This window comes from Xanthomonas sp. NCPPB 3569 (genome assembly GCF_041475645.2).
Lineage (GTDB): Bacteria > Pseudomonadota > Gammaproteobacteria > Xanthomonadales > Xanthomonadaceae > Xanthomonas > Xanthomonas phaseoli.
Map to the genome: position 1 here is coordinate 5,043,888 of NZ_CM192969.1, position 50,494 is coordinate 5,094,381.

Sequence of the window (50,494 nt, forward strand, 5' to 3'; positions counted from 1 at the left end):
CGACGTGCTGCCGTGGTTACGCGCAACTTTCCAATGCCCGATGCAGCCAGTGGCGCCGTACCCAAGCGTCAGCGCAACCACGCCAGCAACACGCCGACATCACAAACGCGATGGGCCGGGGTGTTCGCCCGGCCCATCGCATTGCATGACTGCACGGCGTGCAACCCGATCAGTATTTCTGTTCCAGATTGATCATCCAGGTCTGGTCGTTGTTGCTGTCGCCGTCGGTGATGCCGCGGTATTCCAGCCGCGTCGACAGGCCTTGTTCGGTCAGCAGCGCCGCACCGATGCCCACCATCAACCGGTTGCGGTCGAACGCGCTCTGCGCCGTGCGATAGAACGGACCACCGGTGAGGTCGGCATAGCTCAGGATCGCATCGCCACGGCCCTGGAAGTCGCGCTGATATTCCACGCGCAACTGCGGGCTCAGCCGTCCCCAGGCAACCTCGCGGCGCCATTCCAGACGCAGGCCGAGATTTCCGGTGGTGGTGGCCACGTCCATGTCGGCATAGCGCAGTGCGAACGGGGCCACGCCTTGTTCCGCATAACCGTCCAAGGTGGCGCGCGCCACATCCAACCGTGCGTACGGGGTGATCTGCAGCGTGCCGCGTTGCAGATCGGCACCGGTGGACAGCGAGGCGATCCACTGCTTGCCGTCGCGGTTGCCCTCGGCCAGCGAGCTGTCATCGGTGACGAAGCGGCGCAGGTCGTACGACAGCATCTGGTAGCCGACCAAGGTGTCGAAGAAGAACGCCTTGCCCGGATGGAAGCTGGCGTACAACGCCATCGTGTAGGCGGTGGCCTTGCTATGGCTGCCGTTGTTGCCCACATCGCTGTCGTCGCGGCCCCAACCCAGGCCCGCACGGATCGCCAGCGACGAGGCAACACGGTAGTCGGCACCCACGCTCAACCCATCGGTCTGGAAATCCACCCCGTTGCTGTTGGTCTGCCGGTTCAGGCTGCCCGAGCGGATCGCGCCGCCCACCCACAGACCCAGGTCGCCCTGCGTCTGCGCGCTGCTGCCGGTGCTGCTGGCAACTGCGGGCGCGTCGCGGAAGTCGTTGTCGGCGTCCTGCGTGTCCGGGCTGCACGGCTGCGCACTGATGCCGCGCTCGGCCTGGCGGCAGTGCGAGGTCGGCTGGAAGCTCACTGCGTTGGTGAAGCTGCCACCGCCGCGATGCGTGGCCTCCAGACGGCGCTGGAAGTTGTCGATCTGCGCCCGCGCAAAACGCCGCGTGGACTCGGACTGCGCATCGATCAGGCCACGCACTTCCGCATCCACGCTCGGGTCGCGCCGTGGTGCGATGTTGAACACCACACTGGCCGGGGCCGAGGTGGCGAATGCGTTGGACAAGGTGAACTGCACCGTGGCCTGGCCGACGAAGGCCGGGTTGGGCGTAAAGGTCAGGGTAAAGCTCGGCGCTTCGGCCATTGCAGTGGCTGCCGGCGACAGGCCGGAGGTACGCGCCGCCGCCGCAGTGGCAGTGCCGCCCACGCGGGTGATGGTGGCGGTACCGGCCGAGGCCGGCAGGACCGCAACCACCGCAGCGGCCACGAACGGCCCGCCGGTGGCGTTACGGGTGATATCCACCTGTTGCGCTTCGCCCGGCACTGCCGCTGCAGTCACCGACACCGCCACCGGCCGCACGTTGACCGTGATGGTCAACGTCACCGCAGCCGAGGTGCCGCCTGCGCCTGTGGCGGTGTAGCTCAGCACGTCGGTGCCGGTAAAGCCGGCATTCGGCGTATAGACCACTTCCAACCCGCTGACCACGGCCGTGCCGTTGGTGGGTGCGCTGGCAATGGCGATCGCGGTGATGCTGCCGGTGTCGTTGGCGGTGACCGCTGCGGTCACGGCGGTGTCGGTCATGGTGGCGGCAACATCGGCCACCGCCACCGGCGCCGCATCGTTCACCGTGAAGGTGTAGGCCTGCGTGGCGGTGGCATTGCCCGCATCGGCCACCGCAATGGTGAACGACGAGGTGCCCTGTACCGTTGGCGTGCCCGACAACGTGCCGTCGCTGGCCAGCGTCAATCCGGCCGGCAACGTGCCGCTGGCGATGCTGTAGCGGTACGGCGCAATGCCGCCGCTGGCGGTGAGCACCTGGCTGTAGGCGCTGCCACGCACGGCCGCCGGCAAGGTGGGCTGCCTCAGCACCAGCGTTGCGGCGTTGACGGTCAGCGCGTAGCTCCGGCTGGCCTGCGCGGCGGGGCTGGGCGTGCTGTCGCTGACCGTCAGGGTGAAGGTGAAGGTCCCCGATACGGTCGGCGTCCCGCTGAGGCCGCCGGTTGCAGCGTCCAGTACCACGCCACCCGGCAGCGCGCCGGCAGTGACTGCATAACTGTACGGCGCCGTGCCGCCGGTGGCCGGGGCGATCGCAGCCGCATAGGCCTGCCCGGCGGTCCCTGCCGGCAAGGTCGACGCCGGCAACACCAGGTTCGGGCCAGCCACGGTCAGGCTGTATGCCTGCGTGCCGGTGAAGCTGTTGGCGTCGGTGGCCTGCACGGTGAAGTTGAACGTGCCCTCCAGCGTGGCCGTGCCCGACAAGGTGCCGTTGCTGGCCAAGGTGATGCCGGCCGGCAATGCACCGCTGGTGATCGCATAGGTGTAGGCCGCGGTGCCGCCGCTGGCGGTCAGCGTCTGGCTGTAGGCGGTGCCACGTGTTGCGGTGGGGACCGTGGCCGGCGCCAGCGCAATCGTCGGCGCGGCGATGTTCAACGTGTAGCCGCGCGTGCCTTGGGAGGGCGTGCCGCTGGTACTGTCGGTCGCAGTGACGCTGAAGTTGAAGCTGCCCACGCTGGTGGTGGTGCCGGTCAACGTCCCGCTGCTGCTGTTGAGCGTGATACCGGCGGGCAACGCGCCGGCGGTGAGCGCGTAGCTGTAGGGCGCAATGCCGCCGGTGGCCGGAGTGATCGCACTCGAATAGGCCTGGCCCGCGGTGCCGGCCGGCAAGGTGGTGGCCGGCAAGGTCACGTTGGCGCCGGCCACGGTCAGGGTGTAGGCGCGGCTGCCGCTGGTCGGCACCCCGCTGTCGGTCGCGGTGACGGTGAAGTTGAAGCTGCCGCTGGCGGTCGGCGTACCGGACAGCACCCCGGCGGCATTCAATGTCATTCCGGCCGGCAACGTCCCGGCACTGATCACGAAGCTGTAGCCCGGGGTGCCACCGCTGGCGGTCAGCGTCTGGCTGTACGCAGTGCCTGCGGTTGCTGCGGGCAGCGACGTGGGCGAGATCGTCACCACCGCATCGTCGTTGAGGATGGTGCCGGTGCCGGTGGCGCGGGCGATGGTCGCATTGCTGGCCCCGGACAGGCCGACACTGAAGGTCTCGTTGGGCTCGACCGCGGTGTCGCCATTGACCGTAACGGCCACGCCTTGCGCGGTCACGCCCGGCGCAAAGCTCAGCGTGCCGGAGCGCGCGACATAGTCGCTGCCGGCGGTGGCGGTCCCGTCGGCGGTGGCGTAGTTGACCGTAACCGTCTGGCCGCTGGCCGCGCTCAGGCTCACCGTGAAGGTGGCCGTGGTGGTGCCGCTGTTGCCTTCGTTGACGCTCACATCGTCGATCGACAGGGCCGGCTGCGCATCGTCGTTGACGATCGTGCCCAGGCCCTGCCCGTCGCTCACGGTGGCACCGGTGACGTTGCTGACGTTGACGAAAAACGTTTCGTCCGGCTCGGCCAGCGTGTCGCCGTTGACCAGCACGGTGAAGGTGGCGCTGCTGCTGCCGGCGGGGATGGTCCTGGTCAGACTGGAGGCGGCGTAATCCACGCCCGCCGTGGCGGTGCCATCGGCCGTGGCGAGATCGAAGCTGACGCCGCCGGCGCCGGCCGGCGCGCTCAGCGACACGGTGAAGGTGGCATTGGTGGTGCCGGCATTGCCTTCGTTCACCGAGACATCGTTGATCGACAGCCCCGGCAGGTCGTCGTTGAGAATGGTGCCGGTGGCGCTGTTCGGCGAACCAACCGTGTAACCGCTGCCGGCATTGAGGCTGATCACCACTGTCTCATCGGGTTCGACCGTGGTGTCGGGCGTTGGGTTGACGGTGATGGTGCCGCTGGTCTGGCCGGCCGCGATCACCAAGGGCGAATTGATCGTGGCGTAGTCGGTGCCGTTGGTGGCGGTCCCGCCGACGTTGAAGCCGATCGACAGCGCCGACGGCGATGGCTGGCTCAGCGCGACGGTGTAGACCAGGTTGGGTGCACCGTCTTCGTACACGCTGGCCGGCGAGACGGTGATGGTGGCGACCGGGAAGTCGTCGTTGACGATGGTGGCGGTGGCGCTGGACGGATTGCCGACCGAATAGTCGGTGCCGCTGGCGACGCTGAAGATCGCCGTCTCATCGGGTTCCACCGTCGTGTCGGCGACCGGGGTGATGCTGAAACTGACGGAGGTGGCGTTGGCCGGCACCACCACGCTGCTGACCGCGCCGGTGTAGTCGGTGCCGCTGGTGGCGGTACCGCTGCGGGTCAGGTTCACCGTGGTCGGCGAACTGTTGGTCTGGCTCAGCGTCACCGTGTAGACCAAGGAGGTACCGCTGTCCTCGTTGGCGGCGGACGGGCTGACCGCGATGCTGGCGGTGCGCGAGGGGTTGATGGTGATGTTGAAGACGACCTGGTTATTGTCCTCGTCCAGCAGATAGAACGAGTCCGAGGTCGCGCCATCCCCGTTGTTGGTGTAGGTCACCCGCTCGGTTCCGGCGCTGTCGAGTTGGCCGGTGAGGGAGTAGCTGCCATGCGATGGTTGCGCACCGTCGGCCATGCCGGCATTGAACGGGCCATCGCAGTCGCTGACGTCGAACGTCACCGAACCGCCGGAGCTGACGGTGGCACTCTTGGGGGCCGGGCAATAGGCTGCCAAGGCGGTATGAGAGCTCGCTAATAGCAGCAGTGCCATCAGCCAACGCAGGGCCAAGTGCACGCCACCGACGGCATGGCAATTCGTAGACATCGCTAATCCCCTAGAAACACGCCGTCCCACGGCGCCGGCAGCAGTCCTGGTGCCTCAGATCAGCGCGCTGCTCATGCCTGTCGGCACATATCCGCGCTGCGGCGCCATTGAAGCAGGAACTGACTGCCAGTTAAAGAACAAAAAATTAATACTTCATCCCACTTTTGGTGCGTGGCGGCTTGCTGCGCGCAGGCGCGACAGGTATGTGTAGACCACTTTCCGACATGCAGTCGGGCGGTCACCTACTCAGGGAGGGCTTGGATGAGCGAGTTTTTCGTTGGTCAGATCATGCTGACCGGTTTCGCGTTCGCGCCAAAGTTTTTTGCGCAGTGCAACGGGCAGTTGTTGCCGATCAATCAGAACCAGGCCCTGTTCAGCCTGCTTAACACGCGCTATGGCGGCGATGGCAGGACGACGTTCGGCCTTCCCGACCTGCGCGGCCGCACGCCCATCGGCTACAGCCCCTCTGTCGATCCAGCCTGGCAACCGCCTGCGGTGCCGATGGGGCAGGCCGCCGGTGCGGAGACGGTGACGCTGGTCGGCGACAACCTGCCGGCACATCTGCACCTCATGGATTGCAGCAGCGCCAATGGCGACAACCGCGTGCCGACCGGGCGCCTGTTTGCCAACAATGTCGTCAGTCCAGGTCCGGGCACGCCGCACCCACTGTATGCCGCGCCCGGCACGATGGTGCCGCTGGCCCAGTCCACGATCGCCAACAGCGGCGGCGGCCAGGCGCACCCGAACCTGCAGCCGTACACCACGCTGAATTTCTGCATCGCGCTGTCCGGCATTTTCCCCTCGCGCAACTAGCCGTTTCCGCACTCGCGCGCGGCGCGTCATCGACCAGGAAGGACCACATGGGCACTCCATTCATCGGCGAAATCCGCATGTTCGGCTTCGGCCGCACCCCCCAGGGCTGGCAGGCATGCGACGGCACGCTGCTGCAGATCTCCGAATACGAGCCGTTGTACCTACTGCTCGGCACCACCTACGGCGGCAATGGCGCCAGCACCTTCGGCGTGCCGGACCTGCGCGGGCGTCTGCCGATCCACCAGGGCCAGGGGCCTGGATTGAACAACTACGTCCTGGGCCAGCGCGCCGGCACCGAGACGGTGACCCTGGTCGACCTGCAGATGCCGGCGCACACGCACACCGCACAGGCCACCACCGCGGCGGCCACGTCGGCGGCGCCCGCCGGGCTAGTGCCGGGCGCCGTCAACGGCGGTCTGTTCTACGCCAGCGATGTGACCGGTGCCAGCCAGGTCGCGATGTCCGGGCAGAGCACCTCGTACGCCGGCGGCAGCCAGCCGCACGACAACCTGATGCCGACGCTGACGGTGCAGTACTGCATCGCCACCACCGGCATCTTTCCGCAGCAGGCCTGATCCATGCGCCGCGCCGATCCGGCTGCGGCACGCATCCGTTCCATCCGAGGAATCCGCGCATGACCGAACCCTACATCGGCGAAATCCAGCTGTTCGGCTTCGACTACAACCCCTATGGCTGGGCCCTGTGCAACGGCGCCGTACTGCCCATCGCGCAGAACACCACGCTGTATTCGCTCCTGGGCGTGGTCTATGGCGGCAACGGCAGCAGCACGTTCCAGTTGCCGAACTTCTGCGCGCGCGCCGGTTGCCAGCAGGGCCAGGGCCCGGGCCTGTCTCCGCATACGCTGGGCAGCAGCGTCGGCTCCGCCTCGGTGAGCCTGCAGAGTTCGCAGATCCCGCTGCACCAGCACGGCGTCACTGCATACTCGCAATCGGACCCTACCAAACGGACCGGCACACCCGCCAGCGGCGTGACCCTGTCGTCGCTGAGCATCAACAGCGAGCGGCCGTTCCTGACGGTCGCGCCGGACAAGCAGTTCTCCCCGACCATGTTGATGCCAACCGGTATCGGCCAGGCGCACGAGAACCGGCAGCCGTATCTGGCGGTGAACTTCTGCATCGCGCTGCAGGGCGACTACCCTGTGTTCGATTAGGCGATGCCAATGCCCGAACGCGTGACGCAGGCCGGAGCACACGCGCGCCTCTGCGCTGACGCGCCGGCCGCAGCGGATCTTGCGCTGCGGCCGGAGCAACCCGACGATCTGGCCTGGTTGCAGGAGCTCTATGCCAGCACGCGCAGCGACGAGCTCGCACCGGTACCGTGGCCAGAGGCTGCCAAGCGCGCCTTCCTGCTGCAGCAGTTCGCATTGCAGCGCACGCATTACCGGCAGCAGTTTGCCGACGCGGACTTTCTGATCGTGCAGGCCAACGGTCTATCGATCGGCCGGCTCTATCTGCACCGCGCCACCGCGCACCACACGCTGGTCGATATCAGCCTGCTGCCGGACTGGCGTGGCAAAGGCATCGGCTCGCAACTGATCGCGCATGCGCAGGCATGCGCGCGCGATGCCGGATGCGCCTTGTCATTACATGTGCTGCACGCCAACCCCGCTGCGCGACGCTTGTATGCCCGCCACGGATTCGTTGCAGGCGACAGCACCCAGACCCATCTGCAGATGCGCTGGCATCCGCGCGATCACCTGCTCAGTTGAACGCGCAGCTGGCCGTGTTCAATTGAAGACGGCCTGATACAGGAACCCGTCGCGCTCGCGCGCCACCGGCACCAGGAAGATACCGATCTCGCCGAGCCGCGCATGCCGCATCTGATAGGTCTGCTGGGGAAACAGAAAGGCCGAGCCGTTACGAAACAGCAGGGAGAACGGCGCACGTTGCGAAGGGCGCGCGTGCTGCAAGGGCCGCGCTTCCACCAGCACGAACGGCACCTCGCCCTCATTCAATGCGGCAGCAAAGGTCTCGTTGACGCTACCGGCGAAGTGTTCAAGCGTCAGCAACTCCATGGAAGATTCCTGCAGCGACGAAGTAGCGTGGATCGTCACGTTTTGTGGCCGGTTCGACAAGCTGCCGCTGCCGACAACGCGACGTGCTCGGCAGATCGTGGCGCGACAGCGACAGGCAAGACAGCACAACACACGTGCCAAGCTGCAGGGAGACACGGCGCGCTGGGGAAACTGTCGCCGACGTCCCTACTGCAGCGTACGTTTCTCGATTCCGCTCGCATGCGTGTGGGCTGGTTACGCTGCAGGACACGCTGTTACGCAGACAGCGACACGCAACCCGCACATCGCCACTGGGTGAATGCGACAATACTGCACGCGCCAGTCTGGTTATGTTCAGCGCTGTGCGGGCTACTCTATCGCGTTGTAATTTTGTTAAAGGCACCGATGACGGCTTCCGCTTCCCCTGTCGTGCAGTTGTCCGGTGTCCGCATCGACCGCGGCGGGCGCACGATCCTGCGCGATGTGTCGCTGCAGGTGCCACGCGGCAGCATCACGGCCGTGCTCGGTCCGTCCGGTAGCGGCAAGTCCACCATGCTGGCGGCGCTGACTGGCGAGCTGCGCCCGGTTGCCGGCACGGTCACGTTGTTCGGCAATGCGATTCCCACCGGCAGCCGCGCGCTGCTGGAGATGCGGCGCAACGTCGGTGTGCTGCTGCAGGGCAATGGCCTGCTCACCGACCTCAGCGTGGCCGAGAACGTCGCGCTGCCACTGCGCACCCACACGCGCTTGCCGGCAGCGGTGCTGCAGCGCCTGGTCCAGATGAAGCTGCATGCAGTCGGCCTGCTGGCCGCCGCCGATGCCTGGCCGCGCGAGTTATCCGGCGGCATGGCGCGGCGCGTGGCGCTGGCGCGCGCGCTGGCACTGGACCCACCGCTGATGATCTACGACGAGCCGCTGACCGGGCTGGACCCGATCGCCTCGGGCGTGATCATGAGCCTGATCCAGCGCCTCAACGACAGCCTGGGCCTGACCAGCATCATCGTCAGCCACCATGTGCACGAGACGCTGCCGATCTGCGACCAGGCGGTGGTGATCGCCAATGGCGGCATCGTGTTCGCCGGCACCCCTACGCAGTTGCAGGACAGCACCGACCGGCTGGTGCAGCAGTTCCTGCATGGCCAGCCGGATGGTCCGATCGCCTTCGATGCCGCCCCGCGCCGCGACCGGAGTGCTGCCTGATGGCCTTCGCCGATTCCATTCGCGCCTTCGGCCGCGCCGGCCTGTTTTCGCTGACGGTGCTGCGCGGCTCGTTGCCCACGCGCGATTTCATTGCCGAACTGGTGCGCGAGATCTACAAGGTCGGCGCGCGCTCGCTGCCGATCATTGCGGTGGGCGGCGCCTTCGTCGGCCTGGTGCTGACCTTGCAGGGCTATCGCACGCTCACCACCTACGGTGCATCGGATGCGTTGTCCACGCTGTTGGGCCTGTCGCTGTATCGCGAACTGGCGCCGGTGCTGACCGCGCTGTTGTTCATCGGCCGCGCCGGCAGTTCGATCGCCGCCGAGCTCGGTTTGATGCGCGCCACCGACCAGATCAAGGCGCTGGAGCTGATGGCCATCGACCCGGTGGCCAAGGCGGTGGCGCCGCGCTTCTGGGCGGCGGTGCTGACGGTGCCGCTGTTGACGGGCGTGTTCTGCTCGCTGGCCATTACCGGTGGCTATTTCGAAGCGGTGCATGTGCTGGGGATCGACAACGGCACCTTCTGGTCCGGGCTGAGCAATAGCGTGGACGTCTGGGACGACTTCGGCGTGGCGATGCTCAAGTCGGCGATTTTCGGCGGCACCGCCGCACTGGTTGCCGCCTACGTGGGCTTCCATGCCGAACCGACCATCGAAGGCACCTCGGTCGCCACCACCCGCGCGGTGGTGAATGCCTCGTTGCTGGTGCTGATGTTCAACTTCGTCCTTTCTGCAATGTTGTTTAGGTGAGTGGAATAACTATGGCCATGCGTGGACCACGACTCGAATTCGCCGTCGGCGCCTTTTTGCTGCTGACCCTGGCCTCGCTGCTGGTGCTGGCGGTGGCCTCGACCAACCAGCGCTGGGGTTTTGGCTCCAGCCAGTACACGCTGACCGCCCGCTTCAGCCAGATCGGCCAGCTGCGCGCGCAGGCGCCGGTAAAGATCGGCGGCGTGACCATCGGCAAGGTGGCCGACATCAGCCTGGACCCGACCAAGTTCGATTCGATCGTGACCTTGTCGCTGGATACCAAATACAAGGACCTGCCCGCCGACACCTCGGCTGGCATCTTCACCAGCGGCTTGCTCGGTGAGAGTTATATCGGGCTGCAGCCGGGCGGCGACCCGGACACCCTCAAGCCGGGCGACGAAATCGGCTTCACCCAGCCGGCGGTGGATCTGCTGCAGCTGGTCGGCAAATACATGTTCAGTGGTGGCGGTGGCGGCAGCAATGCCCCGGCCGCCGCCAACGGCCAGGCGCCTGCGCCTGCGCAAACCGCTCCTCCCTCTACGGAACCACATCAATGAAGACCACTGTGCTTTCTGCCGTCCTGGCCTCGACCCTGCTGGTGTGCGCACCGGCAACCGTGCTGGCGCAGCCGGCCGCTGCCAGCGCGCCTGCGCAGGGCGCGGCGACCAAGACCGTCATCGACAGCAGCACTCGCATCCTGAGCACGCTGGACCAGCGCCGCGCCGAGTTCCGCAGCAATCCGGCGGCGCTGCATCAGTTCATCAACGGCGAATTGAACAAGGCCTTCGACCGCGATTACTCGGCCCGCCTGGTGCTGGGCGTGCATGGTCGCGGCGCCTCCGATGCCGACGTCAAGCTGTTTGCCGATGCGCTGGCCGACAACCTGATGCAGCGTTATGGCACCGCGCTGCTGAATTTCGAAGGCAAGCCGACCTTCCGCGCCAAGTCCGAAAGCGCGCTGCCGGGCAACCGTGGCGTCAAGGTGTCCACCGACCTGCTGCGTGCCGGCAACGACCCGACCCCAGTCGATTACCTGATGCGCAATACCGGCGGCCAGTGGAAGATCTTCGACGTGATGATCGAAGGCATTTCCTACGTGCAGACCTTCAAGACCCAGTTCGACGGCCCGCTGCGCGAGAAGGGCATTGCCAAGGTGGCCGCCGAGCTGCGTAGCGGCAACCTGCAGGTCGGTACGGCACCGGCCAATGGCAACTAATACCGTGCAACGCACGGGCGAGGCGCTGGTCATCGCCGGCGTGCTCGACCGTGCGGCAGTCACCGCGGCCTGGCCGCAGGCGATCGCACAGCTGGATGGCGCGCGCACGCTGGACCTGTCGGGTGTACAACGCCTGGACAGCGCCGGCGTGGCAATGCTGGCCGAACTGGCTGCCCGGTTGCGCCAAGCCGGCAGCGGCGCGGTGGTGGGCGAGGCGTCCGGTCTGGACGAATTGCGCGCTGCCTACCGGTTGTCTCCCACTCTCGATTTTCAGGCCTGAGCGCCAGCCCATGACCCAGTTCCGTTCTCTTCCGTTGTTGGCCAGCCTGCTGCTGGGTGCCTGCGCCAGCCAGGCGCCCAAGTCCGCGCCGCCGTCGGGCGGTACCGCAACCGCCATCACGCCTGCAGCCGATGCGCCGGTCCGCGACGATGCCGCAGTGACCGCGCAGCCGGCCGCCGCCGGCATGGCCGCCCCGGACGCGCTGCCGGCCAGCGCTGCTGCTCCTGCCGATCCGCAGGCCGCGGCGGGCACCGGCACCACCGCTGCAGGCGCGCCCACCGATGCCGAAAGCGACTTCGACGCGCTGTACGGCACGACCACCCCGCAGGGTGCCAACGGCGCGCCGGCACAACCGGGCGCGGCGCCGGCATACGACCCGTGGGAGCGCTACAACCGCGGCATGCACCGCTTCAACATGGCGGTGGACCGCGGCGTGGCGCGTCCGTTGGCGACGGCCTACACCAAGGTGGTGCCGAGTCCGGCGCGCCTGGGCGTGACCAACTTCTTCGACAACCTGGGCACGCCGCTGACCATGGTCAACCAGCTGCTGCAAGGCCACCCGGTCCATGCAATGCAGTCGCTGGGGCGCTTTGTGATGAACAGCACGCTGGGTGTGGCCGGCTTGTTCGACCCCGCTTCGGCGGCCGGCATCCCGCGGCGCAGCGAAGACTTCGGCCAGACGCTGGGCGCGTGGGGCTGGCGCAACTCGCGCTACTTCGAACTGCCGTTGTTCGGGCCGCGCACCGTGCGCGACACCTTCGGGCTGGCGGGCGATATTCCGCTGTCGTGGATTCGCCAGGTGGACGACGGCGGTACGCGCTTCGCCCTGCAGGGCTTGCAGCTGGTGGATACGCGCGCGCAGCTGATGTCGCTGGATTCGCTGCGCGACCAGGCGCCGGACGAATACGCGCTGACCCGCGATGCATGGATGCAGCGCCGCAATTACCAGATCACCCGCGATCTGCGCAGCCATCGCGAGAAGAACAACGAGCTGCCGGACTACCTGCGCGACGACAAGGACAATACCGTGCCGGGTAACGCCATGCCGATCCCGAACTGGGTGCGTTGAGCGGTTGGATGTTTGGTGAGTGATGAACGAAAAAGCCCGGGAGCGATCCCGGGCTTTTTTGTGTGTTGGCCACCAGGCAGACCCGTTGCGACGCAACTGCGTACCCCGCATTGCCAAGCGCCTCGGTGTGACGGCGCTGCTAGATGCCGTCGTTGCGAGCCGGTGTCGGTACCGGTACCGACGCCGCCGCATCTTGCGCCGCGATGATTTGCCACCGACCGCTCCGCTTGATCCAGATATCGGTCCAGACATACCGGCCCGTAGACCCGTCTTTACGGGTCCATGTTTCACTCCCATGCGCGATCGCGGTATCTCCGAAGAACCTGACGTTTATCTCGTCCAGTGTGTTGGACATGATCTGCTTGGCCGGACCGGTCTCGCGGGTGACCTGGAATTTATCGTATCTGCGGCCCTTGGTATCGGTACCGATGAAGTCGTCGGCAAAGTAAATCCTGCGCTTTGACCGATTTCCTGTAACGACAGACTCTGCCCAGTCGCGAGAACAGTCGACGATGTACCGCTCCGCCTGCGCGTCGGGGGCGGACGCCGTGCCGGGCATGTGCGAGCAGCCAGCCACCATCGACAACGCGAGCATTGAAGCGCTGAAGACGTGATTGAAGGTCATTGCCTGTTCCCTTGCTGCCGACAGGGACATGACGCGTTAGCGCAATGCCGACAGCGCACTATGCGTGGGTGGCCAGCGCCGCATCCACTGCGTCGCGCAGGCGCGCATCGTCGGCGGGGATGTCCGGAGCGAAGCGGTCGATGATCGTGCCGTCGCGGCCGATCAGGAATTTTTCGAAGTTCCACAGCACACCGGGTGCGGGATTGGGGGCGATGCCGTAGCCGGCCAGTTTTTCGCGCATCGGGCCGTCGCCGGTGGTGTGCGGGTGCGTGCTGGTCAGCGCCCGATACAGCGGATGCGCCTGGTCGCCGGTGACGGCGATCTTGGCAAACATCGGGAAGGTGACGTCGTAGGTGAGCTGGCAGAACTGCGCGATCTCCGCTTCGCTGCCCGGCTCCTGGCCGTTGAAGTCGTTGGCCGGAAATGCCAGCACTTCCAGACCTTGCGTGCGCTTGTCGCGATACAGCGCTTCCAGTCCTTCGTACTGCGGGGTCAGGCCGCACTTGGAGGCGACGTTGACCACCAGCAGCACCTTGCCGCGATAGTCCGCCAACGTGGCGAGCTGGCCGTCGATGCGGGTCACGGGGATGTCGTAAAGCGTCTGGCTCATCGATGCGTCCTGGGCAGGGAGAGCCCAGAGCATAAACGGCCAACGTGGCGCGAGCGATGCCACCGGCTCACGCTGCCGGCCGTTGTCTGCGGCCAGGCCATCAATCGATGCACAACGCCGCCTGGCCCTTGCCGCCGACCACCTCCTGGCGGCAACCGAAACGATCGCTGTCGCGCTGACAGGTCCCGGTGGCCGCCGCGCCGGTCGGCACGATGCTGGTGGCCAGGCAGTCGCCGCTGCAATCGCTGTTGTCGGTGCAGGTCTTGCCGGCATCGGCATACGGCACGATGCAGCGCGGAATCTGCATGCGGCCGACCGGGCGCAGTTGGCCACCCTTTGCGGTGCAGGCAGCGGCGTCGGCGCTCGTTTGTGCAGCAGGGGCCTGCGCGGCTGGCGAGGCAGGAGAGGCGGTTGGCGCATTGCTGCAGGCAGTCAGCAGCAGCGCGCAGAGCCCTGCGTGGATCCATCGGGTCGCCATATTGAAACTCTCGTCTTGAATCGTGTGGGTGCAAGCATCGCGGTGGCGATGTCTGCGCGATGTGCTGGCTATCGGCACAAGCACATGCCGCAAACCTGCATGCGTAGGAGCGCACCCGGGCGCGACCAGCTCTACCGATAACGCTTCATCGCGCCCGGGTGCGCTTTTACGTGTGCTGTCGCCTGCGGACGCCGTGCTTCGCCATCTGCAGCCGGATCACGCCTGCTCGTCGTTGCTGTCGTCTTCGCTGCTGGTTCCGGTGTCGTCGCTGCCATCGTCCAGCAAGGCCTGCGACTGCTCGCCGGCCAGGGTTTCCACCCCGCGCAGGCGGCGTTCGATGGTGCGGGTCTTGCGGCTGGCTTCGCCCAGGCTCTTGCCGACGGTGCTGATCTGCCGCTCGGCCTTTTCGAGAATGCCGGCGAACTTGCCGAACTCGCTCTTCACCGCGCCCAGCACCTGCCAGACCTCGCTGGAGCGCTTTTCGATGGCCAAGGTGCGAAAGCCCATCTGCAGGCTGTTGAGCAAGGCGGTGAACGTGGTGGGGCCGGCCAGCACCACGCGATGCTCGCGCTGCAGCAGATCGACCAGGCCGGCGCGGCGGATCACTTCGGCATACAGCCCTTCGGTGGGCAGAAACATCACCGCGAAGTCGGTGGTGTGCGGCGGGCAGACGTACTTGTCGCTGATCGATTTGGCCTGGATGCGGATGGCGCGTTCCAGTTGTGCGGTCGACTGCTTGATCGCGTCGAGATCGCCCTTTTCCTGCGCGTCGATCAGGCGTTCGTAATCTTCGCGCGGGAACTTGGCATCGACCGGCAGCCACACCACCTGCGCGTCGCCGCGTCCGGGCAGGCGGATGGCGAAATCCACCGCTTCGGCACTGTCGGGCTTGACCCGCACGCCGCGCGCGTATTGCTCCATCGTCAGCGTTTGCTCGAGGATGTTGTCCAGCTGCACTTCGCCCCAGCCGCCGCGGTCCTTGACGTTGCTGAGCACGCGCTTGAGGTCGCCCACGCCGGTGGCCAGCTGCTGCATTTCGCCCAGACCGCGCTGCACCTGTTCCAGCCGTTCGGAGACCAGCTTGAAGGAGGCATCCAGACGCGTGTTGAGCGTGGTCTGCAGTTTTTCGTCGACGGTGGCGCGCATCAATTCGAGCTTGCTGGCGTTGTCGTGTTGCAGGCTGGCCAGCTGCTGCTCGAGCGTGGCGCGCATCTCGCCCAGGCGCAATTCGTTGCGCTGGGTGAGTTCGTTCAAGCGCTGGCCCAGCGCTTCGGTGAAGCGTTGTTGCGATTGGCCGGCTTCGGCGCGGCCCTTGCGTGCGTCTTCGGCCAACGCTTCGCGCAGCGCGGCCATGTGGGTGTCGGTGCGCGCGATCAGTTCGGTCAGTTGCTGGCCGAACACGTGGATGCGGGTTTCTTGTTGCTGGCCGAAGCCTTCGAGCTGGGTGCGCAATTCGGTGAGCCGCAGGGTCAGCAGCTCGCCGGTGCGTTGTTGTGCAAGGCCGCTTTCTTCGCGCGCCTTGCGGGCATCTTCGCCGAGCGCGTCGCGCAGCAGGTCCAGGCGTTGGTCGGTGCGCGTGGACAGCTCGGTGAGGTTGCGCGCAAAGGTTTCCAGGCGGGCGTCCTGCTGCCGCGCCAGGCCTTCGAGTTGCTCGCGCAATTCGCCACGGCCGTCGCGTTGCTCGGCGCGCAGTGCATGCTCCAGCGCGGTGGTGGACGGACGTCGCAGCAGCGCCAGCAGCTGCAACACGAGGACTGCGACAAGCAGCCCGAGAAGGATCAGGGATTGGGATGACATGCGCGCAGTGTAGCGGCGCCGGTCGCAACAGCTGCGTCAGTGCGATGCCGGTTGCGTGGTCGGTGCTCACCGTCGCAGGCGCGTGGAACGTTGCGCCTGCGGCACTGCGCACCGGCGCGGCCGATGCAACAGCCAGACAGCGGCGATGCGCGCCGCTGCCTGGTCTTGAGGCGTTTAGTCAGAACCCTTCCAGCACCAGCTTGCCGCGGGTACGGTGCGATTCCAGCGCGGCGTGGGCGCGGCGCAGGTTGTCGGCGGTGATGCGGCCGTAGTGCTCGCCCAGCGTGCTGCGCAGCGTGCCGCTGTCCACCAGCGCGGCGACGCGGTTGAGCAAGTGGTGCTGGGCAATCATGTCATCGGTCTCGAACAGCGAGCGGGTGAACATGAATTCCCAGTGCAGCGACGCGCTCTTGCGCTTGAGCGGCAACGCGTCGAGCGTGGCCGGATCGTCGATGAGGGCCAGCTGGCCCTGCGGCGCGAGCACGTCGACCAGCTGGGAAAAGTGCTGGTCGGTGTGGGTGAGGCTGGCGACGTGCTGCACTTGCGCGATGCCGATGCGCTGCAGGCCTTCGCTCAGCGGCTGGCTGTGGTCGATCACGTGATGCGCGCCGAGTGCGCGCACCCAGTCCTGGGTTTCCGGACGCGAGGCGGTACCGATCACGGTCAGCTGGGTCAGCGAGCGCGCCAGCTGCACCAGGATCGAGCCGACGCCACCGGCCGCACCGACCACCAGCAACGTCTGGCCCTGTCCGCCGCCTTCGGCGATGCGCAGGCGGTCGAACAACAGTTCCCAGGCAGTGATGGCCGTGAGCGGCAATGCGGCGGCCGCAGCGTCGTCGAGCGTGGCCGGTTTGCGCCCGACCAGGCGTTCGTCCACCAGGTGGTATTCGGCATTGGTGCCCGGACGATTCAAGGTGCCGGCGTAGTACACCGCATCGCCGGGCTGGAACAGGCTGACATCGCTGTCTACTGCATCGACCACGCCGCTGGCGTCCCAGCCAAGCACGCGCGGGGTGTCCACCGCGGCGTTGCTGCGTATCTTGGTGTCGACCGGGTTGACCGAGACAGCGTGGATGCGCACGCGCAGATCGCGCGGACCGGGTTTTGGCAGCGGCAGCTCGAGTTCGACCAGCGCGCGCGCATCGTCGATGGGCAGGCCGTGTTGCGGATAGGCGATGGCTTTCATGGCAGGGGCGTCGTGCGGGAGGGAGCTACATGGTCGGTCACCCGGATTCACGGAAAAACCGGCAAACTGCGCAAGCACTTTCACGATTGGAGTGAAGATGGTCCGCTTCGACGATCTGGCGCTATTCGTCCGTACCGCGGCGCTGGGCAGCTTCTCCAGCGCGGCGCGCGAGGCCGATCTGCTGCCGGGACAGGCCAGCGCGGCAGTGGCCCGGCTGGAACGCGCGCTGGATCTGCGCCTGTTTGCCCGGTCCACGCGCAGCCTGCGGCTGACCGCCGAGGGCGAGCAGTACCTGCCGTACGCGCGTCAGGTGCTGGAGTTGCTGCGCGACGGGCGCGAGCATGTGCGGGGCGCCGACAGTGCGCTGCACGGCGTGCTGCAGGTGACGGCGCCGTCGGACCTGGGCCGCAACGTGCTGCTGCCGTGGCTGACCGAATTCCGCGCTGCACATCCGAAGCTGACCCTGCGCCTGCACCTGTCGGACCAGGTGGCCGACCTGTATCGCGCGCCGGTGGATGTGGCATTTCGGCTCGGCCGTATCGACGATGCAGACCATGTGGCACTGCCGGTGGCAGCGGACAACCGCCGCGTGCTGGTGGCCGCACCGGCCTACCTGCAGCGCCACGGGCGCCCCGCCACGCTGGATGCGCTGCGCGAGCACGCCTGCCTGCTGTACGTGCTGGCCGGGCGCGCCTACGACCGTTGGCAATTCGACCTGGAAGGGCGCCGCCACGTGGTGCCGGTGCGCGGCACGATGCTGTGCGACGACGCCGATGTGGTGCGGCGTTGGGCAGCCGCCGGCGAAGGCATTGCCTACAAGTCGTGGCTGGATGTGTGCGCCGACGTGCAGGCCGGGCGGCTGGAGGCGCTGTTGCCCGAGTGTGGCGATCGGCTGCCGCTGCAGCTGGTGTGCCCGCACCGAAAGCAGTTTTCGCCGGCGATCCGGCAATTGCATGCGCTGTTTGCGCAGCGTTGCCAGGCGCTGACGGCGTTGTACCCGCTGCAGGCCGATGCAGTGGATGCGGGGTGATGCGGTGGAGAACGCAGCGGCGTCATCGGTACGGCCTCTTTGCTGGGCCGCGTGGAGGTGGTTGAGGGGTTGTAGGTTCAATGCCTGCCATCCGCACGCCGCAACGCTTGAGGTGCGGCGTATTCCGCGCTCGCGGCACGTGCGACCGGCTGTTTTCCTATTCCCTGCGCTTGAATGCAATGTGCCTGCTACACCGCGATGCCAAGGGTGTGCACACCGGTTTCGATTGCGCGTGGGGTGCGGCGCAGCTGCGCACGCTATTGCCGCGTTCGTTGAAGCGCCCATCACTGCAGCGGTTCTAGCCTGCCGGCATGACCACACCCCGCCCGGTTCGCATGCAGCGCTATGGCAATCGCAACGGCCACTCGGGCGTGGTGGCCTACGCGCTGGCCGATGACGCCATCGCGGTGCGTTTTCGCAGCGGCGAGACCTATGTGTATACGGCCGACAGTGCGGGTGCCGACGTGGTCGCGACCATGCAGCGGCTTGCCGCGGCCGGGCGCGGGCTGAGCACCTATATCAGCCAGAGCGTGCGCGATGCATATGCGGGCAAGCGCGCGCTGTAGCGGCGCAAGAGTGCAGCGGTGAGAATGCACTGCTCCCTGCGATTGGCCGCCGCGTGCGTGGATGCACGCGGCGTCGCATGCAGCGCATGTCACCGCCGCCAATCGCCGGCCATCACGCATAGCACCGAGGAACACATGCTGGAGATCTACGGCAAGCCGGGCTCGATCAATGTGCGCAAGGTGTTGTGGCTGTGCGACGAGCTGGCGCTGGACTACACGCTGCATGCCTATGGCAGCGGCGTTGCGTCGGTGCAGACGCCGGAATTTCGCGCACTCAACCCGAATGCGCTGGTGCCGGTCATCCGCGTAGGCGAACTGGTGCTGTGGGAATCGAACACGATCTGCCGCTACCTGGCCGCGCGCAGCCAACGCCACGATCTGCTGCCGGCCGCGCCCGCCGCACGCGCATTGGTCGAGCAATGGATGGATTGGCAGGCTACCGAACTCAATACAGCCTGGCGCTACGCGTTCATGGCCACTGTCCGTGGCAGTGCAGCGCATGCCGATGCGCAGGCGATTGCGGCGAGCGTGGAGCAGTGGAACCGGCACATGGCGATCCTGGATGCACAACTACAACGCGGCGGTCCGTTCGTCCTCGGCGCACGCTTTACGCTTGCCGACATCGTGCTGGGGTTGTCGACACAGCGCTGGGTTGCCAGCCCCATCGCGCATGCGGCGTTGCCTGCGGTGGCGGCGTATTACGCACACTTGAAGACACGCGCCGGATTCCAGCGCCATGGTTGCACGGCACCGTGATGCTGCGCGTCGCCTTTGTGCGAAGCGAACCAGACCACCGACGCGATGCATGCCGCACGCTCGCACTGCATTGACCTGGGCATAGGTAGGGTGAGGGTCTGCTTTTGCGAGGCTTGCCGATGACCACTGCCACCCACCAAACCCGCCTGCTGGCCCTTGGACTGTTCGTCTTTCTGGGCACGTTCGCAGCGATCGTCTGGTATCTGATGCGGCCCTACGGCACGGCGTATTTTTTCCCGGTGCATTTTCTGATCGGAGCGGCATTGCCGTTTTTGATCTATGCGATCGGCGGTACCCGCCTGTGGTTCTGGATGGGCATGGGCATCACCGCGTTGGTGCTGCTGTGGTTCAACCTGTGGGGCCATGAAGCCAATGGCGCGGCGCCGCGGGTGCTGGACTGGAGCCACTTCGCTGCCGGCGTGGTCGGGCTTGCCGGGGCCTGGGCAGTGCAGCTGATCTATCGCAACGCGCGCCCGCCGCATCGCCCGTCGGTTGAGTGAGCGATAAAGCCGGATTGGTGCGTCGGGATTTGGGATTCGTACAAGCGCTGGACGGCAGACGTTCTAGGTTGTCGAAGGACTGGTTAGGGCATGCGCGCGCCACGGTGATGCGGGTGGCGCGTCTACTCTGCCCGACCAGCGCCGCCGCATGACCTTGGACCGATAGCTTTGCTGCGCTGCGTTGGGCGACACTCGCGCATTCTTTTGATCCCCGCGAGGTCCGCATGTCGTCTTGGCTCAGGCGCAAATCCATCGATCAGGTCACCGTGCACGAGGCCGGTCGGCAACTGGTCCGCAGCCTGAGTTGGCCGCATCTGATCGCGCTGGGCATCGGCGCCATCGTCGGTACCGGTATCTACACGCTGATCGGCGTGGGCGCCGACAAGGCCGGACCGGCGGTGCTGCTGTCGTTCGTGGCCGCCGGCATCGTGTGCGCCTGCGCGGCGCTGGCGTATGCGGAGATGGCCACGATGATGCCGGCTGCCGGCAGCGCGTATACCTACAGCTACACCGCGCTGGGCGAGAGCATTGCCTGGGTGGTGGGCTGGAGCCTGGTGCTGGAATATTCGCTGGTGGTCAGCACGGTGGCGGTCGGCTGGTCGGGCTATTTCGTCGGCTTCCTGCAATGGCTGGGCGTGGGATTGCCGCATGAACTCATTGCCGGGCCGCATGCCGGCGGTATCGTGAACCTGCCGGCGGTGGTGATCACCTTCCTGGTGGCTGGCCTGCTGATGGCCGGCACCAAGGAAAGCGCCACGCTCAATGCCGTGCTGGTGGTGTTGAAGATCATCGCGCTGGGCGTATTCGTGGCCATTGCGCTGCCGGCCTTCAACAGCGCGAATCTGCAGCCGTTCATGCCGTACGGTTTCTCCAAGGCGGTGGGTCCCGACGGCGTGGAGCGCGGCGTGATGGCCGCGGCGGCCATCATCTTCTTCGCGTTCTATGGCTTCGATGCGATTTCCACCGCCGCCGAAGAAACCAAGAACCCGGGACGCGATCTGTCGATCGGCATCGTCGGTTCGATGATTGGCTGCACGTTGATCTATGTGCTGGTGGCGCTGGCGGCGGTCGGCGCGATGAGCTTTACCGTGTTCGGCAAGAGCCCGGAACCGCTGGCGCTGATCCTGCGCGAACTCGGCCACGGCAAGGCGGCGCTGGTGATCGGCGCGGTGGCGATCATTGCGTTGCCGACGGTATTGCTGGCGTTCTTGTATGGGCAGAGCCGCATCTTCTTCGTGATGTCGCGCGATGGCTTGTTGCCGCGCGGCTTGTCCAAGGTCAACGCACGCACTGGCACGCCGGTGGCGATCACACTGTTCACCGCGGTGCTGGTGGCAGCACTGGCGGGCGTGGCCCGGTTGGACGAAATCGCCGCGTTGGCCAATGCCGGCACGCTGGCCGCATTCACCGCGGTGGCGGCCTGCCTGTTGGTGTTGCGCGTGCGCGAACCCGGCCGCGCGCGCGCCTTCCGCACGCCGCTGGCGTGGGTGGTGGGACCGGTGGCGATCGGCGGCTGCCTGTATCTGTTCTGGAGCTTGCCGAGCAAGACGCAGGGCTGGTTCCTGCTGTGGAATGCGCTGGGTGTTGTGGTGTACCTGGCCTATGGGCGACGCAATAGCCGGTTGAATCAGGCGGGGTGAGCCGCCCTTCTCCCGTCGGGACACTGTCCTCGTTTATGGGGGAGAAGGTGCCCGCAGGGCGGATGAGGGGCGCCGCACATCCAGCGAATGCCAGCAATGACGAACGCGTCGCCACGCGCCTTCAAGAATGAATCGATGTAGGCGAGCTGTACCCTTCTCCCGTCGGGAGAAAGTGGCCCGAAGGGCCGGATGAGGCTGCGGGCGAAGCCACGTGTCATCCAATTCGTCAGGCGCTTTGCCCCCGTACCCTCACCCCTCTCCCGAGGGGAGAGGGGCTCTAGCGCTGCTGCGACGTTGCCCTTCTCCCACTGGGAGAAGGTGGCCCGAAGGGCCGGATGAGGGTACGGGCGAAGCCTCGTGTCATCCAATTCGTCAGGGGCTTTGCCCCCGTACCCTCACCCCAACCCCTCTCCCGGGGGGAGAGGGGCTCTAGCGCTGCTGCTCTTTAGCGCTACTGCGCTATTACCCTTCGCTCGTCGGGAGAAGGTGGCCCGAAGGGCCGGATGAGGGTACGGGCGAAGCCACGTGTCATCCAATTCGTCAGGCGCTTCGCCCCCGTACCCTCACCCCAACCCCTCTCCCGAGGGGAGAGGGGCTCTAGCGCTGCTGCTCTTTAGCGCTACTGCGCTACTGCGCTATTACCCTTCGTTCGTCGGGAGAAGGTGGCCCGAAGGGCCGGATGAGGGTACGGGCGAAGCCACGTGTCATCCAATTCGTCAGGCGCTTTGCCCCGTACCCTCACCCCAACCCCTCTCCCGGTGGAGAGGGGCTTTTGAGCGGCGTGCCGCTGGTCAGTGCTTGCGGCGTCTGGGCTTGCAGTGACTGGGTGGCTGCAGCCGGTTGTTACTGCGATGCTGCTGGCGTGGCGCAGAACGAGATCGGCAACGCATCCGCTTGCGTACCCCAACCTTGCGTGGGTGCCTGCTTGGTAAGGGCAAACGATAGCGTGCCGCCCTGCTGCAGCTGCGCCCAATCCAGGAAGACCTGCGGCTGCGGCTTGCCGTTCCAGCGCACGCTGTCCACGTATTGCAGCGCGCGGCCGTCGGCGCCGGGGGCGTCGATGCGCAGGCGCTTGCCGTTGCCCAGATTCAGCGTGACCCGCTTGAAGCGCGGCGCATGCAGCAGAAATTCGCCGCTGCCCGGCACTGCCGGATACAGGCCGAGCGCGCTGAACAGATACCAGGCCGACATGGTGCCGAGGTCGTCGTTACCGGTGACGCCGTTGGGCGCATTGGTGAACAACTGCTGCGCGGCGCGCACCACGGTGGCGGTCTTCCACGGTTGCCCGATCAGCGTGTACATCCACGGTGCGTGCAGGTCCGGTTCGTTGTTGGGGTTGTAGCGGTACTGGTTGTAATAGCTGTACGGGCCAACCACCCAGTGCGTGCGTGCGGCAGTGAGCGGATCTTTCAGCAGGTCGTCGTAGGCGAAGAAGGCGTCCAGCCGCTTGCCGGTTTGTTCGCGGCCATGCATGGCCTGCAACATGCCGGGAATGTCCTGCTGCACCAGCCACTGATACTGCCAGGCGGTACCTTCGTGGAAGCCGTGCTCGGAGCGTGGGCTGTAGCGATCGTCGGAGGGCGCATACCAACTGCCGTCTTCCAGCCGCGGACGCGGGAAGCCGGTAAAGCCGGTCTCGGTATCGCGCACATCCGCGTCCCAAACGCGGTGCCAGTTGCCGCCGCGTGTGCGCAGTTGCGCGCTGTCCTCGCCATGGCCCAGTGCTTGCGCCATTTGTGCCAGCGCGCAATCGGCCAACGCGTATTCCAGCGTGGCCGAGCCGCCGTGGTGCGGGTCCACGTCCATGCCCTTGGAGGGAAACGCACGGTCGTATTGCACGAAGCCATTGGCCAGATAGTTGGCATTGCCCGAGCGCCCGGCGTGGCGCGAATTGATCGGCGGCTGGCCGAACGCATTCTGGCGCAGCGCTGCATACGCCTGCGCTTCATTGCCCTGCAGCGCGCCGAAGCGCCACAGATCCACCAGGAACGGGGTCACCGGGTCGCCGGTCATGATGTTGGTGTCGTAGTTGGCATAGCCCCAACGTGGCAGCCAGCCGCCTTGCTGATGGATCGCCAGCAGCGAGCGGCCGATGTCGCGCGCGCGCGCTGGCTGCAGCAGGGCGAGCAGCTGGTTTTGCGAGCGATAGGTATCCCACAGCGAAAAATACTCGTAGTAGGTCCAGCCATCGGCGCGATGGATCGCGTCGTCGTAGCCGCGATAGCGGCCATCGGCATCGCTGCCGGTCAGCGGCTGCAGCAAGGCGTGATACAGCGCGGTATAGGCCACGGAACGGTCGTCGTTGCTGGCGCCTTCCACCTGCATGCTGGCCAACGCATTGCGCCAGGCCTGCTGCGCGCGCTGGCGCATCTGTTCAAGACTCAGCAGTTTGTCGCCCTGCATGCCATCGGCACGCAGGTTGCTGCGGGCGCCTTGCGCATCCACGTGCGAGATGGCGCTGACCACGGTCACCGCACGCGCGTTCTTGTCCTTGCCCAGTGGGAAGCTGAGCCAGGCGCCGTTGGGCTTGAGTTCGCCGCCCATGCTGTGACGCGCGCCGGGCACGCCCCCCTCTTCGCCCCAGACGCCATGCGCGGTGAACGGGCGATCGAATTCCAGCCGAAACCACGTGGTGTATTCGTGACCGCCGCAGAAACTCTGCGTGGTCAGTTTGCCCTCGACCACGCGGTCGCCGACGATCTGCACCTGGCTGCCGATCACCACATGGCGGTCGTTGGCCTGCGCCACATTGACCAGCACATGGCCGGTGTCGGCGCCCGGTGCGAAGGTATAGCGCTCGGTCGCGGCGCGGGTGAGCGCGCTGGCTTCGGCATCGATGCCGCCGTAATCGGTGAGCCGCACCTTGTAGTAGCCGGCCTGGCCGACTTCGCCATCATGCGTGTAGCGGGCGGCGTAGCGTTTCTGGTCGAAGGCCTTGGCATCGGTGGTGTCGAAGTCGCCCCAGGGGCCGATGCTGCCGGTGACCGGCAGCACCGACACCTGGCCGCCCTGCTCCCAGCAGCCAGCGCCGGACAGGAACGAATGGCCGAACCCCCGAATGCTGGGATCGTCGTAGCGCCAGCCGGCGTAGTGCGCGCCGATCGGGCTGACCTGGATCAGGCCGAATGGCGCCGAGGCGCCCGGATAGGTATTGCCGTCGTCCTTGCTGCCGATGAAGGTGTTGACCTGCGCCGGGTCTTGCGCGGCCAGCGGCCCGGACATGGCCACGCCAAGCAGGCACAGACCCACGGCGGCGCGGCGCCAGAACGCTGTGCGCGCAGCATGTGCGGTAAAACGATTGGGCGAGACGACTGACAGCATGCAGAACACCTTGGGGAAAGGGCGGACAAAGCCGCAGTGGAAGGCGCGTGCCCGCCGCCGCGCGACGCAGCAACCGACGCACCACACGCGTGTGCGCAAGACGATGACACCGCGCGCCGACATGGTCGTGCGGTTTGGCCGTGTCCGGAATCGGCAGGCAGCTTGCGTGCCTGGACGATGCCGGGCGCACGACCCGTCTGCATCCGACCCGCGCCCAGCCAATTGCACGCCTCAAGAATCGAGCACGGCTTCTGCCGCGAGCGCGCGCCGGGCCGGGCCCAGCCCAGCCACGGGCGACAGCGATGCGAGCAGCAGCGCCTGCTGCAGGCGGGTGTGGCGACAATGGCGGGAGTCGGTCATTCAAGCGTCTCGTCGAAGGTGGCGGTGCAACGGGCACACCACGTCTTTCAAGCACTGCGGATGGTTGGCGCGTTTGGATCGATCTAAATTTGGATCTGGCAGGTCACCTGTTGGAACAGATTAAGCACGCGGCAGCATCTGCACCACGCCGCGACGCAACAATCCGGGCGGACTCAAGCGGATCTTCAAGAGAGATAGGTCTTTTTAATCAATGGGTTAAAATTTCATTCCAACTGCTTATCTGCTGCGCTAAGCAATGCGTCCGGGCTGTGTCCCAGGTGCCGCCTAGATGGCAGTCGGTCCGGTGCCGGTCTCCAGGCCCAGCGCCGCTGGGCAGCAGTCGCGCTGCCGGACCTGCAAGAGAAGGGAGGTGCATCGGCAACACGCTCGCAGCGCATGCACGAGAGACCTGCCTCAGGACGCATGCAATTGCAGCGAGGCCTGTTTTCGAATCCTGGCGTTGCGGCGACGACGTCACCGCCAGCGGGATGCGCGGGCGGCGAGGAATGAAGCGCTTCTACTGCGATCGTCTGCCATCTGGCGGGCAATGATGCTAAGACATTGAAGTCGGGTCGCTGACGCTGCGGGTACCGACACCGCGCCCACAAAAAAGCCCGGTCATGCGACCGGGCTTGGAGGAGGACGTCGGTGGGAGGGTCCGGCGCCCGGATGCGCCACTTACCAGCGCATGCCTTCGAACGGGTTGAAGCTGGTGCTGCCCTTCACCTTGTCCAGGTAGTAGGCGTAGTTGGCGCTCATGCCGGCCAGCAGGGCCAGTGGAATGCTCAGCGCGTTACCGATCGATGCGGGCAGGAACGAGGCCACGATGCCGACCACCAGGCCGACGCCGATCAGGCCCAGCGCCTTGCGCCACAGGCCCAGGATGAAGAAATAGATGAAGCCGAAGAACAACGCGTAGAAGTTCATGCCCACCTTGAGCTTCTCCCCGAACGGCAGGGTCTTGAGCGCCTCTTTGTAGGCAGGGTCCCTGGGGCCGCCGTGACGGTCGAAGAAGGCGAAGCGGAACTGCCACTTGGGGCTGAGCTGGGTGCGATCGAAGGTATCCATTCCAATCTATGTAGTTGTAAACCTTTACATGATAGGCGATCGCGTATTCATCGGCACGTGTCCCCGCAGCCGGTCACATGGGTTCGGTGCAGCTTTAGGTGGCGCGCAGGCTCAGCGCTGGTCGCTGGTGCCCGCTCAGCGCTGGTCGCTGGTGCCGGTGCCGCGGCGGGCGCGACGCAGCGAGTACAGCGAGTGGTCGGCGCGATCGACCACCGCCGCCAGCGCCTCGCCGTCCTGGCGCAGGGCCGTGCCCAGGGTGAAGCGGATCGGCGCGTCGTCGATGGCCCCCACGTAGTCGCGCTTCAACGCATCCAGCTGTGCCTGGGTGGCCTGGTGCAGCAATACCAGGAATTCGTCGCCGCCCAGGCGGACCAGGCGGTCCTGGGTGCGCAGCGGCTGGTTGAGGAACCACGCCATCTGCACCAACACCTCGTCGCCACGTTGGTGGCCATGGGTGTCGTTGACCAGTTTGAACTTGTCCAGATCCACCACGATGCAGCCCCAGCGCACGCTGGGGTCGCGCTTGTCCAGCTCGTCCAGGAAGCGGCGGTTGTAGCAGTTGGTGAGCGGATCGGTGAACGACCATTCCAGCAGCTGCTTTTCCTGCCGGTACTGGTTGGTGATGTCCTGGGCATGCGCCAGCACCACCGTGGCGTCCGATTCCACGTCCAGCACGTTGTGGTACTGCCAGTGACGCAGGCTGCCGTCGCCGGCCACCAGTTCGATCACTCCCGAATCCTGGCCATCGAGCACCATCCGCGAGAGGTACCCGCGCAAGGCGGCGTGGCGCTCGGGGCGCACGAATTCCACCAGCGAGCGGCCTTCCATCTGCTCGACGCTGCGGCCGAGCGAGCGTGCGGCGGCCGGATTGATGCTGACCAGCCGGCCATGCATGTCGTGGGTGCAGATCAGGCCCAGGCTGTACTGGAACATCTTGCGGAACTTGCGCTCGCTGGCGGCCAGCGCGTCCACCGCCCGGTGCCGGTCGGTCACGTCCTGGACCGCACCGATCAGGCGCTTGCGCCCATCCACATGTTCCACCGAGCCGGTGCTGTGCACCCAGAGCCTCCGCCCGGTGGCGCTGGTCAGCGGCAGCTCCAGATCCCAGGACGTGCCGTCCCGCACGCAGGCGTCGACCGCTTCGGTGATGACCGCGCGCGCTTCCAGCGGATAGAAGCCGATCGCCTCGGTCAGGCTGGGCCGGTAACCGGGCGGAACATCGTGCAGGCGGCAGGTCTGGTCCGACCAGATCAGCGTGCCGCTGGCCACATCCACCTCCCAGCCGCCGACCCCGGCCACCCGCCCGGTGCGCTCCAGGAACGCCTCGCTCTCGCGTAGCCGCTGCTGCAGCTGGGCGTTGGCGGTCTCGCGCTCGAGCATCACGCGGCGTTGCTCCAGGCCTTCGGCCGCCACCCTGGCCAGTTGCTGCAAGGCCTGCAACTGCGCCGGCTCCAGCGCGCGCGGGCGCTGGTCGATCACGCATACCGTGCCCATGCGTAGGCCATCCGGCAGCACGATGGGGGCGCCGGCGTAATAGCGGATACCGGGCGCATCGGTGACCAGGGCGTTGTCGTGGAAGCGTGGGTCGGCCGGCGCGTCGCGCACTTCCATCACCGCATCGCCCTGGATGGTGTAGGCGCAGAACGCCAGCTCGCGTGGGGTTTCCGAAACCCCCGGCAGGCCGATGTTGGCCTTCCACCACTGCCGATGTTCGTCCACCAGCGAGACCAGCGCGATGGGGGTACCGGCGATCGCCTGCGCGGCAGCGGCCAAGGCGTCGAAGAACGGCTCGGCGGCGGTGTCGACCACCTGCAACAACGCCAGACGTGCCAGGCGCTGGGCCTCGCTGGACGCAGATGACACGACGGTATCGCACTGGTTCAACGGAGCGCTCGCAGCCGGGCAATCCGCGCAGTCTAGCGGACTGCGCATACCAGCCAAGGCGGCATTGCGTGCGCCACCGCACAGCGCAGCATGAGGGCGGTTGTGGCCTCGCTCAGTCGGGGGCGTGCGCATCGGTATTGGCCACGGTCGCGGCGCTGTCGTCGCGCATCTGCAGCGCCAGGTACAGGCGCATGCAGTCGTCGGTATTGCCCAGGTCCACCGCGCACAGTTCCTGGATGCGCTGCATGCGGTAATCCAGGGTGTTGCGATGAATGCCCAGCGCCTTGGCGGTGGGGGCCATGCGCATGCCGGCGCCGAACCAGACCGACAAGGTCTTCAGCAACTGACAGCGACGGTCCTGCGCCAGCAGTGCCTGCAGCGGCTTGCGCAGTTCCTCGGCCTGCCAGGCCTGGCGCAGGTCGTCCACCAGCACCGGCAGGCGGTAATCGTCGTAGAAGAACGCGTCCGCCTGCGGGGTGCGCGCCTTGCCGATGCGCATGGTGGTGCGCGCGATCTGGTGCGACAACGCCAGGCCGTTGGACTGCGGAAAATACTGGCCCAGGGCCAGCCGGATGCGCAGCCGGCTGCTGGCGCGCATGCGCTCGAGCAGGCTGTGCGCGCGACGGCGCTGCTCCTCCACGTCCCAGTGGCCACGCCGGTCCAGTGCCGGCTTGAGCACCACCAGCTCGTTGAGCGCGGTAGCGGCGATCAGGTTGCCGCGCTCGGGCGTGGACAGCAGGGTGTGCAGGCGCTGCAGTTCCACCAGCGTCGCGTCCAGGTCCAGGCTGTCGCTTTCCACTTCGATCACCGCCGCCACACGCGGCAGGTCCAGCGCGATGCCGAGCCGCTCGGCCCAGCCAGCCAGCGCCGGGGCCGGGCCGTCGGGACGGATCAGGCCCAGCGTGACTTCCTCGCGCAGGCGCGCGTCGCGCGCCAGCAGGCGCAGCAGCCCGGCCTGTTCCAGCATCGCTTCGGCGGCCATGCGCACCAGCTCGGCCTGTTGCCCGATCCGCTGCGGGTCGCCGGTCAGCCCGACGCAGCCGACGATGCGGCCATCGGCGATCAGCGGCAGGTTGACGCCGGGGCGCACCGCATCCAGCTGCTGCGCCAGCGCCGCGTCGATCTCCACCCGACCCTGCCGGGACAGCACCAGCAACGCGCCTTCGTGCAGCTGGCCGATGCGCGCCGGTTCGCCGCTGGCGATGATGACGCCGGCGTGGTCCATCACGTTGACGTTGCCGTCGATGATGGTCATCGCGCGGTCGACGATGGACTGCGCCAGGGTGCGGTCGAGCGTGAGCATGGGCGTGGGGTCTGTTGCCGCGATCGGGGGCGGTTACGGTGGCATGTTCGCGTCGCACGTGTTCCGTACGCGTATGACGGTGGAGGCGCAGCGGCCGATGCCCGGGGTCGGTGCGAAGCCTGCCGGCGGCCTTCGCGCGGTTGGGTTGTACATGCAGTGGGCGCGCCCGCTGTCCAGGAGGCCCGCCTCGAACGCGAGCGCATGCGCCCCGCCCGTCCGGGCCATCCGGGCGCTGCCGTCAGCCCCGCCCGCCCTCCGATCCGACCTGTGCCAATGCCCCGCCCAGCTGCAGCGTTGCCGCCACGTTGCGCGCGGCGATGCGCACGTTGCTGGCGGCCTCGGCCAATGCCTGTTCCACCGTGCAGGCACGATGCACCACCGCGAACATGGCCTCGATGCCGTGGCCATGCAGCAGCGCAGCACCGTTGCCCAGGCAACCGGCAATGGCGATCACCGGTTTGGCATGCCGTTGCGCCACCCGCGCCACGCCGACCGGGGTCTTGCCATGCAGGCTCTGGCTGTCCAGGCGACCTTCGCCGGTGATGACCAGATCGGCCTGGGCGACCAGCGCGTCCAACCCGAGCGCCTGGGCGACGATCTCCACCCCGGGCCGCAGCTGCGCGCCCAGATACGCCACCAAGGCCGCGCCCAGCCCGCCGGCCGCGCCGCCGCCGGGCAGCGCGTGCAACCGTACGCCCAGGTCGCGCTGCAGCAGGTCGGCGTAGTGCTGCAGGTTGCGATCGAGCTGGCGCACCATGCTGGGGGTGGCACCCTTCTGTGGGCCGAACACCGCCGAGGCACCGGTCGGCCCGATCAGCGGGTTGTCCACGTCGCAGGCCACTTCGAACTGGCAATCCTGCAGCCGCACATCCATGCCTTCGGTGTCGATGCGCGCCAGCGTGGCCAGCGCGCCGCCGCCCGGACCGATCGCCTCGCCCTGGCGATCCAGCAGCCGCACGCCCAAGGCCTGCGCCAGGCCGGCGCCGCCGTCGTTGGTGGCGCTGCCGCCGATGCCGATGATGAAACGCCGTGCGCCGGCGTCCAAGGCGGCGAGGATCAGCTCGCCCACGCCCGCGGTGCTGGTGTGCAGCGGCGCGCGCTCGGCCGGCGGCAACAGCGCCAGGCCGCTGGCGGCGGCCATTTCGATCACCGCGGTGCGGCCGTCGCCGGTCAGGCCGAAGAACGCCTGCACCGGGGTGCCGAGCGGGCCGCTGACGGTGCAGGCGACCACCCGCCCGCCGGTGGCGGCCACCAGCGCGTCGACGGTGCCTTCGCCGCCGTCGGCAACCGGCACCTTGTGGTACTGCCAGTCGGGGAAGACCTCGCGAAAGCCCGCCTCGATCTGCGTGGCCACTTCCAGCGCAGACAGGCTTTCCTTGTACGAATCGGGGGCAATGACGATCTTCATGGGCACACTCGCTGGGACGGACGCATCACCGGTTCACCGCGCGCGCCGGCACCCGCAGCACCAGCGCGGCACCCAGCAGCATGGCGCCGGCCAGCACGTACAGCGCCACCTCGGTGCTGTGGGTGGCGTCCTTGATCCAGCCCACCAGATACGGGCTGAGGAAACCGGCCACCTGGCCGGTGGAATTGATCAGCGCCAGCCCGCCGGCCGCCGCCGCGGCGGTGAGAAAGCCGTTGGTCAGCGGCCAGAACAGCGGCAAGCCGCTGACCGCCCCCATCGTGGCCAGGGTCATGCCGAACAAGGCCAAACCCAGGTTGTCGGTGACGCTGGCGGCGATGCACAGGCCGGCCGCGCCCATCAGCAGCGGAACCACCAGATGCCAGCGCCGCTCGCCGCGGCGGTCGGCCGAGCGGCCCATCAACACCATGAACACCGCAGCAGCCAGGTACGGGATGGCGCTCATCAGACCGATGCGGATCGGGTCGGTGACGCCGCTGCCCTGGATGATCGACGGCAGCCAGAAGTTGATCGCATACACCCCGCTCTGGATGCAGAAGTACACCGTGCCCAGCAGCCACACCGCCCGATTGCGCAGTACCGCGCCCAGCGAGGTGGACGCGCCGGCCGGCTTGCCTGCTTCGTCCTCGGCCAGCACGCCTGCCAGGTCCTGTTTTTCCTGGGGGGTGAGCCAGCTGGCCTGTTGCACGCCGTCGCTGAGCAGGAACCACACCCCGATGCCCAGCAGCACGGTCGGCAGGCCCTGCAGCAGGAACATCCACTGCCAGCCGGCCAACCCGCCCTGCCCGGCCGAGAAGTGACCCAGGATCCAACCGGACAACGGCCCGCCCAGCACCCCGGAGATCGGGATCGCCGACATGAAGACGGTCATGACCCGACCATGCCGGGCACGCGGGAACCAGCGCGTCAGGTACAGCACGATGCCGGGGAAGAAGCCCGCCTCGGCCGCACCGGTGAGCAGGCGCAGGGTGTAGAACCCGGCCGGGGTGCGCACGAACAGCAAGCAGGCCCCAGCTGACCATCATGATCGCCACCCAGCGCCGGGCACCGATGCGCTGCAGGATCAGGTTGCTCGGTACTCCACAGGCCAGGTAACCGATGAAGAAGATCCCCGCGCCCAGCCCGTACACGGTCTCGCTCATGCCCAGATCGCCCAGCATCTGCAGCTTGGCGAAGCCGACATTGACCCGGTCCAGGTAATTGAACAGGTAGCAGACGAACAGGAACGGGATCAGCCGCCACAGGATCTTGCGGTAGGTCGGGCCCATGCCATCGGGGGGCGGCAGGGGCCGGGTAGCTTGGGTCATCGCACGCTCCAGCAGTCGGTCGGCCAGCCGGTGCACAGTGCGGCAGCGCCGACACCGGGTAGGCGGTCGACGCATTCTAGATTGAGCGTTTTTACGGAATCTTCGTCAGGGTGCTGCCGGTTTAGACGCCTGCACGGCCCACTTTTTGTGCAAATGCCTAAGGACTGCGTCAGGCGGCCGGTGCACACTGTGGCATGTACCACCCGCACTCACCCGACGCCTGCGCGCGACGTGGTGGAGTCGCGCTCGATTTCGGACCAGGCACGCGCGGCATCGGCCGAACCGGAACGCGCCTGAGGATCGGCGCTAGGTGCACGGCTGGCGAATCGTTCGAGACGCCGCACCGGCAACGCGCGGACTTCCCCATCCCGGCGGGTCCGATGCAGCAGCCGGCACCACATCCGCGCGCACCGCCAGCCGTGCGACTCCCGAATCCCGAATCACCACCACCGAATCCCGGCAGCCTGCTTCACCGATTCCCCCTTCCCGATTCCCGATTCCCCGCCGCATACGCCTGCGCCTGGCCCATCACCCGCAACAGGTTGCCGCCCCAGATGCCGGCGATCTGCTGTTCGCTGTAGCCCTTGCGCAGCAGCCATGCGGTGATACGCGGCAGGTCGGAGACGTCTTCCAGGCCCACCACGCCGCCACCGCCGTCCCAATCCATGCCGATGCCCACGTGCTCGGGCCCGACCACGGCCAAGATGTGCTCAAGATGCGCGAAGAAGTCTTCTTCGGTGGCGCGCTTGATCGGGTAGCGTGCATCCAGGTCCTTCAGCGCGGCGCTGAGTTTGGTGCCGTCGGCGATCTTGACGTGCTCCCAGCCGCCGTACTGGTCGGTAAGCGCCTTCTCGGCCGCCTTGCGCTCGGGGCTGGCGCCGCTGTCCACCAGATAGCCGCCGTAGGAATTGACCTGGATCACCCCGCCATGCGCGGCCAGCACCTTCAGGCGTGCATCGTCGATGTTGCGCGGGTGGTTGTAGACCGCACGCGCGCCGCTGTGCGAGAGCACGATCGGCACCGGCGACAGCGCAATCAACTGGTCGAACACCGCATCGGAGGCATGCGATTGATCGATCACGATGCCCAGCGCCTGTGCCTGTTGCACCAGCTGTTTGCCGGCCGGGCTCAGGCCGTTCCATTCGGCGCCCTTGGGGTCGGTGGCCGAATCGGCGAACTCGTTGTTGAGAAAGTGCACGGTGCTCATCAAGCGCAGCCCCTGCGCGTAATAGAAGCGCAGCAAGCTGGGATCGGCCACCAGCGGGCTGGCGTTTTCCATGCTGATGTACACCACGCGCTTGCCGTCGGCCTTGATGCGCGTGGCATCGGCCGGCGTGGTGGCCAACGCAAAACGCTGCGGTTGCGCGGCCACCAATGTGTGGATCTTCAGCAGACGCTGCAGGCCGGCATCGCGGTCGTCCAGGTGCGCGGCTGCACTGCGATTGCCCTGGCCGGTGTAGACCGCCCAAAAACCGCCATCGAGCGCGCCTTCGACCATGCGCGGGTAATCCACCTGCGACAGGCGGTTGCCGGCATGCGCCTGCAGCACATCGAAGTCGGCGCGCTCCAGATTGGCCGGCGTGTCCAGATGCGAATCCAGCGTGACCAGGCGTTTCTGCAGGGCAGTCGCGCGCGCCAGTTCGGCCTTGGAAAATTCCAGTGCATGTGCAGGCGGCGCGGCGGCCAGCAACAACGCGACAGACAGGCACAGCCGACGCAGGTGCATGCGATCTCTCAGGCAGTGGGGGTGAGCCGATCATAGCGGCTTGCTGCATGCGCACTGCGGCACACATGGGACGCTGCAGCGCTGCGGTCAATCCGCGCGGCATAGCGTGCGATGTGCAAGTTGCAACGCCGATGAGGTGGCGATGCCGACGGCGCGACCACGCGCCACCGTGTCAAGCAAGGCCCCGCAATACCGGCAATGACGGCGCCACCCGCCGACGGTAGTTGCGCAGCGGTGGGATACGTCCGCCAGCCCAGCGCGCGTGGATCGCTACGCGCGCTGCCGCGTCAGTCCTCCAGTTCCGCCAGCCGCGCGCGCACGCTGTCCACATCGATGTGCTCGCGCACATGCGGCCACTGCCGCGCCCACACCGAACGGAACACGATCCACGCACCGAACACGCCCAGACAGGTCGAGCCCAGCGCCAGCAGCAACGGGTGCAGCGGCGAACCGTCGCCAGTCTGGAACAGGTACATGAAGGCCCCGGAAAACAGCAGCCACACGCCGAACACCGGCCAGTTGCTGGCCAGCAGGCTGGCATTAGGCCGCTCAATCTCACGCAGCAACCGGCGCAGGGCCTTGCGTTCGTCTTCGTCGCTGGAGGTCATCGCCGGCTCCTGGTTGCATGTCTGCTTCGACCTACTGCTGGCCGGCGATGCGATGGCATCGCGGCGCGGAAGACGCTGCCTGCAACGCGGCAGACCGTCTTCCGCCGCAACGCGCTGCTACATCACCCGGCAGAACACCGCCTTCAAATAGCGCGATTCCTGCACATGCGCCATGAACGGATGATCGGAACCGGCGCCGGCCACTTTCAGGATCTGGATGGTGCGGCCGGAGAAATACGAGGCGCGCCGCAGCATGTCCAGAAACTCCTGCTCGGCCACCAGGCCGGTGCACGAGAAGGTGGCGAACAGGCCGCCGGGCTTGACCACGCCCAGCGCCAATTTATTCATGTCCAGGTACTTCTTCAGCGCGGGGATCACCTGGTCGCGGTCGCGGGTCATCTTGGCCGGGTCCAGGATCACCACATCGAACTGTTCGCCGCGATTGGCCGCGTCGCGCAGCCACGGAAAGATGTCGGCCTGCACGAACTTGGGCCGCACGTTATTGAGCTTGGCGTTGCCCTTGGCGATGGCGATGACGTCTTCGTCGATGTCCACGCCCAGCACCTCGGCTGCCCCACGGGCGGCCGCATACACCGCAAAGCCGCCGGTGTTGCAGCACAGGTCCAGCACGGTCTTGCCGTCCACCTGCTCGCTCAGCCACTGCCGGTTGTCGCGCTGGTCGGCGAAGAAGCCGGTCTTGTGCGCACCGGCCGGGTCGGCGCGGAACTTGATGCCGTGCTCGGTGATCACCGCAGCTTCCGTGGTGGTGTTGCTGTGGAAGTCGAAGCTTTCCTGCTTCTGCACGTGCTCGTCGGCAAAGCTGTGGAAGCGGCAGCCGGGGAACTGTTCGCGCAGCGCCTCGTAGATCCATTCGCGGTGGCGGAACATGCCGGCGGCGAAGAACTCCACCACCACCAGGTCGCCGTAGCGGTCCACCACCAGGCCGGACAGGCCGTCGCCTTCGCTGTGCACCACGCGCCAGGCATCGGACACGCCATCGAGCTTGAGCCAGTCGCGGCGCAGGCTCACTGCCGCGGCGATCTTGCGCGAGAACCAGCCCGCATCCACCGGTACCGACCGGTCGGTTTCCAGGATGCGCACGGCAATGCGCGAATGGCCGTTGTAGAAGCCGCGCCCGACCCACTCCCCGTCCACGCCGACCACATCGACGATGGTGCCGGGCTTGGGCTTGGCGGCAGGCTTTTCCACCAACTTCTGGAAGATCCACGGGTGGCTGGAGCGCCAGGCATTCTTGAGACGGACGAGGGGGACTGGAATATTCATCGGCCCATTGTATCCGGCTGGATTGACGTGCCTGCGCCGGGCACGCAGAATCGGGCGCAGAAGGGGAGTAGCTCCCAGCGTTGTCGCCGTCATGACGAGCCCTGGCATCAGGCGCTCCGGTGCAACGGCAACCGGCCCAGCCGGTTGCGAGCGAGACCTTCGCCGCGCAGGCGAAGGTCCGTCACCCGGAATCCACGATTTCCGTGTCACAAGGCCTCAGCCCAACCGGCTGTCCAGGCCGCTTTCACTTTTTCGGGATTCTTATGCAAACCATTGGCAACGTCTGGTTATGGGGTGGCTTCGCGGTGGTGGTGGTCGCCGCGCTGCTGATCGATCTGGTGCTGATGCGCCACGGGGGCGCCCACAAGGTGACCTTCAAGGAAGCCACCTGGTGGAGCATCGGTTGGGTGCTGCTGGCGCTGGCCTTCGATGCCGGGCTGTGGTGGTACCTGCAAGGCAGCGTCGGGGACGCGCAGGCCGACCAGATCGGGCTGCAGTTCCTCACCGGCTACCTGGTGGAAAAATCCCTGGCGGTCGACAACATCTTCGTGTTCCTGATGGTGATGACCTACTTCGGCGTGCCCGAAGAACAGCGCCAGCGCGTGCTGATCATCGGTGTGCTGGGCGCGATCGTGCTGCGCGCGATCATGATCTTTGCCGGCTCGATGCTGCTGGCCAAGTTCCATTGGCTGCTCTACGTGTTCGGCGCGTTCCTGCTGCTGACCGGCATCAAGATGTGGTTCTCCGCCGGCAAGGAGCCGGATCTGGAAGCCAACCCGGTGCTGCGCTGGATGCGCCGGCACCTGCGCCTGAGCCCGCAGTACCACGGCAACCTGCTCAGCGTGATCAAGGACGGCAAGCGCTGGTTTACGCCGCTGTTCGTGGTGCTGATCCTGATCGCGGTGATCGACGTGATCTTCGCGGTGGACAGCATCCCGGCGATCTTCGCGATCACCACCGACCCGTTCATCGTGCTCACCTCCAACGTGTTCGCGGTGCTGGGCCTGCGCGCGATGTTCTTCCTGCTGGCCGGCATGGCCGACCGCTTCCACCTGCTGCCCTACGGCCTGGCGGTGATCCTGGTGTTCATCGGCATCAAGATGATGATCATCGATCTGTACAAGATCCCGGTGCTGGTGTCGCTGGGCGTGGTGGTGGCGATCCTGGTGGGCACCATCGTGCTGAGCCTGCTGCGCCCACCCAAGCCTGCCGGGCACTGAGGGGCCGGGATTGGGCAGTCGGGATTCGGGATTGGTGGCGCAGCCTGCACTGCTGGCAACCATGCGCGTCGACCATCTCGACAGGTCCTTGCCCGCTCACCGGCGCGGGACCTTATGTGGCATGGACGCTGCGTAAGCGCCTACAAGGACGTACGTGCAGCGTGTCCCGCGATGGTGGGCGGGCAAGGGCCCTGCAGCCAAGCGACGATCAACAATCAAAAGCTAGGTGAGTCGAGGGCGCGGTGCCCTCACCGCTCGCGGGACACACCGTGAACCCGTCCCTGGGGACTCGATGCCGGCATCCATGCCGCCAACGGTCTCGCAAGCGGCGAGGACACCGCACCAAAGAGTTGTAGGTGGCTTTGTTGAAAACAGGCGCACCGACCATCTCCACTGGTCCTTGCCCGCTCACCGTCGCGGGACCTTGCGCGGCATGGATGCCGCGCCAGAGCTCACAAGGACGTACTTGTAGCGTGTCCGGCGATGGTGGGCGGGCAAGGACCCTGCAGCCAAGCAACAGATCATCCGTGATGTGGCGCAGGCGGATGCGCCAACGATCGGCGCCGGGATTGGATTATCCCGTCGCCGGGCCTGCTTATCCCGCGCCGGGCAGGCTTGTAAAACCCCCGTGCGACGCCATCCGTGAAGGTATGACACCGCATCCTGTTGCCGCCGCAGAAACCACCACCCAAGCTCGCCTGGATCGTTCCCGGATCTTGCGTGCCTTCAACATCAGCCTGGCCGCCGTGTTGTTGCTGGTGGCGGTATTCACCGCCCAGGGCATGTTCGACTGGCGCGCCTGGGCGGTGGCGCCGCTACAGGCCGACGGCCTGCTCGGCATCCTTACCGCACCGCTGCTGCACGGCTCGCTGGCGCACCTGGGCGCCAATGCCGCCGCGCTGCTGATCCTGGGCACGCTGGCCGGCAGCGTGTATCCGCGTGCCACCGTGATGGCGCTGCCGCTGTTGTGGCTGGGCTCGGGCCTGGGCGCGTGGCTGCTGGGCGAACCCGGCAGCCGGCACCTGGGTGCCAGCGGCGTGACCCACGGGCTGATGTTCCTGGTGTTCGTGCTGGGCTTGCTACGCCGCGACCGCCCCGCGATCGCCACCAGCATGATCGCCTTCCTGTTCTACGGCGGCATGCTGATGACCATCCTGCCGCACGAAGCCGGCGTGTCCTGGCAATCGCATCTGGGCGGTGCGGTGGCCGGGTTGATCGCCGCCCTGCTGCTGCGCCTGCGCGACCCGCAACAGGCCAGGCCGCGCTACAGCTGGGAAGACGAGGACGAAGACGCTGCCTGGGAAGTGAGCAACCCCGAGCACGCGATGCTGGAACCGCCACCGCCGCGTCAGGTGCCCGTGCTGTGGCAGCGCCAGGACGATGGCTCAGACAACGTGGTGCTGCATTTCCCGCCGCGCGAACGCCCGCCGGGAACCTGAGACGTATCAGGCAACTACGAGTGGGTCGATCGCGTTGCCATGCCATGCGTAGGAGCGCGCCCGGGCGCGATGGAGCTTCCCCGGTAACGCTTCGTCGTGCCCGGGTGCGCTCCTACAGGCGCTACCTGACGCGACGGTGCCCGCTCAATGCGCGCCACGCCATGCTAAGGTCATCGGCGAAAACGCATCGATACCGGCGTTCAGATCACGTCTCAACTTTGCCCGCGCGATCGATGGCGTTGCTCTGCTCTGCGTAGGAGCGTGCCCGCGCGCGATGGGCTTTACCGGCAGAGCTCGTCGCGCGCTGGCACGCTCCTACGGCTGCTGGCTAGCGCAAGGAATGCCCGCTCAACGCGCGCCGCGCCAGGCCCGGATCGTCGGCGAAGAACGCATCGATCCCGGCATCCAGATACGCCTGCAACTCGACCAATGCACCGGCGTCGTTGCGCTCGGTCACCGCGCCACTGCTGCGGTTGTTGGCGGCCAGAAAGTAGTTCTCCGGTCGGAAGGTGTAGGGCTGCACCTGCAAACCGGCCGCATGCGCATCGTGCACCAGGAGGGTGGGCGTCCCCAGGCGTTGCTGCGCATCCAGCGGGATGATGCTACGGATGTCGGGGCCGATTGCGTCGGCATAGCGTGCGACCTGCTTGAGGCCGTCGGGCGTGATCATCTGCCCGTAGGTCTTCGGCGCACCGTCCGCGCCGGCATCGGGCAGCGCCACCTGCGCGCCACCGAGCAACTGCAGCAGGCTGATGTTGCTGGTGCGGCCGATCTTGCTGCGCAGATAGCGCAGGTTGCCGGTCTCGAACGACTGGATGATCACCGGCGCAGTCCGGGTATAGGCATGCGCCTGCAAGGTGGCCAGCACATTGTCTTCCATCGGCAGGCCAAGCGCCTTGAAATAGCTCGGGTGCTTGATCTCCGGAATGAGCCCGATGGCGCGCCCGGTCGCTGCCGATTCTGCAGCGACGAAATCGATGATTTCATCGAAGGTCACGACCTGGAATTGCCCGTCCCAGCGCGTGCCGCGCAGCTGCGGCAGTCGCTCGCGCGCACGTAGCGTCTTCAACTCGGCCAGGCTGAAATCTTCGGTAAACCAGCCTTCCATCGCCTGGCCATCGATGGTTTTGCGCGTCTTGCGCGCCGCGAACTCCGGATGGCTCGCCACATCGGTGGTGCCGCCGATCTCGTTCTCGTGCCGCGCGATCAGCACGCCATCCTTCGTCGACACCAGATCCGGCTCGACAAAATCGGCGCCATCGACAATGGCTTTGGCATAAGAGGCCAGGGTGTGTTCCGGACGCAGCGCACTGGCGCCGCGGTGCGCAAAGATCTGCACCGTCTTGGCCAGCGGCGCTTCGGCAACTGCAGGGCCGCTCGTGCCAACCATCATCGCTCCCACCAACCAGATACGACCGAACTGCGTCATGCATCTCTCCAACGAAAAACAGGTACCGAATCGACGTATGGCCGCCAGGCGAGTCCACTCGATGGGCGGCGCGGGAGGTACGACTGTACATCCCGCTTCCGCTGCATCGTCCGCACCCGCCGGAAAATCGCTTGCGACGTCTTGTGAGCCAGCCTAAAACCGTCTGCGTCGATCGAAACCGAAATCGGTAAGCAACCGCAAGACCGGCTCTTACGATTCCCCACTCCCGATTCCCGATTCGCGTCCTCAGAACTTGGCATCCAGCGTCAAGAACACTTGCCGCGGCGCACTGGCATGGAAGGCCAGCTGACGCCCGTTCGGGTCGGTGTTGGCGAACGCGGTGAGATTGGAGGCGTAACGCTTGTCGGTGAGGTTGGTGACATTGAGCGAGAGCTTGAGACCCTGCAGCACACCGACCTGGCCGAAGTCATAACCGCCGCCCGCATCGAAGGCGGTGTAGCCGCCAAAGCCCTGGTCGTTGGTATAGGTGTAATAGCGCTGGCCGGTGTACTTCCCGCGCAGGTTGAGATTCCAAGGCCCGTAATTGAAGGCCAGTTCGCTGGCGAACATGCGCTTGGGCGTGTCGACGGTGTACTTGCCGGCGGTGGGAATCACCACCCCGTTCTGCACGTAGTTGTCGTCGTAGGTGGAGCGATTGATCGAGGCCGAGTTGTACCATTGCAGGTAGCTGGTCGGCTTCCAGATCACCGTCAGTTCGCCGCCGCGGCTGCTCACCGAGCCGACGTTGAAGAAGCGCGTGGTGCATGCCGGCGTCGTGCCCTGCTGGATGCTGGCGCAGGGGTTGAGCGAAAGCAGGCGGTTATCGAAGGTCACGTCGTAGCCGACCAGCGAGGCTTCGAAGCGGTCGCGCACGAAGCGATAGCCCGCTTCCAGCGTGCGCGATTTCTCCGGCTCCAATGCGCCGACGCTGGCATCGAACGAGGCCTGGGTCACCAGCAACGGGCCGCCGGCGCCGCCGCCCTGGAATGCGGCGATGTTTTCCGCGTACGAGGTGAACACTTCCTGGCCTTCGGCCAGGCGATAGCCCAAGCCGATCTGCGGCAACACCGATTCGCTGGCCTTGAGCGAGCCGGTGGCCACCGGCGCTTCCACCGCCACGCCCGGCGTCTCGCGCGCGGTCATTTCCGTGCTCGGGCTCTTGATGCCCAGGTCCAGGCTCAGACGCTCATCGAAGAACTTGAAATTGCCCTGCACATAGAACTGGCGCGTGGTGATGACGTAGTTCTGCGAGAACAGGCGACGGTTGGGATTCTGCAGGAACTTATCGTCGCTGACCGGCCCGGTGATCCAGTAGAAGTTGCGCTCCACATCATGGTGATTGCGCTCATACCACAGGCCCGCTTCCAGGTGATGCGGGCCCAACTCCCACCCGAGCGAGGCGATGCCGCCGGTGCGGTTGATCCAGTAATTGGTGCTGCGGATGGAGATCGGCAATGCCTGCGGCGTGCCGGGGTTGGAGGCCTGGCCCGGCGACCACCAGTGGCCCTGGCCCTTGTTTTCGTGGTGATAGACCTGCGTGTGCAGGCTGATCGCATCGTTGGGCTGGAAGTCGCCGGCGACATAGAACAGGTCGTCGTCGCGCAAGGCGCGGCTCTGGTAATACGCATCGTCGATGTTGTCCACGCCGCCACTGAAGCCGCAACGCGCGGCGTTGCGCGTGGCCGGTGCGCAATACGCTGCGGCCAAGGCGCGGTTCCAGTCCGGCGCGTACAGATTCCAGTCCCAGCCCAGGCCACGCGCCATGCCGCTCTTGGACAGATACGCATAGTCGGCCTGCGAGGTCCGCGAGGTATCGGCGAATGCGGTCAGCTTGCCGCCATCGAACTGGTACACGCCCTTGGCATTGAACTGCCGCGTGGTGGTCGGCGATTCCGGGCGCGCCCACATGTCCGCTTCGGCATTGATGCCGGACACATACGCCGAAAACCCGTTGTAGTCGCCGGTATCCACGCGCAGGAAGGTGCGGCGGTTGGCGTCGGAGCCCACCGTCTGCGAGACCTGGCCGCCGAATACGCTGGACGGATCGGCCGAGTAATACTGGATGGTGCCGCCCAGGTTGCTGGTCGACGCCGTGCCCAACGCACCGATGCCCGAGGCCAGCTCCACGCCGCCGAAGTTTTCTGCGATCAATGCGCGGCTGATGTTGAGGCCGTTGTAGTTGCCATACGCGTTATCGCCCAGCGGCAGAGCGTCGAGCGTATAGCCCAGGCGCGTGCCGTTGAAACCGCGCAGGCTGATCGTCTGCGACTCTTCGTTGGCACCGAATGCATCGTTGGATTGCACATTGACGCCCGGCATGCGGTTGAGCAGCTTCTGGATGCTGGTACCTGGCGGCAATACCGGGATGTCCTGCTGGGTGATGCGCTGCACCTGGCGCGTTTCGCCCTGACCGATCACCGACACCGCATCGAGTTGCTGCACCGTCGCACCGGTATCGGCAGACACCTCAAGGTCGGCGGCGTAAACGGCAGGTGCGAGCACGAGCGCGGCGAGAACGGCGGCACTTAATTGATGGGTCTTGGGCATGAGCGGCGTTGGGGACGAGTCAAAAGATGGCGGCAAGCGTGCGACAGTTGTCTTGCGTCGATGCGACCGAAACATGACAGTGCAACGACAACCGTTTCGCATCCCTCGCCGTTGCTGCGTTGCCTTGGCATGCAGCTGTCATCGAGCCGTCGTAATCTGCGGGCTCTTCCATTCGTGTTGTCTGAGGTTGCTATGTCCCAGCGCAGTGCTCGCCACTTTCATCGGACGCTGGTCAGCGTTGCCGTCGCCGCACTGTTGATCGGCAGCGGCATCGCAAGTGCACGCGACAAGCCAGCCTCGAAAGATTCGGTGCTCGCCACCGACGCGCATGGGTATCTAGAACAACAACAACTGCCCGACAGCGTGCAGCTGGTACCACCGCCACCGCAGGAGGGCAGCGCTGCGCTCGCCAACGACGAGGCAGTCGCCAAGGCCATGCTCGCCCTGCGCGGGACACCGCGCTGGGAGCTGGCCGCGCAGGACGCGGTCCTGAGCTTTCCGGCTGCCGCCACGCACTTCAGCTGCGCGCTGGGCATCCAGATCGACCAGACCAGCACCCCGCATCTGATCGGTCTGCTCGAACGCAGCATGCGCGATGCCAGCACCGCGACCAGCGCCGCCAAGGCACGCTACCAACGCCCGCGTCCTTTCATGCGCAACGCCCAACCGATGTGCACCCCGGCCGATGACGCGGCGCTGCGCAAGAACGGCTCCTACCCCTCCGGCCACACCGCCATCGGCTGGACCTGGGGCCTGATCCTGTCGGAAATCGCCCCTGCCCGCCGCGATGCCCTGCTCGCGCGCGGCCGCGCCTTCGGCGACAGCCGCCTAGTCTGCAACGTGCACTGGCAGAGCGATGTCACCCAGGGCCGCGTGGTGGGCGCCGCCACGGTCGCCGCATTGCACGCCAATCCTGCGTTCGAAAAAGACCTGGCCGCCGCACGCCGCGAGATCGAACAGGCGCAGGCCAAGCAGCCGGCTGCGTCCGCGGTGGCTGCGTGCAACGCCGAAGGCCAGGCGCTGAAGACCGTATTGCCTGGGGTGATGTAGTCCACGGCAAGCGCACGGCCGCTGCGCCTGCTGGGCTCGGACGAGGTGCGAGCGTTTGCGCCCGCATCGCCGTCCACGCCGATGATGTGCGGCGGCAGATGCGTTTGACCGCGGCCGGTTCAACGGTTCCCGCCCGCCCCAGCGCGCTGCACACCACGCATCACTTGCCGATGCAAAAACTCGAGAAGATCTTGCCGAGCAGGTCATCGGCACTGAGCTTTCCGGTGATCTCGCCGAGCGCTTCATGTGCCAGGCGCAGTTCTTCGGCAGCCAGTTCCAGCTGCTCGAAACCCAGTTCCAGATCGGCAGCGTCCACGTGGCGTTCGGCGCGACGCAGCGCTTGGACATGCCGGGTGCGGGCGGAGAATTCGCCATCGACGCTGTCCACGCCATCGCCCAGTGCAAGCTCGCGCAGGCGGGTGTGCAATTGCTCAAGTCCCTGCCCGGTCACGGCCGAAACGGCGATCGCGTTGGCATCGATCTGCGCGGCATCGGCAAGCAGATCACACTTGTTGTGGATCCACAGCTGACGCGGCACCGCATCGATGGCATCGCCGATGGCATCGCGGGCGGCCTGCGGGTCGCGTGCATCCAGCACCACCAGCGCCAGGTCGGCGCGTTCCAGCTCGGCACGTGCGCGGCGCATGCCTTCGCGTTCGATCGCATCGCCGCCATCGCGCAGGCCGGCGGTATCGACCAGGGTCAACTCGAACCCGTCGAGCTGGATGGCTTCGCGTAAGGTGTCGCGGGTGGTGCCGGCAACATCGGTGACGATCGCACGGTCGCTACCGGCCAGCGCATTGAGCAGGGAACTCTTGCCGGCGTTGGGCGGACCGATCAACACCGCATGCAGGCCGTCGCGCAACTTGCGTCCGCGTTCGGCATCGCGCAGCAGCTGCGCGAGTACGTTGCGCGCCTGGCCCAGACCATCGCGTAGCTGGTTCCCGCCCAAGGTATCGAGGGGCTCGTCGGCAAAGTCGATGGCGGCCTCGACATGGATGCGCAGGCGGGTCAGGGTTTCGGCCAATGCATCGACCCGTTGCGAAAACACCCCGTCCAGTGCGCGCCGCGCTGCGCGTGCCGCCCTCAGGTCGCCGGCTGCGATCAGGTCGGCGATCGCCTCGGCCTGCGCAAGATCGAGCTTGCCGTTGAGAAAGGCACGTTCGCTGAACTCACCGGCGCGTGCCTGGCGTGCCCCCAGTTCGATGCAGCGGGCAACCAGTTGCCGCAACAGCACCGGGCTGCCATGGCCTTGCAGCTCGACGACGTCTTCGCCGGTAAAGCTGTGCGGCGCGTTGAACCACAGCGCAATGCCATCGTCGATGACGGCGCCCTGCCCGTCGCGAAAACGCGCGTAGTGCGCATGCCGCGGCTGCAGCACCGCGATTCCAAGCTGCGCTGCGATCTGCACCGACTGCGGCCCGGACAGGCGCACGATCCCCACACCGCCGATTCCGGCAGCACTGGCAATGGCAACGATGGTAGAGGTGGAAGACGCCATGGGCACTGCTCTAACGAGGATTGAAAAGGGACACAGAGATTTTAAACGGCGCGGCCACCAGTGCCGATCCGCGTGTGTGCGGGTTCCTTTGAATCACCTGCCGTGGCGACATTCGCGCTGACTGGCGTCTGCACGCCGTGTCGTGTCGCGACGTCCGGTCACAACGATTGCAGCTGCGCGCGCGCCTGCTCGGCACCACTGCCTTGCGGCTGCAATTCCAGGTACGTGGAATAGGCCTTGCGCGCCTTGTCGCGATCACCTGCCTTCGCATATGCATCGCCGAGATTGAGATAGGCCACCGCGCGCGAGGGATCGATCTTCAAGGTGTTTTCCAGCCAGCGCGCCGATTCGGCAAAGCGCCCCTGACGGTAATACACAAAGCCCAGGTTGTTGGCCGCCAGCGCAAAATCCGGGCGCAGCTTCAGTGCCTCGGCAAATTGCTCGGCCGCGTCGGCATAGCGCTGTTCCTTGTACAACTGCAGGCCGCGTTCGTTGGCCAGCTGTGCGCGTTGGCGATCGCTGCTCTTCACTGCGGTGGGCAACACCAGCGTGGCCTGACCACCTTGCAGGGTCTTCACCGTCACCGGCGCTGCAGCCGCTGTCGCACCGGCTGCGGCCGGCACAGGGCGCGCTGCGTCCACGCGTGAGTTGAGCGCAATCGCATCGGCCGACAGCTGCGCGGTCTGCGCAGTGAGAAATTCTTCGCCGCTGGGAACCTGGAACACGAATTCGCCGCCTTGCGAACCGGGCAGGCTGCCGAAGGCCGGCGTCTGCGCCGAGACTGCCGAGACTGCAGGCGCCACGTACGCGGCCAGTTCGGTTCCGGTGATCAAGCCATCGCCATTGAGGTCGCCCTTGCCGGCCAATGCCTGCAACAGCACCCAGGTGAACACCGAATGCCCATTGGGCCCGCTGTCGGCCACCTGTTGATCGGCGCCGCCGGCGGTGAGCATCTGGCGCGCAATACGCCGCGCGTTCTCGCGCAGGTACGCGCTGGACGTCGGCCCGCCACGCGTCAATCCCAGCCCGCTGTAGCACGCATCCATCACGAAGAAGACGTGCTTGGCCTGCAGGCTTTCGGCGATGTTCTGCAAATCGCTCATTGCGATCGCATCGCTGGCCAGATGCTGCGGGTCCGAGTCGACCGGAATGATGTAACCAAGATCGCGACCGGAAGCGAGCCGTCGTGTGGCGCCATGCCCGGCAAAGAACACGAACACGCGGTCGTTGGTTTGTGCACGGCCTTCGCCGAGGCGGTCGTGGAATGCGGCCAGGATATTGTTGCGCGTGGCCTGCCCGTCCTTGAGCACGATCACTTGCGAGGACGGAAATCCCAACGGCCCAGTCAGGGTACTGGCAATTGCCTGCGCATCGTTGGCCGCATATTCCAGCTTGGGCCACTGCGCGTAGTCGTCGATACCGATCACGATCGCCCACGATTTCGCATAGCCGGTGGTCACCGTGGCATCGGCCATTGCGCTGGGTGCACGCGCGACCGAAAACTCACGGCCATTCCAGCCGGCGAACTGGTACCCGTCGGCGATGAGCCGATCCAGAATCTGAGGCAGCGCTTTCACTGCGCGATCGTGGATGTCATGGAACAGCACGATGCCCCGCTGCTCCTTGTTCACTTGATCGAGCACGCGCTGCACGATGGATTCGGGCACCGGGTCGGCCCAGTCCAGCGAGTCGATGTTCCACATGATCGATTTCAGGCCGGCCTCGCCCAGCAGCTGCAAGCCTTCCGCATTGCGTGCGCCATACGGAAACCGGAACAGCGGCGCGCGTTTGTCGTCCACCGCACGCAGCAACATGTCGGTATCCAGCACTTGGCGACGCATTGCATCGCCAGTGGTTTTGGACAACTGTGCGTGGGTCAGGCTGTGGTTCCCCACGGCGTAGCCTTCTTCCATCAGCGTGTGGCTGATCTTGGACAGCGGCGCAAGTTGCGCTTTGCCGGCGGCATCCACACTGCCGAGATTGCGCCCCACTTCGAAGAACACGCCTGGCACATCGTAGCGCTTGAGAATCGCCACGATCTCCTCGGTGTAGGCCTTGTGCGGGCCATCGTCGAAGGTGAGCACCACCGTCTTGGGCGGCAGGTCGCGGCCGAACACTTCGCTGTCGCGCGCGGACAACGGGTACGGCTCGACCACGCCATGGTCGCGCAGGATGTTCTCGCGCGTGTAGAGCGTGCGCAGATGCGCCACGTAGTCGCCCCATTTCTCGCGCTTGGGCACGATGGCGCGGCTGCGATCGAAACGACTGAAGATCTGCGTCAACTCTTTGTCGTAGCTGCGCTCGATCTCGTCCAGCGCTTCCAGATCCTCGCCGATGCGCTGATGCAGTTTCACCGCCGGCAATGCAGAGTCGCGGCCGATGCGTGCATGCAGATCGCGCAGCACCTCGGCAAATGCCAGGCGGTCGGCATCGAACAGATCCGGCGCAGATTCCACTTCGTCCAGCACCGCGGCAATCGTCGCGAACCGGCGTGCGTCTTGGGAGATCAGCACGCTGTCGAACGATGCGGCAATGCGCTCGCGCTGCTCCAGGTTTTCGTGAAACAACTGCTGGCCCACGCTGCTGGAGGTGGCGCGATCGCGTGGTGTTTGCGTGTCCTCATCGGCCAGCAGCACGATGATGCGGCGGTGCCGGTCCAGATGTTGGCGCAGTTGCGCGATCAATGCACCGGTGGCGTTCCCGGTCTTGTCCGCCTGCGTGTCAGCACGCGTTGCAGCAGTGGGCTTCGCGGCGGCGGCAGCGTCGCTGGCGTCCTGCGTGCCGCAGCCGGCCAACGCCAGCACTCCCACGCAACTTGCGCACAGCAACAGGCGATGCAACGGCGATGTGGTCACGACGGCGTCCTTGGCGAAACAGACAACAGGCAATACATGCGGGCTGACATGCAGAAAGCCCGCCTTGCGGCGGGCCTTGGTGAACTTACTTGGCGTTGGCCTGGATGATCTTGCTCGGCTTCTCGCCGTGCTGGCGGATCATCCACCACTGGATCAACAGACCCAGGCCGCCGTTGACCACCCAGTACAGCACCAGGCCGGCCGGCATGAAGGCCATCATGACGCCGAACACCAGCGGCATGAACTGCATCATCTTGGCCTGCATCGGGTCCATACCCGGGGTCGGGGTCAGCTTCTGCGTGGCCCACATGATCGAGATGTTGAGCAGCGGCAGGATGAAGTACGGGTCGCGCGCAGTCAGATCCTGGATCCAGCCCAGCCACGGCGCCTGGCGCAGTTCCACCGACTCCACCAGCACCCAGTACAGCGCGAAGAAGATCGGCATCTGGATCAGCAGCGGCAGGCAGCCGCCCATCGGGTTGATCTTTTCCTTCTTGAACAGCTCCATCGTCGCCTGCTGGTACTTGACGCGATCGTCGCCGTAGCGCTCCTTGAGTTGCGCCAGGCGGGGCTGGAAGCGACGCATCTTGGCACCGGACTTGTACTGCGCAGCCGACAGCGGATACAGCGCCAGACGCAGCAGCACCACCAGGCCGATGATGGCCCAGCCCCAGTTGTGCAGGAAGCTGTGCAGATGGCTCAGCACCCAGAACAGGCCCTGGCCGATGATGGCCATGATCGAGAAGCGGCTGTAATCGACCACGCGGTCCAGGCCCTTGACGTCTTCCTTGGCGATCAGGCTGACCAGCTTCGGGCCCACCCACAGGCGCGCTTCGGTGCTGGCGGTCTGGCCCGGCGCCACGGTGAAGGCCGGTCCACGCAGCTCGGCCACGTCGCGTGGGCCGTCCTGGGCCAGCACGTACAGCGAGGCCTGGTCCTTCTGCGGAATCCAGGCGGTGAAGAAGTGGTGCTGCAGCAGCGCCACCCAGCCGCCGGTGATCTGGCGATTCAGGCCACCGTCGTCCATGTAGTCCTTGAACGCGCGGCGCTCATAGCCTTCCTGCGGGCTGTACCAGGTCGCGCCATTGAAGCTGAATGAGTCCGGATTGGTCATGCCGCGGCTGAGGATGGTCGGCACCCGGCTCAGCTTGCGGAACACGTAGCCGTTCCACGGCGCGCCACTCTTGTTGATCACCTCGTCCTTGATCGAGATCGCATAGCGGCCGCGCTCCAGGGTGAAGGTGCGACGGATCGAGACGCCGTCGGGGCCATTCCAGACGAACGGCACCACCAGCGTGTTCTGGCCCTTGGCCAGTTCGAACGTCGTGCCCGGCTGCTCGGCGCGGAAGCCGCCCACACCCGGCACCGGCGAATGCTCGCTGGCCCAGCCGCTGGTGGCGTTATAGGGGTGCGCCGGATCTTCGGTCAGCAGGCTGACCGGCGCGGTGCCGTCCTTGGTCTGCGGGAACTGCAGCAGCTCGGCATCGAGCACGCTGCGGCCATCCAGCTTCAGGCGCAGCACGTCCGAGGTCAGGGTCACCACCGGCGCAGCGCCGGCAGCAGCCGGTGTCGCCGCAGTGCTGCTGGTCGCCGGCACGGTGCCCAGCGCGCCGGCCTGCGGAATGGCCTGGGCCGAAGGTACATTGGCCGCGCTCGGCGCTGCCGCATCCAGGTCGCGCGCCGCCGGCACCGACTGCGTCGCCGCGACCACCGGCGCATTGGCAGCCGCCTTGTCCTTGCCCCACTCCATCCACAGCAACGCCGCGACCATCAGCCAGGCAAAAATCAGGAAAACACGGGTCTGGTTCATCGGGCAGCACTCGCTCAGTCGGAACTACAGTTCCGGCTCTGTCGGGGAAGGGGAGGATGGGCGCACCGTCCTGGCGGGCGGCATTGTGCCGGGCGCAGCAGGCAGGGGCAATGCGCCGGCACGGCGCAGCAGACGCACGAAGGCATCGCGAATCTGTGGATTGGTCGCTTTTGCCGCCGCCGAGCGCGCCACGATGACGTAATCACCACCGGCCAGCTCGGGCAGCAGATGCCGCATGGCATCGCGCAGCACACGTTTGATGCGGTTACGTCCGACCGCGCGCGTATCGACCTTGCGCGACACCGCCATGCCCAGGCGCGGCGGCGTATCGCCGGTGCGCCAGTGCAGGCTCAGGAGTGGGTCCGAGGTGCGACGTGCAGCGTCGAAAACGATCGTATATTGCGCACGCGTACGAACCCGCGCAGAGCGAGGAAATCGCCTGCGCGGGTTCGATGCGTTCACGGTAGGGACTGCCTCGGCCGCAGGGAGCGGCGCGGCAATCAAGCGCTCAGGCGCTTGCGGCCCTTGGCGCGGCGGCGAGCCAGGATCTTGCGGCCGTCGGCGGTTGCCATACGTGCGCGGAAGCCATGATCGCGTGCTCGCTTGAGATTGCTGGGTTGGAAAGTACGCTTGGTGGCCATGGGGCCCTCTGCATGGATGGAGACGAATAGAACCGGTAATTCTATAGCCTGCCGCGGCTCCGGTCAACACCCTGCTTGCTTTACCGCAGATGAGGACGGCGGCGCCCTGTGGATGGCCCTGTGAATAACTCTGGGAAAACCCTGCCCTCGGTGCTAGGCTGGTCCATCCTCTTTTCACTACCGGGCTGCGAGCACGGCGCTTTTCTGCGCGCCGCAGCCGGCAACAGATGATCACACTTTG

Annotated in this window: 41 protein-coding genes and 2 pseudogenes; 18 read left to right on the forward strand and 25 right to left on the reverse strand. The window is 66.3% G+C overall.

Going from position 1 to position 50,494, the window contains the following annotated elements; all coding sequences use genetic code 11:
- Positions 1–169: 169 nt before the first annotated feature.
- On the reverse strand, positions 170–4,909 hold the full coding sequence (locus tag ACCQ03_RS21765) for a putative Ig domain-containing protein (protein WP_209227198.1): 4,740 nt from the start codon (positions 4,907–4,909) through the stop codon (positions 170–172).
- 297 nt (positions 4,910–5,206) lie between these two features.
- Here ACCQ03_RS21765 and ACCQ03_RS21770 point away from each other — a divergent pair, with 297 nt between their 5' ends.
- From ACCQ03_RS21770 to ACCQ03_RS21785, 4 genes are read left to right on the forward strand one after another with little or no spacing between them, the layout of a single operon-like run.
- Positions 5,207–5,758 (forward strand): phage tail protein, encoded by a 552-nt coding sequence (locus ACCQ03_RS21770; protein ID WP_017165353.1) that lies wholly within the window; start codon positions 5,207–5,209, stop codon positions 5,756–5,758.
- A gap of 47 nt (positions 5,759–5,805) precedes the next feature.
- Positions 5,806–6,333 carry a phage tail protein gene (locus tag ACCQ03_RS21775; RefSeq protein WP_209227183.1) on the forward strand — a complete coding sequence of 176 codons (528 nt, stop codon included), beginning with the start codon at positions 5,806–5,808 and terminating at the stop codon, positions 6,331–6,333.
- Between the two features lie 59 nt (positions 6,334–6,392).
- Complete coding sequence (locus ACCQ03_RS21780) at positions 6,393–6,929, forward strand: phage tail protein (protein WP_057678416.1); 537 nt, start codon at positions 6,393–6,395, stop codon at positions 6,927–6,929.
- Between the two features lie 9 nt (positions 6,930–6,938).
- Positions 6,939–7,487 carry a GNAT family N-acetyltransferase gene (locus ACCQ03_RS21785; protein ID WP_209227181.1) on the forward strand — a complete coding sequence of 183 codons (549 nt, stop codon included), beginning with the start codon at positions 6,939–6,941 and terminating at the stop codon, positions 7,485–7,487.
- A gap of 18 nt (positions 7,488–7,505) precedes the next feature.
- Here the strand turns inward: ACCQ03_RS21785 and ACCQ03_RS21790 are convergent, their stop codons facing one another.
- Positions 7,506–7,793, reverse strand: a complete 288-nt coding sequence (locus ACCQ03_RS21790) for a DUF6916 family protein (RefSeq protein WP_057678414.1) — start codon at positions 7,791–7,793, stop codon at positions 7,506–7,508.
- 384 nt (positions 7,794–8,177) lie between these two features.
- Between ACCQ03_RS21790 and ACCQ03_RS21795 the strand changes: the two genes are divergently transcribed.
- The 6 genes from ACCQ03_RS21795 to ACCQ03_RS21820 are packed head-to-tail and all read left to right on the forward strand — an operon-like array spanning position 8,178 to position 12,286.
- The gene (locus tag ACCQ03_RS21795) at positions 8,178–8,972 is read left to right on the forward strand and encodes an ABC transporter ATP-binding protein (RefSeq protein WP_209227178.1); all 795 of its coding nucleotides are present in this window, start codon (positions 8,178–8,180) and stop codon (positions 8,970–8,972) included.
- The gene (locus ACCQ03_RS21800; protein ID WP_011349188.1) at positions 8,972–9,721 is read left to right on the forward strand and encodes an MlaE family lipid ABC transporter permease subunit; all 750 of its coding nucleotides are present in this window, start codon (positions 8,972–8,974) and stop codon (positions 9,719–9,721) included. Before ACCQ03_RS21795 ends, ACCQ03_RS21800 begins: the two co-directional genes overlap by 1 nt.
- 11 nt (positions 9,722–9,732) lie before the next feature.
- Positions 9,733–10,278, forward strand: a complete 546-nt coding sequence (mlaD, locus tag ACCQ03_RS21805) for an outer membrane lipid asymmetry maintenance protein MlaD (protein WP_005912377.1) — start codon at positions 9,733–9,735, stop codon at positions 10,276–10,278.
- A complete protein-coding gene (locus ACCQ03_RS21810) occupies positions 10,275–10,937 on the forward strand; it encodes an MlaC/ttg2D family ABC transporter substrate-binding protein (protein ID WP_209227175.1) in 663 nt (220 codons plus the stop codon). The genes mlaD and ACCQ03_RS21810 overlap by 4 nt, the downstream gene beginning before the upstream one ends.
- Positions 10,927–11,217, forward strand: coding sequence for an STAS domain-containing protein (locus tag ACCQ03_RS21815; protein WP_017156012.1), 291 nt, complete (start codon positions 10,927–10,929; stop codon positions 11,215–11,217). Before ACCQ03_RS21810 ends, ACCQ03_RS21815 begins: the two co-directional genes overlap by 11 nt.
- 10 nt (positions 11,218–11,227) lie before the next feature.
- Complete coding sequence (locus tag ACCQ03_RS21820) at positions 11,228–12,286, forward strand: MlaA family lipoprotein (protein ID WP_017158961.1); 1,059 nt, start codon at positions 11,228–11,230, stop codon at positions 12,284–12,286.
- A 139-nt stretch (positions 12,287–12,425) separates the two neighbouring features.
- Here ACCQ03_RS21820 and ACCQ03_RS21825 read toward each other — a convergent pair whose 3' ends face one another.
- The 5 genes from ACCQ03_RS21825 to ACCQ03_RS21845 all read right to left on the reverse strand — a co-directional run bounded on the left by ACCQ03_RS21825 (position 12,426) and on the right by ACCQ03_RS21845 (position 16,982).
- Positions 12,426–12,941, reverse strand: a complete 516-nt coding sequence (locus tag ACCQ03_RS21825; RefSeq protein WP_057678411.1) for a nuclear transport factor 2 family protein — start codon at positions 12,939–12,941, stop codon at positions 12,426–12,428.
- 28 nt (positions 12,942–12,969) lie between these two features.
- On the reverse strand, positions 12,970–13,521 hold the full coding sequence (locus ACCQ03_RS21830; RefSeq protein ID WP_150147466.1) for a glutathione peroxidase: 552 nt from the start codon (positions 13,519–13,521) through the stop codon (positions 12,970–12,972).
- 100 nt (positions 13,522–13,621) lie between these two features.
- Entirely contained in the window at positions 13,622–13,999 is a 378-nt protein-coding gene (locus tag ACCQ03_RS21835; RefSeq protein WP_209227172.1) for a hypothetical protein, read from the reverse strand.
- Between the two features lie 216 nt (positions 14,000–14,215).
- Complete coding sequence (locus tag ACCQ03_RS21840; RefSeq protein ID WP_170922338.1) at positions 14,216–15,748, reverse strand: DNA recombination protein RmuC; 1,533 nt, start codon at positions 15,746–15,748, stop codon at positions 14,216–14,218.
- 226 nt (positions 15,749–15,974) lie between these two features.
- Positions 15,975–16,982: a zinc-binding alcohol dehydrogenase family protein gene (locus tag ACCQ03_RS21845; protein WP_209227170.1), complete on the reverse strand. Its 1,008-nt coding sequence runs from the start codon at positions 16,980–16,982 to the stop codon at positions 15,975–15,977.
- A gap of 97 nt (positions 16,983–17,079) precedes the next feature.
- Between ACCQ03_RS21845 and ACCQ03_RS21850 the strand changes: the two genes are divergently transcribed.
- The 5 genes from ACCQ03_RS21850 (at position 17,080) to ACCQ03_RS21870 (ending at position 21,474) form a co-directional block, all read left to right on the forward strand.
- Positions 17,080–18,012 carry a LysR family transcriptional regulator gene (locus ACCQ03_RS21850; RefSeq protein WP_209227163.1) on the forward strand — a complete coding sequence of 311 codons (933 nt, stop codon included), beginning with the start codon at positions 17,080–17,082 and terminating at the stop codon, positions 18,010–18,012.
- Positions 18,013–18,347: 335 nt separating this feature from the next.
- Positions 18,348–18,578 carry a hypothetical protein gene (locus ACCQ03_RS21855; protein WP_057678405.1) on the forward strand — a complete coding sequence of 77 codons (231 nt, stop codon included), beginning with the start codon at positions 18,348–18,350 and terminating at the stop codon, positions 18,576–18,578.
- A gap of 135 nt (positions 18,579–18,713) precedes the next feature.
- Positions 18,714–19,334 (forward strand): glutathione S-transferase family protein, encoded by a 621-nt coding sequence (locus tag ACCQ03_RS21860; RefSeq protein ID WP_057678420.1) that lies wholly within the window; start codon positions 18,714–18,716, stop codon positions 19,332–19,334.
- Between the two features lie 119 nt (positions 19,335–19,453).
- Positions 19,454–19,834, forward strand: coding sequence for a hypothetical protein (locus tag ACCQ03_RS21865; protein WP_057678404.1), 381 nt, complete (start codon positions 19,454–19,456; stop codon positions 19,832–19,834).
- A 224-nt stretch (positions 19,835–20,058) separates the two neighbouring features.
- Positions 20,059–21,474 (forward strand): amino acid permease, encoded by a 1,416-nt coding sequence (locus tag ACCQ03_RS21870; RefSeq protein WP_057678403.1) that lies wholly within the window; start codon positions 20,059–20,061, stop codon positions 21,472–21,474.
- An 843-nt stretch (positions 21,475–22,317) separates the two neighbouring features.
- On the opposite strand, the gene ACCQ03_RS21875 is transcribed toward ACCQ03_RS21870, so the two are convergent.
- The 11 genes and pseudogenes from ACCQ03_RS21875 to ACCQ03_RS21925 all read right to left on the reverse strand — a co-directional run bounded on the left by ACCQ03_RS21875 (position 22,318) and on the right by ACCQ03_RS21925 (position 35,761).
- Positions 22,318–24,795 carry a GH92 family glycosyl hydrolase gene (locus ACCQ03_RS21875; protein ID WP_209227157.1) on the reverse strand — a complete coding sequence of 826 codons (2,478 nt, stop codon included), beginning with the start codon at positions 24,793–24,795 and terminating at the stop codon, positions 22,318–22,320.
- A 231-nt stretch (positions 24,796–25,026) separates the two neighbouring features.
- Positions 25,027–25,155 carry a hypothetical protein gene (locus ACCQ03_RS21880; RefSeq protein ID WP_257721560.1) on the reverse strand — a complete coding sequence of 43 codons (129 nt, stop codon included), beginning with the start codon at positions 25,153–25,155 and terminating at the stop codon, positions 25,027–25,029.
- Between the two features lie 285 nt (positions 25,156–25,440).
- Positions 25,441–25,633 (reverse strand): annotated as a pseudogene (locus tag ACCQ03_RS21885) (hypothetical protein).
- A gap of 200 nt (positions 25,634–25,833) precedes the next feature.
- Positions 25,834–26,223, reverse strand: a complete 390-nt coding sequence (locus ACCQ03_RS21890; protein WP_008573104.1) for a DUF2628 domain-containing protein — start codon at positions 26,221–26,223, stop codon at positions 25,834–25,836.
- Between the two features lie 135 nt (positions 26,224–26,358).
- Entirely contained in the window at positions 26,359–28,107 is a 1,749-nt protein-coding gene (locus ACCQ03_RS21895; RefSeq protein ID WP_039571241.1) for a sensor domain-containing diguanylate cyclase, read from the reverse strand.
- A gap of 112 nt (positions 28,108–28,219) precedes the next feature.
- Positions 28,220–29,410: a sugar diacid recognition domain-containing protein gene (locus ACCQ03_RS21900; RefSeq protein ID WP_209227154.1), complete on the reverse strand. Its 1,191-nt coding sequence runs from the start codon at positions 29,408–29,410 to the stop codon at positions 28,220–28,222.
- A gap of 238 nt (positions 29,411–29,648) precedes the next feature.
- A complete protein-coding gene (locus ACCQ03_RS21905; RefSeq protein ID WP_209227152.1) occupies positions 29,649–30,818 on the reverse strand; it encodes a glycerate kinase in 1,170 nt (389 codons plus the stop codon).
- A gap of 25 nt (positions 30,819–30,843) precedes the next feature.
- Positions 30,844–32,143: pseudogene (locus tag ACCQ03_RS21910) on the reverse strand (MFS transporter).
- A 469-nt stretch (positions 32,144–32,612) separates the two neighbouring features.
- A complete protein-coding gene (locus ACCQ03_RS21915; RefSeq protein ID WP_209227151.1) occupies positions 32,613–33,869 on the reverse strand; it encodes a dipeptidase in 1,257 nt (418 codons plus the stop codon).
- Positions 33,870–34,156: 287 nt separating this feature from the next.
- Positions 34,157–34,477 (reverse strand): hypothetical protein, encoded by a 321-nt coding sequence (locus ACCQ03_RS21920; RefSeq protein WP_017155990.1) that lies wholly within the window; start codon positions 34,475–34,477, stop codon positions 34,157–34,159.
- A gap of 117 nt (positions 34,478–34,594) precedes the next feature.
- Positions 34,595–35,761, reverse strand: a complete 1,167-nt coding sequence (locus ACCQ03_RS21925; RefSeq protein ID WP_057677378.1) for a class I SAM-dependent rRNA methyltransferase — start codon at positions 35,759–35,761, stop codon at positions 34,595–34,597.
- 263 nt (positions 35,762–36,024) lie between these two features.
- Here ACCQ03_RS21925 and ACCQ03_RS21930 point away from each other — a divergent pair, with 263 nt between their 5' ends.
- Entirely contained in the window at positions 36,025–36,981 is a 957-nt protein-coding gene (locus ACCQ03_RS21930) for a TerC family protein (protein WP_057677379.1), read from the forward strand.
- A gap of 650 nt (positions 36,982–37,631) precedes the next feature.
- Positions 37,632–38,420, forward strand: a complete 789-nt coding sequence (locus ACCQ03_RS21935; RefSeq protein ID WP_057687104.1) for a rhomboid family intramembrane serine protease — start codon at positions 37,632–37,634, stop codon at positions 38,418–38,420.
- A 328-nt stretch (positions 38,421–38,748) separates the two neighbouring features.
- On the opposite strand, the gene ACCQ03_RS21940 is transcribed toward ACCQ03_RS21935, so the two are convergent.
- Both ACCQ03_RS21940 and ACCQ03_RS21945 read right to left on the reverse strand, forming a co-directional pair.
- Entirely contained in the window at positions 38,749–39,849 is a 1,101-nt protein-coding gene (locus ACCQ03_RS21940; protein WP_209227150.1) for a glycerophosphodiester phosphodiesterase, read from the reverse strand.
- 246 nt (positions 39,850–40,095) lie between these two features.
- Positions 40,096–42,396 (reverse strand): TonB-dependent receptor, encoded by a 2,301-nt coding sequence (locus ACCQ03_RS21945; protein ID WP_209227147.1) that lies wholly within the window; start codon positions 42,394–42,396, stop codon positions 40,096–40,098.
- 192 nt (positions 42,397–42,588) lie between these two features.
- Between ACCQ03_RS21945 and ACCQ03_RS21950 the strand changes: the two genes are divergently transcribed.
- Positions 42,589–43,446 (forward strand): acid phosphatase, encoded by an 858-nt coding sequence (locus tag ACCQ03_RS21950; protein ID WP_017155985.1) that lies wholly within the window; start codon positions 42,589–42,591, stop codon positions 43,444–43,446.
- Between the two features lie 160 nt (positions 43,447–43,606).
- On the opposite strand, the gene mnmE is transcribed toward ACCQ03_RS21950, so the two are convergent.
- The 5 genes from mnmE to rpmH form a co-directional block, all read right to left on the reverse strand.
- Entirely contained in the window at positions 43,607–44,947 is a 1,341-nt protein-coding gene (mnmE, locus tag ACCQ03_RS21955; RefSeq protein ID WP_057679966.1) for a tRNA uridine-5-carboxymethylaminomethyl(34) synthesis GTPase MnmE, read from the reverse strand.
- 158 nt (positions 44,948–45,105) lie between these two features.
- The gene (locus tag ACCQ03_RS21960) at positions 45,106–47,802 is read right to left on the reverse strand and encodes a polysaccharide deacetylase family protein (RefSeq protein WP_209227146.1); all 2,697 of its coding nucleotides are present in this window, start codon (positions 47,800–47,802) and stop codon (positions 45,106–45,108) included.
- Positions 47,803–47,887: 85 nt separating this feature from the next.
- The gene (gene yidC, locus ACCQ03_RS21965) at positions 47,888–49,612 is read right to left on the reverse strand and encodes a membrane protein insertase YidC (RefSeq protein ID WP_150147445.1); all 1,725 of its coding nucleotides are present in this window, start codon (positions 49,610–49,612) and stop codon (positions 47,888–47,890) included.
- Positions 49,613–49,636: 24 nt separating this feature from the next.
- Positions 49,637–50,074 (reverse strand): ribonuclease P protein component, encoded by a 438-nt coding sequence (gene rnpA / locus ACCQ03_RS21970; RefSeq protein ID WP_081023078.1) that lies wholly within the window; start codon positions 50,072–50,074, stop codon positions 49,637–49,639.
- 38 nt (positions 50,075–50,112) lie between these two features.
- Complete coding sequence (gene rpmH, locus ACCQ03_RS21975; RefSeq protein ID WP_002805908.1) at positions 50,113–50,253, reverse strand: 50S ribosomal protein L34; 141 nt, start codon at positions 50,251–50,253, stop codon at positions 50,113–50,115.
- Positions 50,254–50,494 lie beyond the last annotated feature (241 nt).

Excerpts from the sequence above, each read along its gene's own strand:
- ACCQ03_RS21770 (WP_017165353.1), top strand. The coding sequence starts at position 5,207 with ATGAGCGAGTTTTTCGTTGGTCAGATCATGCTGACCGGTTTCGCGTTC.
- ACCQ03_RS21775 (WP_209227183.1), top strand. The coding sequence starts at position 5,806 with ATGGGCACTCCATTCATCGGCGAAATCCGCATGTTCGGCTTCGGCCGC.
- ACCQ03_RS21780 (WP_057678416.1), top strand. The coding sequence starts at position 6,393 with ATGACCGAACCCTACATCGGCGAAATCCAGCTGTTCGGCTTCGACTAC.
- ACCQ03_RS21785 (WP_209227181.1), top strand. The coding sequence starts at position 6,939 with ATGCCCGAACGCGTGACGCAGGCCGGAGCACACGCGCGCCTCTGCGCT.
- ACCQ03_RS21790 (WP_057678414.1), bottom strand. The coding sequence starts at position 7,793 with ATGGAGTTGCTGACGCTTGAACACTTCGCCGGTAGCGTCAACGAGACC.
- ACCQ03_RS21795 (WP_209227178.1), top strand. The coding sequence starts at position 8,178 with ATGACGGCTTCCGCTTCCCCTGTCGTGCAGTTGTCCGGTGTCCGCATC.
- ACCQ03_RS21800 (WP_011349188.1), top strand. The coding sequence starts at position 8,972 with ATGGCCTTCGCCGATTCCATTCGCGCCTTCGGCCGCGCCGGCCTGTTT.
- mlaD (WP_005912377.1), top strand. The coding sequence starts at position 9,733 with ATGGCCATGCGTGGACCACGACTCGAATTCGCCGTCGGCGCCTTTTTG.
- ACCQ03_RS21810 (WP_209227175.1), top strand. The coding sequence starts at position 10,275 with ATGAAGACCACTGTGCTTTCTGCCGTCCTGGCCTCGACCCTGCTGGTG.
- ACCQ03_RS21815 (WP_017156012.1), top strand. The coding sequence starts at position 10,927 with ATGGCAACTAATACCGTGCAACGCACGGGCGAGGCGCTGGTCATCGCC.
- ACCQ03_RS21820 (WP_017158961.1), top strand. The coding sequence starts at position 11,228 with ATGACCCAGTTCCGTTCTCTTCCGTTGTTGGCCAGCCTGCTGCTGGGT.
- ACCQ03_RS21825 (WP_057678411.1), bottom strand. The coding sequence starts at position 12,941 with ATGTCCCTGTCGGCAGCAAGGGAACAGGCAATGACCTTCAATCACGTC.
- ACCQ03_RS21830 (WP_150147466.1), bottom strand. The coding sequence starts at position 13,521 with ATGAGCCAGACGCTTTACGACATCCCCGTGACCCGCATCGACGGCCAG.
- ACCQ03_RS21835 (WP_209227172.1), bottom strand. The coding sequence starts at position 13,999 with ATGGCGACCCGATGGATCCACGCAGGGCTCTGCGCGCTGCTGCTGACT.
- ACCQ03_RS21845 (WP_209227170.1), bottom strand. The coding sequence starts at position 16,982 with ATGAAAGCCATCGCCTATCCGCAACACGGCCTGCCCATCGACGATGCG.
- ACCQ03_RS21850 (WP_209227163.1), top strand. The coding sequence starts at position 17,080 with ATGGTCCGCTTCGACGATCTGGCGCTATTCGTCCGTACCGCGGCGCTG.
- ACCQ03_RS21855 (WP_057678405.1), top strand. The coding sequence starts at position 18,348 with ATGCAGCGCTATGGCAATCGCAACGGCCACTCGGGCGTGGTGGCCTAC.
- ACCQ03_RS21860 (WP_057678420.1), top strand. The coding sequence starts at position 18,714 with ATGCTGGAGATCTACGGCAAGCCGGGCTCGATCAATGTGCGCAAGGTG.
- ACCQ03_RS21865 (WP_057678404.1), top strand. The coding sequence starts at position 19,454 with ATGACCACTGCCACCCACCAAACCCGCCTGCTGGCCCTTGGACTGTTC.
- ACCQ03_RS21870 (WP_057678403.1), top strand. The coding sequence starts at position 20,059 with ATGTCGTCTTGGCTCAGGCGCAAATCCATCGATCAGGTCACCGTGCAC.
- ACCQ03_RS21875 (WP_209227157.1), bottom strand. The coding sequence starts at position 24,795 with ATGCTGTCAGTCGTCTCGCCCAATCGTTTTACCGCACATGCTGCGCGC.
- ACCQ03_RS21880 (WP_257721560.1), bottom strand. The coding sequence starts at position 25,155 with ATGACCGACTCCCGCCATTGTCGCCACACCCGCCTGCAGCAGGCGCTG.
- ACCQ03_RS21890 (WP_008573104.1), bottom strand. The coding sequence starts at position 26,223 with ATGGATACCTTCGATCGCACCCAGCTCAGCCCCAAGTGGCAGTTCCGC.
- ACCQ03_RS21900 (WP_209227154.1), bottom strand. The coding sequence starts at position 29,410 with ATGCTCACGCTCGACCGCACCCTGGCGCAGTCCATCGTCGACCGCGCG.
- ACCQ03_RS21905 (WP_209227152.1), bottom strand. The coding sequence starts at position 30,818 with ATGAAGATCGTCATTGCCCCCGATTCGTACAAGGAAAGCCTGTCTGCG.
- ACCQ03_RS21915 (WP_209227151.1), bottom strand. The coding sequence starts at position 33,869 with ATGCACCTGCGTCGGCTGTGCCTGTCTGTCGCGTTGTTGCTGGCCGCC.
- ACCQ03_RS21920 (WP_017155990.1), bottom strand. The coding sequence starts at position 34,477 with ATGACCTCCAGCGACGAAGACGAACGCAAGGCCCTGCGCCGGTTGCTG.
- ACCQ03_RS21925 (WP_057677378.1), bottom strand. The coding sequence starts at position 35,761 with ATGAATATTCCAGTCCCCCTCGTCCGTCTCAAGAATGCCTGGCGCTCC.
- ACCQ03_RS21930 (WP_057677379.1), top strand. The coding sequence starts at position 36,025 with ATGCAAACCATTGGCAACGTCTGGTTATGGGGTGGCTTCGCGGTGGTG.
- ACCQ03_RS21935 (WP_057687104.1), top strand. The coding sequence starts at position 37,632 with ATGACACCGCATCCTGTTGCCGCCGCAGAAACCACCACCCAAGCTCGC.
- ACCQ03_RS21940 (WP_209227150.1), bottom strand. The coding sequence starts at position 39,849 with ATGACGCAGTTCGGTCGTATCTGGTTGGTGGGAGCGATGATGGTTGGC.
- ACCQ03_RS21945 (WP_209227147.1), bottom strand. The coding sequence starts at position 42,396 with ATGCCCAAGACCCATCAATTAAGTGCCGCCGTTCTCGCCGCGCTCGTG.
- ACCQ03_RS21950 (WP_017155985.1), top strand. The coding sequence starts at position 42,589 with ATGTCCCAGCGCAGTGCTCGCCACTTTCATCGGACGCTGGTCAGCGTT.
- mnmE (WP_057679966.1), bottom strand. The coding sequence starts at position 44,947 with ATGGCGTCTTCCACCTCTACCATCGTTGCCATTGCCAGTGCTGCCGGA.
- yidC (WP_150147445.1), bottom strand. The coding sequence starts at position 49,612 with ATGAACCAGACCCGTGTTTTCCTGATTTTTGCCTGGCTGATGGTCGCG.
- rpmH (WP_002805908.1), bottom strand. The coding sequence starts at position 50,253 with ATGGCCACCAAGCGTACTTTCCAACCCAGCAATCTCAAGCGAGCACGC.